This window comes from Croceibacterium ferulae (assembly GCF_003660445.1).
GTDB lineage: Bacteria > Pseudomonadota > Alphaproteobacteria > Sphingomonadales > Sphingomonadaceae > Croceibacterium > Croceibacterium ferulae.
Genome location: NZ_QZVQ01000004.1, coordinates 334130 through 390210 on the forward strand (window position 1 = coordinate 334130; position 56081 = coordinate 390210).

A 56081-nucleotide genomic window follows, 5' to 3' on the forward strand; every position below is an offset into this window, starting at 1 on the left:
CAGCGGCCGCCTTCGCTGCACAGCCTGTCACCTTGGGCGCTGCACCTGTCTCCCCGCAGCGGCATCCATTGTTACCTTGCGGCCGGAAGCGTCACCTTGCCGGGCGGCTGGCGTCGCGCGGCGATCGGCCGCGTCACCTTGGGGGGCTGCTCCCCGTCACCTTGCCGCCACGCCCGTCGCTTTGCATGGCGGCACCGGCACCTTGCGCCGTCACCTTGGCGGGAAAGGGCGCCACCTTTGGCCACCACTGGCAACGCAGCACAGTGTCACCCTGTCACCCCCATCGGTTCACAGCGGCGCCCGGGCTGACTAGAGTGTGGTCGTGAACGATTCAGCAGACATGTTCGGCGAACAGGCATCCGATTCGTCCCGGGCCGACCAGCCCTCCGCCACCGAGCTGGAGGCGGCGGGGCAGGCTGCCATGTTCGGCAATCCCGCGCCGCCTGCGGTTGCGGCGCCGGAGCCCGCCGCGCCGGCCCCGCCTCCCGCCGACGGGCAACCCTACCGCGTGCTGGCGCGCAAGTACCGCCCGCAGACCTTCAGCCAGCTGATCGGGCAGGAACCGATGGTTCGCACGCTGGCCAATGCGATCGCCCGCGGCCGGCTGGCGCATGCCTTCCTGATGACCGGCGTGCGCGGGGTGGGCAAGACCAGCACGGCCCGGCTGATCGCCAAGGCGCTCAACTGCATCGGGCCGGACGGGCAGGGCGGCCCGACCATCGATCCCTGTGGGGTGTGCGAGCCGTGCCGGGCCATCGCGGAAGGCCGCCATATCGACGTGATCGAGATGGACGCCGCCAGTCATACGGGCGTCAACGATGTGCGCGAGATCATCGAGGCGGTGCGCTACGCCGCGGTCAGCGCCCGCTACAAGATCTACATCATCGACGAGGTCCACATGCTGTCGAACAGCGCGTTCAACGCGCTGCTCAAGACGCTGGAGGAGCCGCCGGCGCACGTGAAATTCCTGTTCGCCACCACGGAGGTGGACAAGCTGCCGGTGACGGTGCTCAGCCGCACGCAGCGCTTCGACCTGCGCCGCATCCCCGCCGCCACCCTGCGCGAACATTTCGCCTCCATCTGCCGGCAGGAAGGCGTGGAGGCGGAGGACGAGGCGCTGGGCATGGTCGCCGCCGCGGCCGAGGGTTCGGTGCGCGACGGACTGTCGATCCTGGACCAGGCGATCGCTCATGCCGATAGCGACACCGGCGGCGTGGTGACGGAAGAACGGGTCCGCGACATGCTGGGCCTGGCGGACAAGAGCGCCCGCCGCCGCCTGTTCACGGCCCTGCTGGGCGGCGATGCCGGCGCCATGCTGGACGAGGTGGAGCGGCAATATGCGCTGGGGGTCGATCCGCTGGCGCTGGTCCGCTCGCTGATGGACCTGACGCACCAGGTCGCGGTGACGCAGGTCGGCGGCGGCACCAGCAACGCGCCCACGCTGGAAGAGCGCGCCGATGTGGAAGGGTGGGCCGCGCGCCTTTCCGCCGGGCAGGTGCATCGGTTGTGGCAGCTGCTGCTGAAGGGGCATGACGAGGTGCGCACCGCGCCCGACCCGCTCGCCAGCGCGCAGATGGCGCTGCTGCGGGTGACCCATGCGGCCGATCTGCCCGATCCCGGCACGCTGGCCAGCCAGCTGAACGAGATGCTGGCCCGCGCGCCTGCGCCTGCGCCGGCGGTCGCTCCTGACTCTTCGCCGACCGGTGGGGAGAGCGCCCCTGCCGCGCAGGCGGAGGTGGCGGCTCCTTCCATCGACTGGTCGGCGTTGTGCGACCAGGTGGAGGATCGCGGCCGGCTGCGGGTGGCGCATCTGATGCGCGACTGGTTGCGGGTCGTGGAACTGGCGCCGGGCCGGCTGGTCTATCAGCTGGTGCCCGGCATGGGCGAGGATCCTGTCGCCGATCTGCGCGAAGCGCTGCGGGAAGCGACCGGCATCAAATGGCAGGTGGAGCGCGGCGATGGCGAGGGCGCGCCCTCCCTGCGCGAGGAGGCCGAGGCGCTGAAGCAGGCGGATCGCGACCGGGTGCTGGCCGATCCGCTGGTGCAGGCGGCCTTTGCCGCCTTTCCGGGTGCGGAACTGATCGAAGATGAACGCGCGCCCACCGGCGCCGCAAGACGGAGCGAAGCACGATGAAGTCGATGGAAGAGATGATGCAGGCGGCGCAAGCCGCGGCCGAGACCATCCAGAAGCAGATGAACGAGGCGCAGGCCAAGCTCGACACGATCGAGGTCGAAGGCACTGCGGGCGGCGGGCTGGTGAAGATCCGCTGCACCGCCAAGGGCCGCATCCTGGGCGTGGCGATCGACGACAGCCTGATCGTGCCGGAAGACAAGCAGATGCTGGAAGACCTGATCACCGCCGCGTTCAACGATGCGCGGGGCAAGGCAGACCAGGCCGCCGGCAAGGAAATGCAGGCGGCCCAGTCCGGCATGGGGCTGCCGCCGGGCCTGAACATTCCCGGCTTCAGCTGAGATCGACCGGCTAGGGCCGCCGCGACGTCGGACGAGGGGCCAGTTGGTCCAGCGCGTCGGCATTGTCGCGGCCCCAGCCATAGAGCAGTTCGACCGGCTCGACGAAGCGGCGGCCCAACTCCGTCAGCCGGTACTCGACGGCGGGCGGCATGGTGCTCTGCACATCGCGGTCAACCAGCCCGCTGCTCTCCATATCGCGCAGGGTCTGGGTCAGCATCTTCTTGGAGATGCCGGGCAGGCTGCGCAGCAGCACGCCCGTCCGGGCGCCGCCATCGTGCCGCGCATGGAGGGTGTGCAGCACCATGCTGGTCCACTTCGTCGCGAACAGCTCCAGCACACGGCGCGGCGCGCAATCCTCGCGCCATTCCTCATCGGCGCTTCCGGGATCCATGTGGTTACCTCCTGGTGCCTGGGGCGGTCCTTGGTGCCGTCTAGAAGGCGGGTCCGGTCCTGCCTAGCTTTGTCCTGAAAAGGAGATCGAAATGGCAAGAACAGCATTGGTGGTAGGTGCAAGCGGGATCGTCGGCAGCGCCACGGTGACGCTTCTGCAGGAACAGGGCTGGGAGGTCCACGGGCTCGCCCGCCGCCCGGTCGAGCAGCCGGGTGTGCAGCCCATCGCCACCGACCTGCAGGATGCCGGCGCAACCGCCGCGGCGCTGCGGGATATCCATCCGCAGGCGGTGTTCATCACCACCTGGCTGCGGCAGGACAGCGAGGCGGAGAACATCCGCGTCAATTCCGCCATGGTGCGCAATCTGCTGGATGGACTGCCGAAGCCCGATGGTCCGCGCCACGTCGCGCTGGTGACCGGCCTGAAGCATTATCTCGGCCCGTTCGAAGCCTATGGCAAGGGCACCCTGCCGCAGACGCCGTTCCGCGAGGAGCAGGGGCGGCTGGACGTGGAAAATTTCTACTACGCACAGGAAGACGAGCTGTTCGCCGCAGCAAAGCGCGATGGCTTCACCTGGAGCGTGCACCGGCCCCATACGGTGATCGGCAAGGCGGTGGGCAATGCCATGAACATGGGGACGACGCTGGCGGCCTATGCCACGCTGTGCCGGGAGACGGGCCGTCCGTTCACCTTCCCCGGTTCGGCCGCCCAGTGGAGCGGGCTCACCGACATGACCGATGCGGGGCAGCTTGCCCGGCACCTGCTGTGGGCAGCGCAGACCGATGCGGCGCATGACGAGGCGTTCAACGTCGTGAACGGTGACGTCTTCCGCTGGCAGTGGATGTGGGAGCGGATCGCCGAATGGTTCGGGATCGAGGCGGCCCCGTTCGACGGCACGGTGCGCCCGCTGGCGGAGCAGATGGCCGACGATGCGCCGGTGTGGCGGGAGATCGCGACACGGGAGGGGCTGGCAGAGCCTGACCTCGCCCGCCTTTCTTCACCCTGGCACACCGATGCCGATCTTGGCCGGCCGATCGAGGTGGTCACGGACATGTCGAAGAGCCGCCGCCTGGGCTTCACCGCCTATCAGCCGACCGATGACGCGTTCTTCGCCCTGTTTGAACGGTTGCGGGCAGACCGCCTGATCCCCTGACAGCCACGCTTCGCGTCATTTGGCAGCCTCCCGCGGCGGCACATTGCAGTCGCGGGGGGTGGCGCCCATATCTCCGGGCGAGCAGGGCGCCGGAATGCGCCCGCACTGACGGGATCTGATCTATGACTACCTATCCGCTGCTCCCCTTGCGGGACATTGTTGTGTTCCCCGGCATGGTCGTGCCGCTGTTCGTGGGGCGGGAGCGTTCCGTCGCGGCGCTGGAGGCCGCCATGGAGGGGGACAAGGACATCTTTCTGCTGTCTCAGCTGGACCCCGGTTGCGATGATCCGGAGGCGGACGACCTGTACGATGTGGGCGTGATCGCGCAGGTGCTGCAGCTGCTGAAGCTGCCCGACGGTACGGTACGCGTGCTGGTGGAAGGGCAGTCCCGTGCGCGGCTCGACACGCTGGAGGTGCTGGAGGACCATGTGGTCGCCACCGTGCAGGACATGGAGGACGATTCCGCCACCGAAGGTGACGAGGCGACGGCCATGATGCGCTCCGCGCTGGAGCAGTTCGGCGACTACGCCAAGCACAGCAAGAAGCTGCCCGATGATATCGAGGACGATCTTGCCCAGATCGAGGAGCCGGGCAAGCTGGCCGATGCGATCGCTGCCGCGCTGCAGGCCAAGGTTTCCGTCAAGCAGTCGCTGCTGACGGAGCCGGGTGCGGTGAAGCGGCTGGAGATGATCCTGTCGATCATGGATGGCGAGCTGTCCGTGATGCAGGTGGAGCGCAAGATTCGCGGGCGCGTGAAGCGCCAGATGGAGAAGACCCAGCGCGAATATTACCTCAACGAACAGCTGAAGGCGATCCAGTCCGAACTGGGTGGCGACGAGGGCGAAGCGAACGAACTCGCCGAGTTGCAGGCCAAGATCGACGGCCTGAAGCTGTCGACCGAAGCACGTGCCAAGGCGGTGGCGGAGCTGAAGAAGCTGAAGACCATGCAGCCGATGAGCGCCGAGGCGACCGTCGTGCGCAATTACCTGGACGTGCTGCTGGGTCTGCCCTGGGGCAAGAAGAGCCGCCTGAAGAAGGATATCGGCAAGGCGCAGGAGGTACTGGATCAGGACCATTATGCGCTGGAAAAGGTCAAGGACCGGATCATCGAATATCTGGCGGTGCAGGCCCGGACCAACAAGCTGAAGGGGCCGATCCTGTGCCTCGTCGGCCCGCCGGGCGTGGGCAAGACCAGCTTGGGCAAGTCGATCGCCAACGCCACCGGGCGCGAGTTCATCCGCCAGTCGCTGGGCGGCGTGCGGGACGAGGCGGAGATCCGCGGTCACCGGCGCACCTATATCGGCAGCCTGCCGGGCAAGATCGTGCAGAACCTGCGCAAGGCCGGCGCCAGCAACCCCCTGTTCCTGCTCGACGAGATCGACAAACTGGGGCAGGATTTCCGCGGTGACCCGGCCAGTGCGCTGCTGGAGGTGCTGGACCCGGAACAGAATGCCAAGTTCCAGGATCATTATCTGGAGCTGGATATCGACCTGTCCGACATCATGTTCGTCTGCACGGCGAACAGCCTGAACCTGCCGCAGGCGCTGCTGGACCGGATGGAGATCATCCGCCTGGAAGGCTACACCGAGGACGAGAAGGTGGAGATCGCGCAGCGGCACCTGATCGAGAAGCAGGTGAGCCAGCACGGGCTGAAGCGCGAGGAGTTCTTCCTGGAGGAAGAGGCACTGCGTGACCTGATCCGCTATTACACGCGGGAGGCCGGCGTGCGTACGCTGGAGCGCGAGATCGCGCGGCTGGCGCGCAAGAGCCTGCGGCGGATCCTGGAAGGCAAGGCCACCAGCATCACGATCACGCCCGAGAACCTCGGCGAGTTCGCCGGGGTGCGCAGGTTCCGCCACGGCATGTCGGACAAGGATGCGCAGGTCGGCGCGGTGACCGGCCTTGCCTGGACGGAGGTCGGGGGCGAGCTGCTGACAATCGAGAGTGTGACGACGCCGGGCAAGGGCGAGGTCCGCACCACCGGCAAGCTGGGCGAGGTGATGACCGAATCGGTGCAGGCGGCCTTCTCCTTCGTGAAGGCCCGCAGCCCGGCCTACGGCATCAAGCCGTCGCTGTTCGCGCGCAAGAACGTGCACATCCATCTGCCCGAAGGGGCGGTGCCCAAGGATGGCCCCAGTGCCGGTGTCGGCATGGTGACCTCCATCGTCTCCACGCTTACGGGCATTCCGGTGCGGCCTGATGTGGCGATGACCGGGGAGGTTACCCTGCGCGGGCGGGTGCTGCCGATCGGCGGGTTGAAGGAGAAGCTGCTGGCAGCGCTGCGTGGCGGCATCACCACGGTGCTGATCCCGGCCGAGAACCAGAAGGACCTGGCGGAGATCCCGGCCAACGTGAAGGCGGGGCTGGAGATCGTGGCGGTGGAGCATGTCGACGAGGTGCTCGCCATCGCGCTGGTCAGCCGGACCGAGCCGATCGAGTGGACGGAGGCGGACGATCTTGCGTCGCAGCCGCCCACGGCCGGGCATCCCGCCGCGAGCACCCCATCGACGGCGCACTGACCGCCAGCATGACAAATGATGTGCGGCGCGAGACGCCGCACATCCCCCCTCTTGCTTTCGTGCCGCTATCGGACAAAGGCGGCGGGCACGGTTTTCTGCCACTTCTGCTTTGACTCGCGGGTCGAAGGGGGGTGAAAAGGCGCCGGCGCCGGGAAGCCCGACTTACTGCCAGATAGGGGGAATATTTCGAACATGAACAAGAATGAGCTGATCGTCGCGGTGGCCGAAGCCAGCGGACTGTCCCGCACCGATACGACGAAAGCCGTCGAGAGCGTGTTCGAAACCATCACCTCAACCCTGTCCAAGGGCGACGAAGTGCGCCTGGTCGGCTTCGGCACCTTCACCGTGTCCAAGCGCAAGGCATCCACCGGCCGCAATCCGCGGACCGGTGAACCGATGACGATCAAGGCGTCCAGCCAGCCCAAGTTCAAGGCCGGCAAGACGCTGAAGGATTCGGTCAACTGATCTGAACGGGGCGGGGCCGCACCCGCCCCGCCACTACCGTGCCGCCGCGGCGTAGAGTGCGATCGCGGCCGCGTTGGAGACGTTCAGGCTCTCCATCGCCGCACTGATCGGCAGCCGGCACAGGGCATCGCAATGCCCGGCGATATTCTGCCGCATGCCTTCACCCTCCGCACCCAGTACGAAGGCCACCGGCCCGGCGGGCAGCGCATCGGCCAAGGTGGCTTCCGCCTCTCCGGCCAGTCCCAGCCGCCAGTAACCGGCTTCCGCCATCTCCTCCAGCGCACGGGCCAGGTTCACCACCCGGACCCACGGCACGATCTCCAGCGCGCCCGACGCCGACTTCGCCACCACGCCGCTTTCAGGCGGGGCATGGCGATCCTGCGTCACCAGTGCGCAGGCATTGAAGGCGGCGGCGGAGCGCAGGATCGCGCCGACATTGTGCGGATCGGTTACCTGGTCCAGCACCACGACCGGGCGCGCAGGCTGGCTGTCCAGCACATCGGCGAGATGCAGCTCCTCCAGCGGCGCGCATTCCAGCACCAGGCCCTGATGCGGTGCGTCCCGTGCCACCAGCCGACCCAGATCGGCGACTTCGGCATATTCCAGCGGAAAGTCCGCCGGCAGCTCGCCATTCAGCGAGGCAATGCCTTCGCGCGTCGCCCACAGCTTGCGGTGCTGCCGCTGCGGATTCATCAATGCGGCTTCGACCGCGTGTCGCCCCCACAGGCGGATCTGTCCGGTGGAAGCCCGGCCGGAGCCGCGCCCACCCTGCATCCGTCCGGCGCGCCCGCGCAGATTGGTCTTGTCGCCCCGCTTGGCCATCAATCGTTCCCTTGTTCGTCGGTAGTGGCGGCTCCTGCCAGCGGGGGCATTGACAGGCAAGCGCGCCTTCGGCATTGGCGCGCTTCACTCGGCCGGGTTGCCCTGTAACAGGGGCTCTCAACTTCGGCGGCAGCAGTGCCCTCGTGACCGGCTAATCCGGTGGACAGGTGGCCGAGTGGTTAATGGCAGCAGACTGTAAATCTGCCCGCGAGAGCGTACGCTGGTTCGAATCCAGCCCTGTCCACCAGCCGGCCTTAAGCCTCTGAAACCGCAGAAAACCGCCACTTCTTGGCTTCCGTTGCTACACAAAGCAGCTACACGGAGGCATGGAGAGCGTGTTCAAACTGTCCAAACGCAAGGGCTCAACGAAGTGGCAGGTGCGGAAGCGGTGGCCGACCGACGTCGCAGTGATTCTCAAGGGCGAGTTCAACGCCTCCAGTGGCGAAGAGGATCGCAAGCGGGCACAGCTGCGCCTTCCCATGATCGCAGCGGAGTACGAACGGCGGGTTCGGGTTTGACGGAGAGGTGCCCGAGGGGGTCGTGCTCACCAACACCGACCTGCACCGCACCTTCAACAACGAGCGGTTTGACCATGGCGGCAGGTTCTATGGTGGCTGGTGGCAGGGGCTCCCCAAGGCTGACCGAGCGCGCATCCTGATAGACGGGGAGACCACAGTCGAACTGGACTACATGGCGTTTCAGCCGCGCCTCTGCTTCGATCTGGAGGGGCACCCGCTGCCGCCTGAGGTGGACCCTTATGCCCTGCCGGGGCTCGACATGGAGACATATCGGGAAGCCGTGAAGAAGACGGTGGCGCAGCTGGTCTACGCGATGCCCGGTGTGCCACTCGGGCGCGCAGGAGCCTCTAAGGAGCTGTTTCCCGATGCCCAGACCTACGCCAACTTCGCCGGGCAGGTGGAGGCGGCACTTGGGGGCATGGCGGGTTGGCTGCGGACTGGACGCGGGATGGCGCTGCAGTTTGTGGATAGTGAGATAGCCGACGGCGTAATCCACCGCCTTACGGCACAAGACATGCCCTGCTTGCCCATCCATGACAGCTTCATCGTGCCAGCTTCAGCAGAGGTGCGGTTGGGGGCAGCGATGATCGCCGCATATCGGGAGCAGGTGAAGCGGCGAGCAGCACGAACAGCAGACCCAGTCATTAGAGGCTGGACTGCCTCAGAGCAGGAGAGGGGGGCTTGGGAGGAGGTGGGCCCGCTGCCGTCTCGCGTGATCCAAGGGGGCACCTAAGGGGCATACTGGTCCCCGTAAGGATAAGCCCCTGCTGCTGACCTACGAACAGAAAACACCGAGGGTAACAGGGGTCTCATGACCATCACCGTGATGCCCATGTCCACCTTCAACGGCACTCAGCTTACGCGGCGTAAGATCGAAGGCGAGCCGCACTTCAGCCATCCTGCAGCACATCGAAGTCCGAATTAGAGGCTGGTTGTGGAAACTCGACAACGCCGCCTGCCGCCGCTGCAATGGCCTCGCGGCACTGCTGTGCGAAGGCAGCGTCGCCTGTATTTTTTACATGGCGCGCAGCTGCAAACAGGTCGGGCGTTTGCACCAAGGCTAGCTTAACTGTGTCAGCGAAATGCAACACCTTTCTTGTGAAAAACGCCTCTCTCTCGGCAGGCGGGGACAACCGAAAAGGGTTTCCAAAAAGTACGCCGATGGCCATCTCCTCGACATCTTCTCTCGCAAAATCTTCACTGATATTTCGGTGGAGCTGAGATGCTTTCTTCACGTCAATGGCCTTGTTGTCACGCCCCTCAACCTCTCCTATAAAGCGGCCCTCTGAACTGGAGAAAATAGCATCAAACTCACTTTGATCATCCTCAAAGTGTTCAACATTGAACCCCAAGATTGACAAAGCCTCCCTTACGGCAGCTTCCAGGCGGAGCCCTGTTTCAAATAGTAGGCATCGCAACTCCCCCTCAGATGCCAATCGGGTGCCCAGGTCCGCGTACCGTCTTCGCAGTGTTTCAATCTGCTCGGTGAGGGCGAGCATCTCACCCTCGATATCGGCTTCGGAAGCAAATCGATATACAGATGCATTCGTCCATTCCGGAGCGTCTGTGCGCTCGTCGGACGACCGAAGGCGCTTATCAAGGGCGAAGAGGTTGTCTCGCAGACGAAGTGCAAATTGGGTGTACTCTTGTGACCAACCCGTAACCTCGTCCTCTCCATATCCAGCAGCCTCTCTCTCTGCAGCTAAGGCATCTAGGTGTCCCCATGTAATCTCGGGCAAAAGGACAAGATTGCCTTCACCTAGTCGGACTGATGCTGCGACCGCATGCTCGCCACCTTTAGTTGTCATGAGGGTGGTCCAGGATGGATCGGATTTGAAGTAGCAACGATACTCGGTGCAGCCCTCAAACTCTCGCCAGAACTGATCCAGCAAAGGTGCGCCTTCGCGTGTTATCTTGATGAAAGAGCCGTCTGCCAACGACAAGCCCTTGAGGTCAAGTGGTATGAAATCGTAGTTACCGCAGGATTGTACGTCCGTTTGCATCCTTGGTTTACCTGGCGTACCCACGTTACGTTTTGTGCCGGTATAATAAAAGTGCTTCTGAAACTTAGTTAGAAAGACAAATACGGTCTTCCCCGCTTTTAACGCGGCGCTTATCTGCGCAGGCCATCTTACCATAGTCTCACGGTACTGAGCGGAGCTGTGCTCCGAAATCAGGGGTACTCCCTGATAAGTTTCGTACGTTTGAAATTCGTCGAGACTAGGCTCAACAGCTATGATGTCGGCGTCAAGCATCGAGCGTTCGGAGGTGATGTCGAGCGTATCGAAACCGTCAACGCTAGGAAGATTGAAACCGAAGGCGAAAATCGTCCTACTCAACTCACCCGCTCCACACGTCACGAACTGGACGTAAGTCCATAATGTGCTCGCTGGTATCCGCAAGGGAGGTCGTAACTGCACGTCGGGGCATATGCTTTTTCAGGAGGATACTATAGCGAAGTAAGCCATCCTCGCGCTTACTGCAGCCGCCCGCTAAGCCGCTTCCTGCTTGTGGAGGATCACATCGACATGGGCGATGGCGTATTGGATCGACAAGCGCGAACCCTGGTCGTGGAAGGTGTGCCAGCAGTGATGGAGAAGGGGCAGGAGGTAATCAGCGTCGACTTCTCCCACCCCCAAGGTGCGAACAGCTTTGGAGAACACGCGACTATCCTCTTCCGTCGCGGGCTCAGCCAATGTCTTCGAGATGATTGATGATCGCGTCGGCTCAGCCGATGCTGGCTTCGCTGCACCGAGGGGGACGCTGCGAGAGACAATCCGCCCTTCTTGACGTTTGACCATGTTCGGCTTGGCTCCCTTTTGCGCTTTCACCAATGCAGCAGCCGCTTCGTCGGTGAGCCCAACCATGCGGACGAAGGCGAAAACTGGCAGCCAGAGCTTGGTCGTATACGCGAGATGCTCGATGAACAGTCTCGGCTGAGCCACCGGGGACCGCGTGACAAACGCTTCGATCAGCACGTCATCGTTGACGTGGACGTGATCGACGACTTCTGCCGTCACATCGACTGTCGCGCCTTGCATCGCCTCCACGTCACCTAATAGGCGCAGCGCAGGGGCACCTTGATCCTCCGAGAAGTGCCCTCTGGAGATAAACTGGAGCTTTGGGATAAGCGCCTCATCGATGAGGAAACGTCCGGACCGACCCTCAACAAGCCCGGTCTCGACATTCAGAAGGGCGACATTCTCGATGCCAGCCCGATCTATTCGGCGCAGGATCGAACCCCACTCCCGTCCAGCTTCCTGCTTTTTCTCATTGATGATCGCGGCAAGTTCGGCATGCTTTATGCGCCGGTTCTCACCTGGGTAGCGGAAGTATATGTCGCCTTCCCGAAGATCACTCCCATCGTCTTTGGTGCATATCAGGGGCCGCTCAGTTGCCTGGGGGACGAAGATCACACCGACGGTTTTCCCGGCTATTTCCACTTCCTCTTTTTGCCAAAGAGGCACTGGGGTAAGCACAGACATCAGGTATTGATTGAGCCTAGCAGGGTCATACCCCTTCAACTTCCCCGAGTTTATGCCTACCACTTTCTTGTCGGCATCGCGCACGCCAAACAGAAGCATTCCACCGCGTGCATTAGCGAACGCGGCTATCGCACGGGCGTAGGCAGCCTTGCTTCCGAAGTTCAGGCTCTCCTTACACTCCAGCCGGTCTGTCTCCTCAATCACCAGTTGGTCGGTGCCTTCTCGGACAGATAGTAGAAGCCGTAGATTTACGGGATGAAGCGGGCTCGCCTCCTGAAAAGCCCGGCGCGGGTCTTCAGTCTTGCCAAAGCCCTTCAGATACGTGGAGACCTGAACTTCTTCTGCCTCTGAAACCTCAGCGAAAGCCTCTCCTTTGGCAATCTCACTCAGTCGATAGGGGTTGATGGTGCGATCCGGCCTACTGAAAAGGGAGATGATTTGATCCTTGGTATGCTGCTTTCTCATTAGCAACGCCTTGATCAGCGCAACTTCCCAGGTCTCGATGTTGCGCGCCCTTACTTTTGTCATGAAGTCCCCACGCTTTTGTGGGAAGCCTAGCGTTGAAGGCGCGAAGGCCAAGCTAAAGATGCGAGATACGCGCGTTTAGGGAGGCGGGAGCCGCCGCTACGATGGGGCTTCTGCGTTCCGCAAGTGAGCAGGTTGGAGTTGCCCAGCCTACGACGCCGCGTGCCGCCCCTCGCTGTTCTGGCAGCCTTGCACTGCCACACGGGGCTGCTACACAGTCATCCGCAGCTGACTTGCCAGATTGACGGTTTTCTGCGGTTTCTAGTCGTGAGCCCGGCAATCCAGCCCTGTCCACCAGCCGGCCCCCGTCCGATCAACCGTTGCCCAGCGGCGCCGAGCGGCGCCAATGGGTTGTGGTGCCCGGTTCGTGGCCCTAAGCACCACCGATGGCTGGCGAATTGCTTGATAATCGTGGGCGCGGGGCGGCTGCATGGTCGTGGCCGTCGATCCACCCGGAGGGACGCAAATTCGGGCTGATCGCGGTTGCGGTGGCGCTGTTCTTCCTGCTGGGTCTGGATTGGGAGATAGTCGGCTGGCCGCTGCTGTGCCTGTCGGCGGGCGTGTTCGCCTTTTTCCGTGATCCGGAACGCGTCGTTCCGCAGGGCGAGGATCTGATTGTCGCGCCGGCTGACGGCCTGGTCACTCAGATCAGCAGCGTGCTGCCGCCGGTTGAACTGCAAGTGCCCGATGCTGCGGGGCGGCCGGGCCTCGGCAGCGCGCCGGTGACGCGCATCTCCATCTTCATGTCCATGTTCGACGTGCACATCAACCGCGCCCCATCGGGCGGGACGGTCCGCCGCGTCGTCTACATTCCCGGCAAGTTCGTAAACGCCGATCTCGACAAGGCGAGCGAGGACAATGAGCGGCAGCATCTGCTGATCGAGCGGGCCGATGGCGTGGCGATCGGCTGCACGCAGATCGCCGGCCTGGTGGCGCGGCGTATCGTGCCGTTCGTGAAGCCGGGCGACATCGTCGCGACAGGCCAGCGCATCGGCCTGATCCGGTTCGGCAGCAGGGTCGATGTCTACCTGCCCGCCGGCACCGACGCGCGGGTGGTGCTGGGGCAGAAGACCGTCTGCGGCGAAACCGTGCTGGCGGAACTTGGGCAGCAGTGCCTGATTGAAGGGGTCTGCCAATGAATTCGGGGACGGTGCGCACATGAACGAGGTGGACGAAGGCTGGCTCGGCCCCAAGGCCAGCGAAGACGACGATCGCCTGACGCCTGACAGCGGGGCGGCGCGGCGTCCTGCACGCGGGCTGGCCCTGCGTGCGCTGGTGCCGAACGCCATCACTGCCGCAGCCTTGTGTTCCGGTCTGACAGGCATCCGCTTCGGCATCACCGGCGAGTGGGAGCGTGCGGTGTTCGCCATCATCCTGGCTGGCATGCTGGACGGGATCGACGGGCGCATCGCCCGGTTGCTGAAGGCGCAGTCCCGCTTCGGTGCGGAACTGGACAGCCTGGCCGATTCGCTCAGCTTCGGCATGGCGCCCGCCTTGGTGCTGTTCCTGTGGTCGCTGCAGGATCTGCCACGCTTCGGCTGGTTCGCATCCCTGGCGTTCGCCATCTGCTGTGCCCTGCGACTCGCCCGTTTCAACGCCCGGATCGATCTGGAGGAGCAGCCGCATAAATCGGCCGGCTTCCTGACCGGCGTGCCCGCGCCGCTCGGTGCCGGTCTGGCGTTCCTGCCGCTCTACCTCTGGCTTGCCAGCGGGGAGCCGGTGTTCCGCGAACCTGTGCTGGTGGCACTGTGGACTGCTGTGGTCGCCGGGCTGATGATCTCCAACCTCGCCACGCTCAGCTGGACCTCGTTCCGGCCACATTCCAGCATCCGGCTGGGGGCCATTGCCCTTGCTGGCCTTCTGTTCGCAGCCCTGCTTACAGAGCCGTGGGCCACGCTGGCGGTGCTGTGCATCATCTACCTGGCGCTGATCCCGGTCGGGATCGTCCGCTACGGCCGCCTCAGGCGGCAGCGGAGCGGGCGCGGCCCGACACAGGAAGGTGCCGCATCCCGCGCTGCACCTGTGGCACCCGTCGGCGTTGGCCCTGCGGCCGATCCGCCCTTGGGCCAGTAAGTGCCGTGACGGTCCGGCGGACCGTCACCATCCGATAGTGCACCTGGCCGGCAAGGCCATGCGGCCCCAGCAGCACCTGGGCGCTGCCGAACATCGTGCGCACAGCATCGGCAATCATCAGCAGCGCGGCGAGCGCGACGGCAGCAAACAGCAGGGCGAACATGGCGGTCATCCTCGAAGCTTTCGCGTGACCGGTCACACCGACCGACTCACGCTCACAATGTTCCCTATCTGTTCCGGCTCGTCAAGGCCGACGTCTCAGGCTCGCTCCGGAGCTTTAACGCTGGCATTGCGCCACCTGATCGCATAAGGGCAGCGCCGTCACCGTCATGCCTCGACTCGGAAGAGCGGGCTTGCGGCGGCAAATTCACATGGAAGGCCGACATACCGGTGCCGTGCTCGTGCAGTCGCGCGAACAGGGTTCCCCGCCTTCCAGAGGACGAACCGGAAAGGAATTACCTATGGCGGTACCCACCGTCTCCATGCACCAACTGATCGAGGCCGGCGCTCACTTCGGCCACCAGACGCACCGCTGGAACCCGCGGATGAAGCCGTACATCTTCGGCGCGCGCAATGGCGTTCACATCATCGACCTGTCGCAGACCGTGCCGCTGATGGCGCGTGCGCTCGACTTCGTCTCGGCCACATCCCGCGCGGGCGGCAAGGTGCTGTTCGTCGGCACCAAGCGTCAGGCGCAGGAGCCGATCGCCCAGGCCGCGCGCGCCTGCGGCCAGCATTTCGTCAACCATCGCTGGCTGGGCGGCATGCTGACCAACTGGCGCACGATCAGCCTGTCCATCAAGCGCCTGAAGACGCTGGAAGAGCAGCTCGGCGGTGACACGGCCGGCCTGACCAAGAAGGAAGTGCTGCAGCTGACGCGTGAGCGGGACAAGCTGGAAATGTCGCTCGGCGGTATCCGCGACATGGGCGGCATTCCCGACGTGATGTTCGTGATCGACGCCAACAAGGAAGAGCTGGCGATCAAGGAAGCCAACGTGCTCGGCATTCCGGTCGTTGCCGTTCTCGACACCAATGTCGATCCCAGCGGCATCGCCTTCCCGATCCCGGGCAATGACGATGCCAGCCGCGCCGTGCGCCTGTATTGCGAGGCGATTGCCGCCGCCGCCAGCCAGGGTCGCACGCAGGGCGTGGTGGATTCGGGTGCCGATTTCGGCGCGATGGATCTGCCCCCTGAAGAGGCCGAGATCGCCGCGCCCGCCGCTGCCGAAGCGCCGGCCACGCCTGCCGAGGCGTAAGGCCCCCGTCATATTGGCGGATCAGAGCGCCGGCCTGCGGCATCCACACGGATGCGCCCGGGCCGGCGCCCGTTAACATTCAAGAGGATTACCGATCATGGCAGCTTACACCGCCGCTGACGTCAAGAACCTGCGCGAACGTACGGGCGCGGGCATGATGGACTGCAAGAAGGCGTTGTCCGAAACCAATGGCGACGTGGAAGCCGCGGTCGACGCGCTGCGCGCCAAGGGTCTTGCCGCCGCGCAGAAGAAGTCCAGCCGCACCGCGGCCGAAGGTCTGGTCGGCGTCGCCGTCGAGGGCCTGAAGGGCGTGGCGGTGGAAGTGAACTCCGAGACCGACTTCGTCGCCAAGAACGACCAGTTCCAGGATTTCGTCCGCAAGGTCACCAGCGTCGCGCTGACGCAGGACAGCGACGATGTCGAGACGCTGAAGGCGGCCGGCTATCCCGGCGGTGGCACCGTGGCCGACAAGCTGACCGACAATGTCGCCACCATCGGCGAGAACCAGCAGCTGCGCCGCGCGAAGAGCGTTTCGGTCAGCAGCGGCCTGGTCGTGCCGTACATGCACAATGCGCAGGCGCCGAACCTGGGCAAGATCGGCGTGCTGGTCGCGCTGGAGAGCGAAGCCGGCGCCGATGTGCTGGAGCCGCTGGGCAAGCAGATCGCGATGCACATTGCTGCCGCATTCCCGCAGGCGCTGGACGCCGACAGCCTGGATGCCGACGTGATCGAGCGTGAGCGCGCGATCGCCCGCGAGAAGGCGGCCGAGAGCGGCAAGCCCGAAGCCGTGCAGGAAAAGATGGTCGATGGCGCGGTGAAGAAGTTCGCCAAGGAGAACGCGCTTCTCAGCCAGCTGTTCGTGATGGACAACAAGACGACCATCGCTGACGTCGTGGCGCAGGCCGGCAAGGAAGCCGGCAAGCCGATCACGCTGGTCGACTATGTCCGTTACCAGCTGGGCGAAGGCATCGAGAAGGAGCAGACGGACTTCGCTGCCGAGGTCGCTGCTGCCGTCAAGGGCTGAACCAGCCGACGAACAGATGTGACGGCCGCCGGGGCGCGAAGCTCCGGCGGCCGTTTTCATGTGCGGTCGGGCTCCTGTGCCCCTACTCTTGCCGGTGACCCCTCTTGGCAGTCACCCCGCGCGCTCTATAAGGGCGCAAGCAACCCCCAACACCGCCCGCCAACGCCACTGCCCGGAGTACCCCGCATCCATGTCCGTTTCCGCGCAGATGCCGCCTGTTCGACGCGTCCTGCTGAAGCTGTCGGGCGAGGTGCTGATGGGCGAGAAGCAGTTCGGCATCGACACGGACTTCGTGGCGGAACTGGCGGCGGAGGTGAAGGCCGCGCGGGATACCGGGCTGGAGCTGTGCCTGGTGATCGGCGGCGGCAACATTTTCCGCGGCATGGCCGGTGCGGCGCAGGGCATGGAGCGCGCCCAGGCCGATTACATGGGCATGCTGGCCACGGTGATGAACGCCCTTGCCATGCAGAGCGCGCTGGAGAAGCTGGGCGTTGAGACCCGGGTGCAATCTGCAGTGCAGATGGACCAGGTGTGCGAGCCGGTGATCCGTCGCCGGGCCGAGCGGCATCTGGCGAAGGGCCGCGTGGTGATCTTCGCGGCGGGTGTCGGCGCACCTTATTTCACCACCGATTCCGGTGCAGCGCTACGAGCGGCCGAGATGCAGTGCGACGCGCTGCTGAAGGGCACCAGCGTGGATGGCGTGTACGACGCCGATCCGAAGAAGGATCCGACGGCCAAGCGTTTCGAAACAGTCACCTACGACCGGGTTCTGGGTGACAATCTGAAGGTGATGGATGCCTCCGCCGTGGCGCTGTGCCGCGACAACCGGATCCCGATCGTGGTGTTCTCCATCCGCGAAAAGGGCAATCTGGCGCGCGTGCTGGCGGGCGAGGGCGTCCAGACGATCGTGCAAGGGGAAGCCTGATGGCGCAGAAGTATGACAAGGCCGACGTCGAGCGGCGGATGAACGGTGCAGTGGACAGCCTGAAGAGCGATCTGTCGGGCCTGCGCACGGGCCGCGCCAATGTGGCGCTGCTCGATCCGGTGATGGTGGAGGTCTATGGCGCGCTGATGCCGCTGAACCAGGTTGCCACTGTCTCCGCGCCCGAGCCGCGCATGCTGAGCGTGCAGGTGTGGGACCGGTCCAACGTGATCCCGGTGGAGAAGGGCATCGCCCGTTCCAACCTGGGCCTCAACCCCAGCATCGACGGCCAGACGTTGCGCCTGCCGCTGCCCGATCTGACGGAAGAGCGCCGCAAGGACCTGGCCAAGCTGGCCGGCAAATATGCCGAGGGCGCCAAGATCGCCATCCGCAACGTCCGTCGCGATGCGATGGAGCTGCTGAAGGATGACGAGAAGAAGAAGCAGATCAGCGAGGATGATCGCAAGCGGCTGGAGGACGAGGTCCAGACCATCACCGATCGCTTCGTGAAGGATGTCGATGCCGCCACGGAGGCAAAGGAAAAGGAAATCCTGCAGCGGTGAGTGATGGAGCGGCTCCGCTGGGCGCTATGGACGCTGCCGCGGCGCCCGGCATGCGTGCAGGGGCAGGGCATGGCGCACGTCATGTCGCCATCATCATGGACGGCAATGGTCGCTGGGCCCGCCGCTTCCACCTGCCGCGGGCCATGGGGCACCGGCGTGGCGTGGAGGCGGTGCGCCGCCTTGTGCGATCGCTGGGTCCTATGGGGCTGGAGTGCCTGACGCTGTACGCCTTCTCCGCGGAGAACTGGAAGCGGCCGGAGGATGAGGTCAGCGACCTGATGGGCCTGATGCGCAGCTTTATCCGATCCGACCTGCCGGAATTCATCGCCAATGATGTCCGGCTGAGGATCATCGGTGATTACAAAGCCTTGGCGCCCGACATTGTGGAAATGCTGGAGGACGCGCTGGCGCGTACAGCCGGGGGATCACGCACCCTGGCAGTGGCGCTGAACTATGGCTCGCAACAGGAAATCGCCCGGGCCGCCAGCAAGGCGGCAGCCGCCGGGGCCATTACTGCCGACAGCATCGCAGCCAATCTCGACACCGCCGACCTGCCGCCGCTGGACCTGCTGATCCGCACCAGTGGGGAGGTGCGGCTGTCCAATTTCCTGCTGTGGCAGGCCGCTTATGCCGAAATGTGGTTCACGGACGTGCTGTGGCCCGATTTCACCCCCGCCCATCTGGAAGAGGCGCTGACCAGCTTCGCCAATCGGGAGCGGCGCTTTGGCGGGCGTTGAGGCACCAGAGCGCAAGCGCGACCGGCTGAAGGCGCGCGCGCTCCGCTACGCTGCGGTTCCGCTGGCGGTGCGTACGGGGGATCTGCCCAAGCGGCTCGGCTCTGCAATCGTGATGCTGGTGCTGGCTGGCGGAGCGCTGGCGCTGGGCGGGGCGGTGCTGCAGGGCTTCCTCGCGCTGGTGGCGTTGGCAGCCCTGGGTGAGGCGGTTCGACTGGTCCTGCGGGCAGCGCCCGGCGGGCGCTTGCGCGTTGCCGGCATGGTCATCGCCACGCTCTACATCGGGCTCGGCGCCGCCTTCCTGATGCAGATGCCGCGGGCCGTTCTGGTGGTGACGGTGGTGACGGTGATCGCTACCGATACCGGGGCCTATTTCACCGGGCGCACGATCGGCGGCCCGCGTATCGCGCCGCGGATCAGCCCATCCAAGACATGGGCGGGCCTGGCCGGCGGGATGGTTGCGGCGGGGCTGTGGCTGGCGATTGTGGCGGCACTGCTGGAGCAAGCCATGCGGGCGCTGTCGCCAAGCGAGCCGGTCGGCCTCGCGCCAGGGCAGATGCTGGCAGGCGCGCTGATCGGAGCGGGCCTGGCCATTGCGGCGCAGGCGGGCGACTTCCTGGAAAGCTGGCTGAAGCGCAAGGCCGCGGTGAAGGATTCGTCGCGGCTGATCCCTGGTCATGGCGGCGTGCTGGACCGGGTCGACGGGATCATTCCGGTCGCGCTTATCGTCGGCTTGCTCGGCCATTACGGCGACGTCTGGTGATGGCCGGATGACTCGTTCCATCTCGATCTTCGGCGCCACCGGGTCCATCGGCGCCTCCACCCTAGACCTCCTGGCCCGACAGCCGCAGCACTGGCGCGTCGAGGCGCTGACGGCGAACTGCCAGGCGGCCGAGCTTGCCCGCTTGGCTCTTGCGCACAAGGCTCGCATCGCGGTGGTCGCGGATGAGCGCTGCCTGCCCGAACTGCGCGAGGCCCTGTCGGGAAGCGGGATCGAGGCTGGGGGCGGGGCAGCGGCGCTGGTCGAGGCCGCCTCACGCGGTGCGGACCTGACTGTCGCGGCCATTGTCGGCTGTGCGGGCCTCGCCCCCACCATGGCTGCAATCCGCGCGGGCGGCACGGTTGCGCTCGCCAACAAGGAGGCACTGGTCTCTGCCGGCGAGGTGATGATCACCGCCGTCCGCCGCCACGGCGCCACGCTGCTGCCGGTCGATTCGGAGCATAACGCCATCTTCCAGTGCCTCGCCGGCAATGACATCGCCGATGTGCGGTGGATCACGTTGACAGCGAGCGGCGGCCCCTTGCGCGAATGGCCGCTGGAACGCCTGCAATCGGCCACGGTCGCGGAAGCGGTGGCGCATCCCAACTGGTCGATGGGCGCCAAGATCAGCGTTGATTCCGCCACCATGTTCAACAAGGGTCTGGAATTCATCGAGGCGCATCACCTCTTCCCGGTCGGGCACGAGCGCCTGCGCATCGTGGTGCACCCGCAGAGCGTGATCCATTCCATGGTGGAGTATCGCGACGGCTCCACCCTGGCGCAACTCGGCCCGGCCGACATGCGCGTGCCGATCGCCTCCGCACTGGCATGGCCGGCGCGCATGGACACGCCGTGCGCCCCGCTGGACCTGCCCGCCATCGGCCAACTGACCTTCCAGGCGCCGGACGAGGTCCGCTTTCCCGCCACGAAGCTCGCGCGGGAGGCGGTGGCGGCCGGCGGTGCGGCACCCGCGGTGCTGAATGCCGCCAATGAAGTGGCGGTGGCGGCTTTCCTGGCCGGTCAGATCAGGTTCACGCAGATTACGCAAATCGTGGCTCAAGTGCTTGAAACATGCGACCTTCCCCCGCCTGCCAGCCTGGATGACGTGCTTGTCGTCGACGCCGAGGCGCGCCACAGGGCCGCTGACATGCTGGAGCCCGCCTGACCTCATGATCGAGACCCCGCCGCTCTGGATGTGGCTGCTCGGCTTCCTGCTGGTGCTGGGACCGCTGGTGACGCTGCACGAGCTTGGCCACTATCTTGTCGGCCGCTGGTGCGGGGTGAAGGCGGATGCGTTCTCCGTGGGCTTCGGCAAGGAACTGGTGGGCTATACCGACCGGCGCGGTACGCGCTGGAAGCTGTCGGCATTGCCGCTGGGCGGCTATGTGCAATTTGCCGGCGACATGAACCCGGCCAGCCAGCCTTCGGCGGAATGGCTGGCCTTGCCGGCGGCGGAGCGCGCGCAGACCTTTCAGGCCAGGGCGTTGTGGCAGAAGGCGCTGATCGTGGCCGCCGGCCCCGTGGTGAACTTCCTGGTGGCGATCGCCATTCTTGCGGGATTGAACTCGGCCTACGGTCGGCTGGAGGTTGCGCCGGTGGTGCAGGTGCTGGCGCAGGATGGCGCAGCGGCGCAGGCCGGCATCGCCATCGGTGACCGCATCGTCAGCATCGATGGCGACGCGATCGACGGCTTCGACGAGGTGCCCGGCCGCATTGCGCCGCATCCCGGTGAACCGGTGACGATGGTGGTCGATCGCGACGGAGAGCAGCTGAGCTACAGCTTCACCATCCGCCAGGTTACCGAACAGGACCGTTTCGGCAACCGGTTCGAGATCGGCCAGATCGGCATCGGCGCCGGCGGCGGCCGGCTTGTCCCCGTCGGACCGGTGGAATCGATCGGCCTGGCTGTTCAGCAGACCGGACAGATCATGCGGGCCATGGTGGTGGGATTGTGGCAGATCATCAGCGGGCGCCGTTCGGTGGAAGAGCTGGGCGGCCCGATCAAGATCGCCAAGTTCTCCGGCGAGCAGCTCAGTCTCGGCTGGCCGCAATTCATCCATTTCGCTGCGCTGATCTCAATTAACTTGGCATTCATTAACCTGCTGCCAATTCCGGCACTGGATGGTGGGCATCTGGCCTTTTACGCTGCGGAAGCGATCCGCCGGAAGCCCGCCAGCCAGCGTAGTCAGGAATGGGCGTTTCGCACCGGCATCGCCTTTGTGCTGGCGCTGATGCTGTTCGTGACCATCAATGATGTGGCGACGCTGCCCATATGGGGGCGATAGGCCGCGACCGCCTGCCTTGTCGCGGGGTGGCGGACCGGAATGGAAGATTGTATCGCGGCATGCTTTTCCCCAACGCTTGCTTGATCGCCCGCCCGGCATGAGGCAAGGGCGCTGGCTTGTGGTGCAAGGGGGTGCTGGCACGATTTCGCGGGGGTGGCGAGACAGCTGGGCATGATTGCCAAGTTCATGCAGACGGATTGGAACCGACGGGAATGACCGCCAGGAATACTGAAGTGATTGCCCTGCCGTTGATGGCGGCGCTGCTCGGCTGCACGGTGCTGGCCGGCGTGCCGGCGAGTGCGCTGGCACAGGACGTGCCGGCCGCGCCAGCAGCACCGCAAGCCACGCCGCCCGGGCAGGGCAGCGCGCCGGCTGCACCCGTCGCTGCGGCTCAGGGTGATGTGGTCCGGTCGATCGCGGTGGCGGGCGCCCAGCGGCTCGAACCGCAGACCATCCTCAGCTACATCAAGTTGCGGCCGGGCGACACCTACAGCCCCGCGGTGGCCGACCAGGCGCTGAAGGATCTGGCCGCGACCGAACTGTTTTCCGATTACCGGATCGACAACGAAGCCGGCAATCTGGTCATCACCGTGGTGGAAAACCCGGTGATCAACCGCATCGTCCTGGAAGGCAATCGCCGGATCAAGGATGACAAGATCCTGCCCGAGATCCAGCTGGAACCTCGGCAGATCTTCACGCGGTCCAAGGTGCGGGCGGACGTCGCCCGCATCATCGAGCTGTACAAGCGCCAGGGCCGCTTCGCCGCCACGGTGGAGCCGCAGATGGTGCAGCTCGACCAGAACCGCGTCGACGTGGTGTTCGAGATCACCGAAGGGCCGAAGTCCAAGGTTCGCCAGATCAACATTCTCGGCAACGAGGCGTTCAGCGACGGTGACCTGCGGGACGAGATGGTGACCAAGGTCGCATCCTTCACGCGGGTCTTCTCCTCCGCAACCAGCTACGACCCCGATCGGCTGGCCTTTGACCAGCAGCAGCTGCGCGCCTTCTACCTTCAGAACGGCTATGCCGATTTCCGGGTCGTATCTGCCGTGGCGGAGCTGACGCCCGACAAGCGCGACTTCATCATCACCTATGTGATCGAGGAAGGGCAGCGCTACAAGTTCGGCGAAGTGGCGGTGGACAGCCAGCTGCGGGACTTCGACTCGGACCGGATGACCGGCAACCTGCCGATGAGTGCCGGTGACTGGTACGATGCCAAGCTCGTCGAAGACACGATCGAGCAGATGACGGAACTGGCCGGCACGTTCGGTTACGCCTTCGCGGATGTGCGGCCGCAGTTCAGCCGCAACCAGGAAGACCTGACCATGGATGTGCGCTTCGTGATCAACGAAGCGCCGCGCGTCTATGTCGAACAGGTGAACGTCAACGGCAACACGCTGACGCAGGACAAGGTTATCCGGCGCGAGTTCCGTATCACGGAAGGTGATGCGTTCAATTCGCTGCAGGTGCAGCGATCGACCGCACGCATCAACTCGCTGGGCTATTTCCAGGAAAACTTCGAGGTCAGCCAGGTCGATGGCTCCAGCGTCGACCGCATCGTCCTCGACGCCAATGTGCAGGAACAGGCCACGGGCGAGCTGTCGCTGTCGGCCGGCTTCTCCTCCATCGAAAGCTTCATCTTCCAGGGTTCCATCCGGCAGCGGAACTTCCGTGGTCGCGGGCAGACGGTGGGACTGTCGGCAAGTTACTCCCGCTTCTCGCGTTCCGGCAACATCAGCTTCACCGAGCCGTATCTGTTCGACAAGAACATCTCGGCCGGTGTCGATATCTACCGTCGCGATTTCAACAATGGTTACCTGGATCGCAACAGCGCGACCTACGAGCAGGCGCAGACCGGCATCTCGCTGCGCGTGGGCGTGCCGCTTACCGAATACATGACGGCTGTGGGGCGCTACACGTTCAATTATGACGACATCACGCTGGATGAAGACCTGTACTTCATCGACGGCGAGTGCGCGCCGCTGATCGCCGGGCGGTTCCTGTGCGATGCGATTGGCACCCGGACCAGCTCAATCCTGGGCGGTTCGCTGATCTATTCCACGCTGAACAGCCGCCAACGTCCGACACGCGGCGAGAACGTGATCGTGAGCGTCGATGTGGCCGGTCTTGGCGGATCGGTGAAGTATGCGAAGATCACCGCCAATGCCGACAAGTACTGGAACATCGGCAGCGGCTTCATCTTCAATGTCAGCGCCCAGGGTGGCTACATCAAGGGGCTGGGCAATGGCGGCAACGTGCTGCTGACCGACCGCTTCTTCCTGGGCGAACCGCAGATGCGCGGCTTCGACATCCGGGGCCTCGGCCCGCGCGTGATCCGTCGCTACTACCAGACGGATGCTGCGCAGTCGGGCGGTTATGCGCTCGATGAAGCCGGCAATGGCGTGCTGTTGCCGCTGCGTGATCGTGGCAACACGGACGACGCGCTGGGCGGCAATGCGATGTATCTGTTCCAGGCGGAGCTGGAGATCCCGCTCAGTTCGGGCGCGCGCGAACTCGGGCTGCGGCCCTCCATCTTCCTGGATGCGGGCGCGGTCTTCAATGTCCGTCGACCGGCGCTGAACTCCACTCCGTTCCCTGACGGCCAGATAATCCAGGCTCGCGACAACAGCGGCAACCTGCTTTATTCGCAGCCGGTGTTCAACGATGCCGGGCAGCAGACCGGCACGACCACCGTGACCAGCCCGACATCGCCGACCGGAAGCACCAACGCACCGCTCGCCCGCATCAACCTCCCGCCGTTCGTGGAGCAGTTCTATGGCGACACGCCGAAGCCGCGCATCGCGATCGGCATCGGGGTCGACTGGAACTCCCCGTTCGGGCCGTTCCGGATCAATGCTGCCTATCCGCTGCTGAAGGTGGAAGGCGACGACACACAGCTCTTTTCGTTCAACGTGGGAACCCAGTTCTGATGACCAAGCTTTTCAAGCCTGCGCTGGCTGCCGGCCTCGCTCTCGCCGCGCTGACCGCGCCCGCTATCATCGCCCCCGTGGCTGCACAGGCCCAGCAGGGTATTGGCGTCGTCAACATCCAGGCCGTGGTGGCCAGCTCCAACGCGTATCGGACGGCGCAGGACCAGCGCCAGACGACCTACAAGGCACAGATCGACCAGGCCACCCAGCGCCGCACCGCGATCCAGCAGCAGCTGGAGCCGCTGTTCACGCAGCTGCAGACCGCCAGCCAGCAGGCGAATGCCGATCAGGGTCAGCTGCAGCAGCAGGCCCAGCAGATCCAGCAGATCGAGCAGTCCGGCCAGCGCGAGCTGCAGCAGATTCTCGGCCCCGTGGCGCTGAGCCAGGCCTATGTGGAAGAGCAGATCCAGGCGCAGCTGCCCGCCGCCATCGAGAACGCTGCCAAGGCGCGCAGCGTCACGCTGGTGTTGACGCCGGACACGGTGCTGTATGCGGACGCAGCCTACAACATGAACCAGGCGGTGCTCGACCAGCTGAACACCCTGCTGCCTTCCGCGCAGATCGTTCCGCCCGAAGGCTGGGTGCCGCCGCAGCTGCGTGAGCAGCAGGCTGCTCAGGCTGGGCAGGCGCCGGCGCAGGCACCCGCAGCCGCCGCAACGACGCCGGTTCAGGGGCGCTGATGACGGACGCCGTTTCCGACACCCCGGATGCCCGCAGCATGGATATTGCGGGCATCCTTGCGGCGCTGCCGCACCGTTATCCCCTGCTGTTGGTGGACCGGGTGGCAGGACTGCTGCCGGACGAGCGAATCCGCGCGATCAAGGCCGTCAGCTTCAATGAAAGCTTCTTCCAGGGACATTTCCCGGGGCGCCCGATCATGCCTGGCGTGCTGCAGATCGAAGCGCTGGCCCAGGCGGCCGGCATCCTGGCGGTCGAGACGCTCGGCCTCGCCGGCAGCGGCAAGCTGGTCTATTTCATGGCGATCGAGGACGCGAAGTTCCGGGCGCCGGTAGAGCCTGGCTGCCTGCTGATGCTGGACGTCAGCTTCGTGCAGAAGCGGGCGCGCGTGTGCAAGTTCCGCGGTGTCGCCACCGTGGATGGCAAGGTCACCTGCGAAGTGAACTTCACCGCGATGATCGCCGACGCGCCTGCCTGACTTGCCAAGCGCGTGCCCAGGCACTAAGGGGCGCCGCTTCCCATCCCATTGCGCGGCCGGTCGGAACCGGCCCCATGCACGAGGACCAATGCCATGAAGGCCGATATTCACCCCGACTACCACATGATCAAGGTGCAGATGACCGACGGCACCGTGTTCGAAACTCGCTCCACCTGGGGCAAGGAAGGCGACACGCTGGCGCTCGACATCGATCCCACGAGCCACCCGGCCTGGACCGGCGGCACGCGTCAGCTGGATACGGGTGGCCGCGTGGCGCAGTTCAACAAGCGCTTCGGCGGGCTGTCGCTCAAGAAGAAGTAAGCTCGCGGCCCCAGATGCGGGGCCGCAGCAGAGGTTGCGTCTTGGCGGGAAATCGCTATAGCGCGCGCCTTCGCCGCACCTATGTGTCGCCTGTTCCTCTCGTGCTTGCACGCGGAATGGCGGCATCCGGGGTGGCTGCAACATTGATTAGCCAATTCAAGGAACAGGTGCCGCAATGGCCGTCCCCAAAAGGAAAACTTCCCCGCATCGTCGCGGTAATCGCCGGTCGCATGACGCGTTGAAGGTCGATGCCTTCCACGAATGCACCAATTGCGGTGAGCTGAAGCGTCCGCACAATCTGTGCGTCGCTTGCGGCCACTACAATGGACGCGAAATCGTCGCTGCTGCTTCCTGATCGTCGGGTGAGCAGGAGTAGGCGCGCATGAGTCTTCCGCGTATCGCCGTAGACGCGATGGGTGGGGACGAGGGCGTGCGCGTGATGGTATCCGGCGCGGCCCTGGCCCGCCGGCGTCACGACAGGTTCCAGTTCCTGCTGGTCGGGGACGGCAACAGGATCGAGCAGGCTCTGGATCAGCATCCAGGCCTGCGCGGTGCGTCCGAGATCCTGCATTGTGACGATGTGGTCGCCGGGGACGAGAAGCCGACCCAGGCGCTGCGCCGGGCGCGCACCACCTCCATGGGCCTTGCCATCGATGCCGTGAAGCGCGGGGCGGCTGGAGCCGCTGTCAGCGCCGGCAATACCGGCGCGCTGATGGCGATGAGCAAGCTCGCGCTGCGGACCATGCCGGGGATCGACCGGCCTGCGCTGGCGGCGCTGATGCCTACGCTGGGCGACAATGACGTCATCATGCTGGATCTTGGTGCCAACACCGAATGCAGTGCGCAAAACCTGGTCCAGTTCGCCATCATGGGCGCGGCCTATGCCCGCATCGTGACCGGGCGCGAGCGGCCGCGTGTGCGTCTGCTGAATATCGGCACCGAGGACACTAAGGGCACGGGCGACCTGCAGAGCGCCGCGCAGGCGCTGCGTGACGCGCATGGCCTGTCGCTGGATTTCGAAGGCTTCGTGGAAGCCAACACCATCAATCGCGGCAATGTCGACGTTGTGGTGACGGACGGATTCTCGGGCAATATCGCGCTCAAGGCCATCGAAGGGTCGGCGCGGTTCGTGACCGACCTGCTGAAGGATGCATTTCGCTCCTCCCTGCGGTCCAAGATCGGATTCCTGATCTCGCGTCCCGCGACGGAGCTGCTGCGCCACCATCTGGACCCCAACAATCACAATGGTGCGGTCTTTCTTGGCCTGAATGGCGTGGTGGTGAAGTCCCATGGCAGCGCCACGGCCGCCGGTGTGGCCAATGCGGTCACCGTGTCGGCCCGCCTGTTGGAAGAAGATCTGACGCAGCGCATCATCGCCGATCTGCACGAACTGGGGACGGATCGCCTGCGTGCCCGGGTGGCGCCCGCCGCCTCGGCCGGGGATGCGGGTGCTGCCACGCCCGATCCGGAGGCGGCGGAATGATCCGCTCGGTTTTCCGCGGAGTCGGCCATGCTCTGCCGCGGCAGGTGGTCAGCAATGACGATCTGGCCGCTCGGCTCGACACCAGCGACGAGTGGATCCGCGAACGCACCGGCATCACCCAGCGCTACATTGCGGGCGAAGGGGAGACCACCGGAACGCTGGCGACCGCTGCTGCCCGGGCTGCGCTGGCCGATGCCGGTATCGATGCGTCGGCGGTCGACCTGATCGTTCTGGCCACTGCCACCCCCGATCACACGTTCCCCGCAACCGCGACGCTGGTCCAGCACGAACTCGGTTGCGCGGGCGCGGCGTTTGATGTGGCGGCGGTCTGCTCCGGCTTTCTGTATGCCCTGGGCACGGCCGATTCCATGCTGCGCACCGGCATGGCGACCACTGCGCTGGTGATCGGCGCGGAGACGTTCAGCCGTATCCTCGATTGGGAAGACCGCACCACCTGCGTGCTGTTCGGTGATGGCGCGGGTGCCTTCGTGATGCAGGCGCAGGACGTTGCCGAGGCGGATGGGCCGGGTGTGCTGGTCACGCGGCTGCACGCCGATGGGCAGCATCGCGGCCTGCTGCATGTCGATGGCGGTCCGTCCACCACCGGGACCGTCGGCAAGCTGCGCATGAAGGGCCGTGAGGTGTTCCGCCATGCAGTGGTGAACCTGGCCGAGGTGCTGGCCGAAGTGCTGGACGAGGCGGGGTTCAAGCCGGACGACATCGACTGGGTTGTGCCGCACCAGGCCAATTTCCGTATCCTGGACGCGACCGCGCGCAAGCTGGGCTTGCCGATGGAACGCATGGTCGTGACCGTGGACTGCCACGCCAACACCTCCGCTGCTTCCGTGCCGCTGGCCTTCGCCGTCGCGCGGCAGGATGGCCGGATCAAGGATGGCGATCTGGTCATGCTGGAGGCGATGGGCGGCGGATTCACCTGGGGCGCCAGCCTGCTGCGGGTATGATCCGCCCGATCGGGCTGCAAATGTGTGCAGTTGCAGCAGATTTGCGCCGAGCTGTTATTGCGCCTGACAGCCGATTCGGGCAAGATAGCTGCGGGGACTGGCGGCGGCTTTCGGGGGAAATGGCATGCACATGATGCGCTCTGTGGGAACATTGACGCGGGCCGACCTGGCCGAAACGCTGAATCGCAAGCTGGGCCTGTCCCGCGCCGAAAGTCTCGACTTGGTGGAGGCGATATTGGCGAAGATGTGCTGCGCCCTGTCCGAAGGCGAGAACGTGAAGATCTCCAGCTTCGGCAGCTTCGTGCTGCGTGACAAGCGCGAGCGGGTGGGGCGCAATCCCAAGACCGGCATCGAGGTGCCGATCACGCCGCGCCGCGTGATGACCTTCCGTGCCAGCCAGAAACTGAAGGACCGCATCGGCGCCGCCGTCTGAGGACGAGGCGAGATCGGGCTCACCCATGAAGGACGGCAAGGAACCGGGCGCGCTGCGCACCATCGGCGAATTGTCAGCCATGCTGGACGTGAAGCAGCATGTGCTGCGCTATTGGGAACAGCAATTTCCCATGCTGCAGCCGCTGAAGCGCAGCGGCGGTCGGCGCTACTATCGCAGCGATGATGTTGCTTTGGTCATGCGCATAGACGCATTGGTCAACCGCGCAGGCTACACGCTGAAGGGCGCCCGTGCCGCGATCGAGCAGGAGCAGGCCGCGCCATCAGGCCAACCGCCGGCGGCCGCTTCCATAGCGGCCTCGCCGTCGACGGACCACGAGCTTCGCGCGTCGTTGCAGGTCATCCGCGATCGCCTGGCGCAGGCGCTGGCGGCCTAGTCCTCGATCTGGGGAGCCGTGACGCGGGTCAGCGGCAGCGGTTCCTTGAAGGTGTGGGTCAGGTAGGGGAAGGGGATCTCGATCCCGGCGGCATCCAGCTTGTCCTTGATCGACAGCAGCACCTCCGTCCGCGTTTCGCGCATGTCGCGCGGGGCGGCGTCGGTCCACCATTGCACCAGGAAATCGATCGAGCTGGCATTGAATTCGCGTGCGTAGATGCCGACGGGCTTGTCGGCCGCCACATGCTCCAGGCCTTCGAAGGCGGACCGGATCACCGACATCGCCTGGGCCAGATCGGTATCGTAGCTGACCCCGACCAGCAGTTCGTCACGCCGCAGGGTCTGGTCGGTCAGGATCTGTACCGGGTTCTTGAACAGCATGGAGTTGGGCAGCAGGGTCAGCTCGCCCGTCAGCTGGCGGATATAGGTCTCGCGCAGATTGATCCGCTCCACCCGGCCGCGAATGCCATCGACCTCGATGATGTCGTTGATGTGCATCTTCTCGCGCAGCATGATCAGCACGCCGGCGAGGAAGTTTTCGAAGATATCCTGGAACGCGAAACCGATGGCCACCGCCCCGATTCCCAGTCCGGCGAACAGACTGGCGGGGGTCATGCCGGGCATCACCACGGTCGCGGCGATCATGATCCCGGCGACCCAGATGGCCAAGCGAACCAGCGTCTCCACCAGCTGCTTCAGGCTTTCGCGCATGTGAGTGTGCGCGGTCAGCCGGTCGGCGATCTTCACGGCGAATTTGGCGAGGAACCAGGTGACCACAAGGATCAGGATGGCAATCGCCAGGTTGGGCAGCAGGGCGACGAAGCCTCTGACCATCTCCTCGGTCCGGCGCTGCAGCAATGTGAGATAGATCACGGAAAAGCCGATGCCCCTTGTCGTTGCCGGACGCCCTCCGGAGACCGCATGTCCGGCCGAAGGGCGGCTCGGGGCAGCGTGGCACCGCCCTGATGGCTGGATTTACGGCCGGGCGCAGCGCCGGTTCCAGCGCAAGCGGGGGCGCGCCCTCTCTGCCACCCCTTGCGGAGCGTGCCGCCATCCGCAAAAGGCACGATCATGTTTGACGAAGCACTGATCGCCGCCGCCCGCACCTCCAAGGCCTGGCCGTTCCAGGAGGCGATGAAGCTGGTCAAGCGATACCCGAACGGCCGGCCCGATGGTCAGCCGGTGCTGTTCGAAACCGGGTACGGCCCCAGCGGCCTGCCGCATATTGGCACCTTCCAGGAGGTGCTGCGCACCACGCTGGTCCGGCGCGCTTACCAGATCGTCGCCAGCACGGATGGGACGCCGGCTCCGACGCGGCTGGTCGCGTTCAGCGATGACATGGATGGTCTGCGCAAGGTGCCGGACAACGTGCCCAATGGGGAGGTACTGTCAGCCAATCTCGGCCGCCCGCTCAGCCGTATTCCCGATCCGTTCGGCACGCATGAAAGCTTTGCGCATCACAACAATGCCATGTTGCGCACCTTTCTTGATCGGTTCGGCTTCGATTACGAGTTTGTCTCCGCGTCCGACCGCTACAATTCAGGTGCGTTCGACGATGCCCTGCGCGGCGTGCTGCGGCACTACCAGTCCATCATGGACGTGATGCTGCCGACCTTGCGGGAAGAGCGCCGCCGCACCTACTCCCCGATCCTGCCGGTCAGCCCGACCAGCGGTGTGGTGTTGCAGGTGCCGGTGGAGGTGCTCGATGCCGAGACCGGCCTCGTCCGGTTCGAGGATGAGGGGCGCATGGTCGAACAGTCCGTGCTGGGTGGACAGGCCAAGCTGCAGTGGAAGGTCGACTGGGCGATGCGCTGGGTGGCACTGGGCGTCGATTACGAGATGTATGGCAAGGACCTGACCGACAGCGGCACGCAGTCCGGCAAGATCGCCGCCGTGCTGGGCGGTCGCCGGCCCGAGGGCATGATCTACGAACTGTTCCTGGACGAAAATGGCGAGAAGATCAGCAAGTCCAAGGGCAACGGGCTGACCATCGAGGAATGGCTGACCTACGGCAGCGAGGAATCGCTGGGCTTCTACCTGTTCCGCGAGCCCAAGAGCGCCAAGAGCCTGCATGTGGGCGTGATCCCGCGTGCGGTGGACGAGTACTGGCAGTTCCGGGCGAAGATCCCGGAGCAGCCGCCGCAACAGCAGCTGGGCAATCCGGTCTGGCACCTGTTGCGTACCAACGGCGAGGCAGGCGGCGGTGGCGACACGCTGCCGGTGACGTACGGCCTGCTGTTGAACCTGGTGGGCGTGCTGGGTGCCGGGGCGACGCGCGATCAGGTCTGGTCTTATCTGGGCAATTACATCGCCGATCCTGATCCGGCGCAGCACCCGCAGCTGGATCTGCTGGTCGGCGCGGCGCTGGCCTACAACCGCGATTTTGTCGCCCCTACGCTGCAGCGGCGTGCGCCGGACGCGAACGAGGCAGAGGCACTGGCGGAACTGGATCGGCAGCTTGCAGCGGCATCCGACACCAGCGCGGAGGGGCTGCAGACCATGGTGTACGAGATCGGCAAGCGCCCGGAGTACGGCTTCGAGAGCCTGCGCGACTGGTTCAAGGCACTCTATGAAACGCTGCTGGGATCGCCGCAGGGGCCGCGCATGGGCAGCTTCATCGCGCTGTACGGCATCGACAGCACGCGCAGGCTGATCGCGGAGGCGCTTACAGCCAGCGCCGGACCCGATACCACCGTGTGATGATGTACTTCACCCCGGCCGTCACCGGGCGGCCGGCGTGGATCGTCCAGGGATTGGGTGTGCCGTCCACGCCCGCATTGTTCCACACCAGCAGCGCGCCCGGCGCCGGGGTGATGGACAGGTCGAGCCGCGGGAAATCGGTGGTGCCGCCGCCTTCGACCTGGTTCAGGAAGGCCATCGCGGTGACAGCGCGCTGACCACCGCGGGCACGCTCCATCTCCCAATACGGGGTGTTGGAGGGGAACCAGTCCGTGTGATGCTGGAATTGCTGGCCCACCTGATAACGCTGGCCCTGGACGGTCTCGCCGGTCTCCGGCTCCAGCCCCAGCAGATCGTCGATCCGGCGCTGGATGCGCTTCACGAAGGGCGCATCCGTGTCGACATCACCGGAATAGCTGGTGCGATAGCCGGATTCATACGGCATGTCATAGGCACCGCTTGGCCTGGCGGTCTCGTCGATCATCGTCATCAGCTGCGTGCATTCGCCCGCCGACAGGAAATCGCCGATTGCCCACAGTTCCGCCTTGTCGGCCGGAATGCGGTAGGCGGCAGTATTGGCGCCAAGCCGTTCGCGCAGGGTGCGGCCGATCCGGCGCAACTGCGCCTTGTCGGGATGGCTGCTTTCGTCAGGAAGCTGATCGGGATCGGTGCTCATGCAAGCAATCCTGTTCCATCCCCGCACCCTGCTGACAAGCGGCAAACCCCCGGCCGTTACCGACCGGAGGTTCCGCCCTGCCGGGCCACTCGCACCGGCAGAAGCCGCTTACCAGTAGAAGTCGTAGATGGCGTCCACCACTTCGCCGGAATAGGTGTCGACCAGCAAGACATCGTCGTAATACCGAACCCAACGGTACTGGCCGTACACCGGTGGCAAGCGATACTGACCCGGATCGTTGATCCAGTAACGGCTGCCGAAGAACAGGCTGTTCAGAGTGAAGCCGATGTTCAGACGGCGGTACGACCAGTCACGATAGGGCGAGTAGTAGCGCCCGCCGCGATAGAGCGACCGATTGGCGTTCCGGTAGCTCGTCCAGTTATAACGATTGTCATTGCGCCAGCCGCGATCCCACCGGCTGCCGTTACGGTTACCGGCGTAGCGGTTGTCACCCCGACGATTGTCGTAGCGGCGATCGTCGTTCCGGCGGTTGTCATAACCACGATTGTCGTAGCGGCGGTTGTCATAACCGCGGTTATCGTTGCGACGATTGTCATAACGGTTGCGGTCATTGCCGCCGCGGTCGTTGCGGTTCCAGTCGGGACGGCCGTTGTTGCCGTTCCAGTTCCGGTCCCGGGCACGATCGGCCCGGATGTCACCACGACGTTCCACCTGGTCCGCCCGGCGGTCGCCACGCTGTTCGATGCGGCGGGCGCTACGGTCACCGACCTGCTCCACCCGGCGGGCAACAGCTTCGGCGCGCCGATCGATCTGCCGGCCTTCGCCAAACCGGCCCTGAGCCCGACTCTGCTGTGCGCGGCGGTCACCCTGACGCTCGATGCGCTGGGCCTGACGCTCGCTTCTGCGATCGACCTGCCGGGCGCGCTGTTCGCTGCCACGGTCGATGCGGCCGGCACGCTGTTCGCTGCGCCGTTCGATCCGGTCGCCCCGGCGGTCACCCCGATCCTGCGCCTGCGCCGCGATGGGCGGCGCGGTCAAGCCAGCCACGAGCGCGGCGTAGCCAACCATCTTCAGTAAGTCTGTCACGCGCATCGCTGAAGTCTCCTGTATGCGGTTGCGCCGCGTGAGTGGCTGCGGCCAATACAGGGGAGATAGGCTGAGTCGGCTTTCCGTTAACTGAACCGGCTAGTTATCTGAACAAAATGAAGATGTGCTGTCGGTCAATCGCAAGCTGGCGGCATCTGAAGGTTCGACCGAAGAGGAAGGCAGCTTACAGCCGGCGAAACCCGGTGACGGTTTTGGCCTCGCAAGCCTGTTCCGCCACCTGCTCGACGCGCGCATCTGGCGGACCGTCATGCATCCGCGCTACCATCTGCTGCACCGCACCTGCTTCACCTTGCAGCAGGGCCGCCACCGTCCCGTCATTCTGGTTCTGCACCCAGCCGGTCAGACCCAGCGCCACGGCGTTCTCCACCGTTCAGTCGCGATACCACACACCCTGCACATGCCCGCGGACGGTCACGCGCAGGGCGGTGGCATCACCCATCAGCGGGTCAGCTTCTTGTAGGCCAGCTTGGTGGGACGATCGGCGGCATCGCCCAACCGACGGCGCTTGTCTTCCTCATACGCGGCGAAGTTGCCTTCGAACCATTCGACATGGCTGTTGCCTTCGAAGGCGAGGATGTGCGTGGCGAGGCGATCGAGGAAGAAGCGGTCATGGCTGATGACCACGGCGCAGCCGGCAAAGTTCTCGATCGCGTCCTCCAGCGCACCCAGCGTTTCCACGTCGAGATCGTTGGTCGGTTCGTCGAGCAGCAGCACGTTGCCGCCCTGCTTCAGCATCTTGGCCATGTGGACGCGGTTGCGCTCACCACCCGACAGCTTGCCGACATTCTTCTGCTGGTCGCTGCCCTTGAAGTTGAACGCGCCGACATAGGCCCGGGTCGAGGTCTCGTGCTTGTTGACGGTCATGTAGTCGAGCCCGTCGGAGATTTCCTCCCACACGTTCTTCTTGGGATCGAGATCGTCGCGGCTCTGGTCGACATAGCCTAGATGCACGGTGGAACCGATCTCCAGCGTGCCTTCGTCAGGCTGTTCCTTGCCGGTGATCAGCTTGAATAGCGTGGACTTGCCCGCGCCATTGGGGCCGATCACGCCCACGATGCCGCCCGGGGGCAGCATGAAGGACAGGTTCTCGAACAGCAGCTTGTCGCCATAGGCCTTGGTCAGGCCCTTGGCCTCGATCACCTTGCCGCCCAGCCGCTCCGGCACCTGGATGACGATCTGCGCCTTGCCCGGCTTGCGGGTGTTCTGCGCTTCCTGCAGCGCCTCGAACTTCTTGATGCGCGCCTTGGACTTGGTCTGGCGGGCCGCCGGGGTCTGCCGGATCCACTCCAGCTCTTCCTTCAGCGCCTTGGACCGGCCGCTCTCCTCGCGGTCTTCCTGGTCCAGCCGCTTGGCCTTCTTGTCGAGGTAGGTTGAGTAATTGCCCTCGTAAGGGAAATAACGTCCGCGATCGATCTCCAGAATCCAGCCGACCACATTGTCCAGGAAATAGCGATCGTGGGTGATCATCAGCACCGCGCCCGCATATTCCTTCAGATGGTTTTCCAGCCACTCGACGCTTTCTGCATCGAGGTGGTTGGTCGGTTCGTCCAGCAGCAGGATGTCGGGCTTCTGGATCAGCAGCTGAGTCAGCGCCACGCGGCGCTTCTCGCCGCCGGACAGGCTTTCCACGCCACTGTCGGAGGGCGGGCAGCGCAGCGCTTCCATTGCGATCTCCAGCTGGTTGTCGAGCGTCCACCCATCAACCGAGTCGATCTTTTCCTGCAGCGTGCCCATCTCTTCCATCAGGGCGTCGAAGTCGGTGTCGTCCTTGGGATCGCCCATTTCCGCGCTGATGGCATTGAAGCGGTCGACCATGTCGGCCACTTCGCGCGCGCCGTCCTTGACGTTCTCCAGCACCGTCTTGGTCGGGTCCAGCTCCGGCTCCTGCGGCAGGTAGCCGACGGAGATGTTTTCGCCCGGCCAGGCCTCGCCCGTGAAATCGGTGTCGATCCCGCCCATGATCTTCATCAGGGTGGACTTGCCCGCGCCGTTGGGGCCGACGATGCCGATCTTGGCCCCCTGGTAGAATTGCAGGTTGATGTCCGACAGCACCGGCTTGGGCGCGCCGGGGAAGGTCTTGGTCATGTTCTTCATGACATAGGCGTATTGGGCGGCCATGCGTCTCTATCTCGAACAAAGGTAATTGGAACTGCCGCGCCGAATAGGCGCTGGCGCCGTCATCGGCAACCCGCTTGGCGGCGGGGCGTCGGTCCTGTAGCGGCGCGCCAGTGACAAACGAAACCAACCCACTCGATCCCGAAGGCATGCTGCGCGATCCCAACGAGCATACGCCGTTGGAGGACATCTATGCCATGATCACGGGCTGCACGCTGCTGGCCATCGGCCTCGTGCTGATGCAGGCGGCGAACATCGTGACGGCCGGTGTCGCGGGCATCGCGCTGCTCATGTCCTATGTGCTGCCGCTGGGGGTGGGGCCGTTGTTCTTCCTGATCAGCCTGCCCTTCCTGGCGTTCGGCGGCCAGGTGCTGGGGCGCGAATATGTGATCAAGACCGTGGTCGCCAGCGGGCTGATCTTCGGCATTGCCGCCGTCGCCCAGCGGGCCATGCACATTGCCGATATCCATCCCGCCTTTGCCGCACTGGCGGGGGGAACCTGTGCCGGCATGGGCATCCTGGCGCTGGTGCGGCACAATTGCGGTGCCGGGGGCATCACCACGCTGGCGCTGTACCTTCACCGCACGCGCGGGTGGAGCGTGGGGCGGCTGCAACTGATGGTGGATACGGTGATCGTCACCTCCGCCTTGCTGGCGATCCCGCCCGAACGGATCGGCTGGTCTGCCCTGAGCATCCTGGCGATCAACATGATCCTGATCGCTTGGCACAAGCCCGGCCGGTATCTCGGCTACTGATCGTGGGCAGGGTGCAGGCGGGGCAGGGCCCTTGCAAACCATCGCCGCCCGCGTCTAGACGCGCCTGACGATGGGTCGCTGGCTGGACGAAACAATCGGGGTACGGCCCCGCCAATCCAATCCGCCGGTGGCAGAGCGGGGCGGCGATGGCGTGATCGGCGTCCTGACCTTCCATCGCTGCATCAATTACGGATCGTACTGGCAGGCGCGCAGCCTGGTCGAAGGGCTTCGCGCCGGCGGCCATAATGCGGTGCTGCTCGACCATCAGAGCGAGGAGGTGCGCCGGCGCGAATGGCGCTGCGCCTTCCAGCCTTTGCTGCCGCAACGCTCCGCCCGGTCCGATCTGCCGGCCTATGGCCGCAAGGCGCGCAAGCTGCTGGAGGCGGTTGACCGGTTGCCGCTGTCCGCCCCGTTCGAGCTGGAGCAGCCGCACACCATGCCGCGGGTCGATACCGTGGTGATCGGCAGCGACGAAGTCTGGAACCTGCATCATCCGTGGTATGGCGGCAGCCGCCCCTTTTATGGCGAGGGGCTGCCGGCCGGCCGCGTGATGTCCTACGCCGCCAGCTTCGGCAATTACGATGCGGGCAACGGCCTGGGCGCCGAATGGGCCGGGCGGTTGCGCGCGCTGGATGCCATTTCGGTGCGCGATCGCAACGCGCAGGAACTGGTTCGCGGAGCCATCGGCCTGGAGGCACCGCTGGTGCTCGATCCGGTGCTGCAATTCCCATTCGCCCGGATGGGGCGTTCGGCCGAACCATTCATCCTGGTCTATGGCCACAACTTTCCTGACTGGTACGCACAGGCGGTACGCGCCCATGCCGATGCACGGGGATTGCGGCTGGTCAGCATCGGCTACCGCAACGATTGGGCGCATGAGCAATGGCTGGATGCCTCGCCGCAGGAGTTTGCGGAGGCGATGACCGCAACCGCCGCGCTGGCGACCAACTTCTTCCATGGCTGCGTCTTCGCGCTGCTGAATGCGCGGCCTTTCGCCTGCGTCGCCTCGTCCTATCGCGCCAACAAGCTGCGCGACCTGATGGAAGTGGCGGGCACGGAGCATCGGCGGGTGGAGGAGCACGCATCGGGCCAGGTCGGCACACTGCTGGACACGCCCTTGGCGCCCGAGGTCTCCGAGCGGCTGGCCAATATGCGGGCGCAATCCTCCGCCTTTCTTGCCACCGTCCTTGGCTGACCCTCCGGTCGCGATCAGCCCGGGCCAGGTCGTCGGATCGGGCCTGTGCATCGGGTGCGGCGCCTGCGCCAGCGGCTCCCCCGGCGATATCGCGTGGGACGAGTTCGGCCAGTTGAAGCCGACCGGCCCTGCCGAATGGCTGGACCGCCCGACCGCACGGCAGGCGGCAATCTGCCCATTCTCTCCCACCGCCGCGAACGAGGACATGATCGCGGCCGCTCGCTTTCCTGCCGCGCCATTGCAGGATGTGCGGCTGGGCCGGGTGGAGCAGTGCCATGTCGGTCATGTGGCGGAGCCGGGCTTCCGGGATAATGGCTCCTCGGGCGGGATGGTCAGCTGGGTCGCGGCGGAGCTGCTACGGCGCGGGCTGGTCGATGGTATCGCGCATGTTGCGCCCACCGACGCCGACGTGGAAGGCCGGCTGTTCCGGTACCGCATCGCCCGCAACGTGGCCGAGGTGGGGCAAGGGGCCAAGAGCCGCTACTACCCCGTGGACATGGCGCAAGTGCTGGACGAGATTCGTCGCGTGCCCGGACGCTACGCCGTGATCGGCATTCCCTGCTTCATCAAGGCGGTGCATCTGGCGCGAGCGGACGATGCTGTTCTGGCGGAGCGGATCACGCATGTGCTGGGCCTGTTCTGTGGACATATGAAGAGCGCGCGGCTGGTGGACAGCTTCGCACAGCAGATGGGGGCCGAGCCCGCCGCCGTGGAAGCGGTGAACTACCGCGTCAAGAATGCCGACCGCCCGGCCAACTGGTACCGCACGCAGCTGTCCCTGCGTGATGGTAGCGCGGTGGAGCAGGACTGGTGGCATCTGGTGGAGGGGGACTGGGGGTCCGGTTTCTTCCAGAACAGCGCCTGCAATTTCTGCGACGATGTCGTGGCGGAAACCGCCGACATCTCCTTCGGTGATGCATGGGTGGAGCCTTACTCCAGCGACGGGCGCGGCACCAATGTGGTCGTGATCCGCTCCCCCGAACTGTCCGCCATCGTAGGCGAGGCGATGGCAGATGGCCGGCTCGCCTTGGAGGAGGTGGATGCCGACTTCGTGGCGGATACGCAGGCCGCGGGTTTCCGGCATCGGCGCGAAGGGCTGGCCTGGCGGCTGGCGCATCGCTCCCGCACAGAAGGGCTGATGCCGGTCAAGCGGGTCGCGCCGTCAATTGCCGGCGTGCCGCGGCGCAGGCGGGCGGTCTATGCCATGCGCCGCACCATCAGCTGGGCCAGTCACCGGCTGTTCGCCTTGTCGCGCCGGGACGGCAGCCGCGCGATCTACCAGACGCCGTCACGCTGGATGGTCGCGCTCTATGGGGCGCTTACCTATGGCCGCGGGCGGCTGGGCCGTCTGCTCGATCGCATCGACGGCACCAGCCGCTAGGGCTCAGGCCACGCGCTGCGCCGGCGGGCGGCTGGCGGCAATCTCCTCCGCGAACCATTCACAGGTGCGGGCAAGGCCGGCGGCGAGCTGCGTGGTCGGCTCCCATCCCAGCAGTGCGCGCGCGCGGGAGATGTCCGGACGGCGACGCTGCGGGTCGTCCTGGGGCAGGTCGTGATAGGTGATGTCGAGCGGGCGGCCCATCACTGCCTCCATCGCCGCCACCAGCTCCAGGACGGTGATTTCCGCCTGCGTCCCGATGTTCACCGGCACGGGCTGGGCCATGTCGCTGTCCATCAGCCGGATCAGCGCATCCACCGTGTCCGCAACGTAGCAGAAGCTGCGCGTCTGGTTGCCGCTGCCGTAGATGGTGAGCTTCTGGCCTTCCAGCGACTGGCAGATCAGGTTGGAGACCACCCGCCCGTCATCCATCCGCATTTGCGGGCCATAGGTGTTGAAGATGCGCGCGACCCGCACATCGGCGCGGCCCATGCGGGCATAATCGAAGACCAGCGCCTCTGCCGCACGCTTGCCCTCGTCATAACAGGCGCGCGGGCCGGTGCAGTTGACGTTGCCGCGATAATCCTCTGGCTGGGGATGCACTTCGGGATCGCCATAGACCTCGCTGGTGGAGGTCAGCAGGAAACGTGCGCCGGTCTGTTCCGCCAGGCGCAACAGGTGGTTGGTGCCGACCACATTGGTCAGCATCGTGTGTTCCGGATCGGCCTGGTACAGCGGCGGGGAGGCGGCGCAGGCCAGGTTGTAGATGTGCGTGAAACGGGTCCGGCCATCGGTCAGCGCCGCTGGTAATGGCTGCGTGATGTCCGCCTCCACGAAGCTGAAGCGCTCGCGCTGCAGCAGCCGCTGGAGGTTGGAAGGCAGTGCCGTCTGCATGTTGTCCAGGCAGGTGACATGCGCGCCTGCATCCAGCAGCGCGGCGCACAGATGCGAGCCGATGAAGCCGGCCCCGCCCGCCACCAGCACCGTGCCGCCTGCCTGTGCCTCGCCCGGGTTCCTCATGCCATTACCTTTCTTGTGGATGCCGCCCGGTCGTTCTGCCGTGCGTGCAGGTCTTGTTCCAACTGTTGCGCGCGGATCTCCGCGCTATGCCCGGCAAGCACCGCCTGCCGTGCCGTCGCGCCCATGCTGGCGGCCTCTCCGTCCAGCGCGGCGATCACCTCCGCAGCATCGTCGGCCAGCACGATCGCTTCGCCCGGCGTGAACACTTCCTCGATCCCCGGCCATTTGTCCGAGATGATCGGCGTGCCGCAGGCCCCGGCCTCGAACAGGCGGACGGACGGGCTCCACCCGGCGGCGATCATGTCGGCGCGGGTGACGTTCAGCGTGAAGCGCGACGCGGCGTAGAATGCCGGGTGATCCGCCGGGGGCAGATGCTCGATCCGCTCCACATTGGCGGGCCAGTCGATGTCGTCTGGATATTGCGGCCCCGCCACCACGAAGCGCTTGTCGGGGCAGGCGCGCGCGGGTTCCAGCAGCAGCCGTTCCAGCGTGGGCTGCCGGTCGGGGCTGTAAGTGCCGAGATAGGACAGATCCCACCGCTTGGGCACGTCCAGCGGGCGATACCGCGCCGTATCCACCGAGCAGTAGAGCGCCCGCGCCTGCGGTGAGTCGAACTCCTGTTCGAGCCGCTGCAGCGTGGGGCCGCCGGTAAAGCTGAAATAGATATCGTAGCCGGGGATCACCTCCGGCGAGAGATATTCGTGATCCCCGCGCGCCAGCTTGGCCAGCGTCACCGGCGTATCGATGTCGTAGAAGCAGGTGACCCCTTGCGCTGTGGCCTGCGCCCAGCGGCCGACCTCCACCCCGTCGGGCACGTAGGAACCGACCATCACCGCATCGGCGCCGGCCACCTCCTCCGCCCAGCGGTCCAGATCGGCCAGGCTGGTGTAGTAGGCGAGACGGCAGAAATCTGGATCGGGCATGTCGCGATTGCCCGCATACCAGGGCACGTCGCGTTCCAGGAACAGCACCTCGTGCCCGCGCGCCGCAAAGGCGGAGAGCAGCGCGCGGAAGGTGGTGGCATGCCCATTGCCCCATGAGGAGGACAGGCTGAGGCCGAGGACGACCAGCTTCATGCCGCCGGCTCCCGCTGGCGCAGTCCATCCAGCACCCGGTCCACCTCCACCGCACGGCGATCATAGGTGTGTTCGCCCAGCACCCGGGTCAGCGCCGCCTGCCCGATGGCATGGGCACGCTCCTGCGTCAGCGCCGCGAGGTGATCGGCCACGTCCTGCCCGTCGCGCGCGACCAGAACCTCGCTATCCGGCTGCAGGAATTGTTCGATCCCTTCCCAGGCATCGGTGATCAGGCAGGCGGCGGCACCCGCCGCCTCGAACACGCGGGTGGCGGGGGAGAAGCCGATATCGGCCATGCTGTCCCGCGCCACGTTCAGCACGGTACGCGGCGTGCAGTTAAACGCGTTATGCGAGCCTGTGCCGACATGGCCGATCGCCCGCACATTGGCCGGCATCCCCTTGTCGTGCCAGCCATTGCCGCCGATCATGAACTGGCGATCGGGCAACAGCTCCGCGGCCCTCAGGAAGAACTCCTCCACCCGGGCCTCGCGGTCGGGCAGGCGATTGGCGAGGAAGCCCAGGTCGCAGGCGAAACGCGGGTCTGGCGGCACGGGGAAATGCGTCGCCGGATCCAGCGCGTTGTAGATCGGCACGCATAGCTTCGCACCAAAGCCTTCGTAAGCGGACACAACCGGCGGCCCGCCGCCATAGGTGAACACCAGGTCGAGTTGGGGCAGGGCAGCGCGCACCGGATGGTCAGGCTGACCCCGCATCTCGTCCAGCGTGGCGGCGGCGTCGACGTCCCAGTAGATCTTCAGCGCGTCCGGCGCGGCATGCCGGACGATGCCTTCCAGCAGCTCCCGGTCGAACACGCCCACGCCATTGGCCTTGACCACGATGTCCGCCTGGCCGGCCTCGGCCAGCACACCGGCCAGCGCGTCTTCCGTGGCGGCATAGACGACCGAGCGGCACCATTCGGGCGGGTCGATGTCGCGATGCTGCTGCCGGTCGAACGCGTCGGGCTCGTAGAAGGTGATCTCGTGCCCGCGCTTGGCCATGGCGTGCAGGATGCCGCGATAATAGGTCGCCGCCCCGTTCCAGTAGGATGACAGCAGGCTGGAGCCATAGAAGGCGATCTTCATGCGGGGGTCCTTTCGGGCTCTGCCGAAGCGCTTGAGGGGAGGCCGAGCGTGGCGGCGATCGCCAGCAGCTCGTCCACGCGGTGCGCGCAGGTGTGCCGCGCGCGGATAGTCTCGAGGCCATGCGCCACCAGATCGGCGCGCAGGTCCGGATCGGCGCCAAGGGCGGTCAGGTGGCGGGTCATCTCCGCCCCGTCCTCCGCCGTCAGGTAATCGGTGCCCGGGCGGAACAGTCCCTCCGCATCGGACCACGGCGCGCTGACCAGCGGGATGCCGCAGGCGAGAGCCTCGAACACGCGGATCGTGGGAATGCCCGGCAGCACCGTGGTGTAGAAGCGCCGAGGCACATGCACGGTCGCCAGATGGCGCGCGAAGATTTCCGGTGCCCGCGCGTTCGCGGCCCAGCCATGATAGGCTACGCCATACCGGGCGAGGGTGGCGCGGGCTTCATCGGGATAGCGCACGCCATAGATGTCGAGCGGCAGCCCGGCGGCTTGTGCCGGCGCGAACAGGAAATGCTCCAGTTCCTGCGTGCGCTCGCCATCGCCCCAATTGCCGACCCACACCAATCCGGTCCGCTCGCCTTCAGCAGCTGGCGGGTGGAAGCGGCGCGTGTCCGCTGCTTCATGCCAGGTCCAGACCCGGCCCTGCCAGCCCCAGCCGCGATAGACCTCGCTCAGCGTCTCGCCGAAGGCCAGCACGCCGTCATAGCCCGACAGGTCGTAGGCCTGCATCTCCGCCGGGGCGCTGACCGCCCGGTGATGCGTGTCATGGAACAGCAGGCGGAAGCCCGCGCCAGCCTTGCGCAAGGTGCCCATCCGCGCGACCAGATCGTGATCGTTCCACTCGTGCACGATCACCAGATCGGCACCGTCCACCAGTTCTGTCAGGTCCGCATCGGACGCGTAGGTAGTGGAGGTGAGCTGGGGATAGAGCCGCTGCCATGGTTCCAGACCCGCCGCGCCATGATCCGCCAGCAGGTTGGCCAGGCTCCAGGCGCCTTCCGGTTCGTAAGCGGCGACGTCGTGGCCGCGCTCCACCAGCTCGTCCAGCACGCCGCGCAGGAAGTGGGCGTTGCCATGATTCCAGCAGGATGCGAGCGAATGGGTGAAATAGACGATCCTCATGCCGCCACCCGCTGCGGCTGCACCTGATCATACAGCGCCGCCATGGCCGCAGCCGTATTCTCGGGCGTGTAGCGCCGCGCGCGTTGCTGCGCCGCATGGCCGAGCTGTTCACGACGGGCAGGATCGCGGGCCAGAGCTTCGACCGCCTCGACATAGGCCTGCTCGGACGCGACCGGCACGAACATGGCCGCTCCGTCCCACAGCTCCCGGAACGAGGGCGTGTCGGCCAATACCAGCGGGCAACCGGCGGCGGCAGCTTCCAGCACGGCCAGGCCGAACGGTTCGAAGCTAGCGGCGGAGACGAAGATCGGGCGTGCGGCAAGCAGGGCATCGAGCTGCACGGCCGGCATGGCGCCGAGCGTCCGCAGATGGTGCAGGGTCGTCTCCGCACCGTGGGGAGCGCGTAGGGAGCCGGCGGCGAGGAACGGCAGGTCGACCTGTGCGGCCACCCGGTCCAGCAACGGCGCCTGCTTCACCTCGTCCCACAGCCGGCCGACGGTCAGCGCGAACAGATCGTGCCGCGCCGGTGTGACAGCCGGACGGGCGGCGCGGCCGTTATGCACCGTGATCGGCGGGTGAGGCAGGGCGTAGGTCGCCTGCACATCATTGGCGTAGCTGCCGCTCGGCGCCACCACGATGTCGGCTGCGAGCAGCCCCGCACGTGTCAGTTCCGCATGCCAGTCGAAGGCCGGTTCCACCGAACCACCGCGCGCCGCCCGCCACCAGGTGGAGATGCAGCCATGCGCGACGGCGATCACCGGCACCGGCCAAGCCGCCCCGCCGGCATAGGCCGGGTGATTGCAATGGACCAGATCGGCCCCGACCGCCTCCGCAAGCTGAGCCAGCCGAACCGCCGCCGCCTTTACAGGCACCGGGCCGTTGCTCAACCAGTCGAGCGGCAGGCCGGTGTCGAGCACGGTGCAACCGGCAGCCTCCGCCGTCTGCAGCTGATCCGCACTGGCTGGCGGGCCGAGAATGGCGAGCGTCACCTGCTCCCCGCCTTGCGTGAGGGCGGCCGCCAGATCGGTTGCATATTGCCAGACACCGCCCACCGTATCGGCGGTCATCAGGATCTTTCGTGTTCCTGTCAAAGCGCGGCGGCCTGCATCATCGGCGCGGCCTGGGTCGTTGCATTCTGCGCCTCCAGCCATGCAGCCAGATCGCGCAGGCCATCGCGCCAGCCACGCCGTTCGGAAAGCTGCAGGGCCTTGTCGATGCGGGCGGTGTAGGAAACGTACCAGCGCTGGTCACCGGGCCGCCAGTCGGCGAACTCCACCTGCGGCTTGCGACCCAGGATCGTGCCGATCTCGTCAATGACGGTCAGCAGGCTGACGGCATTGTCCGCCCCGCCGCCCCAGTTGTAAGCCTGCCCGCTGATCGCGTCGATCCGGTCCAGCGCCGCCAGATAGGCATCGCAGGTATCGCGCACGTCGCAGATATCGCGCACCTGGTACCCGTCGCCGAAGAGGGTGATCGTCTCACCCCGCATGGCGCGGATCAGGAAATGCGCGACCCAGCCCTGGTCCTCCGTCCCCATCTGCCGCTGGCCATAGATGCAGCTCATCCGCAGCACGGCCGTGCGCAGGCCGTAGGAGCGGGCGTAATCCAGCACATACTGGTCCGCAGCCCCCTTCGACACGCCATAAGGCGTATGGAAGTCGAGCGGGCGATCTTCGCCAATGCCCGCGACGGGCAGTTCCGGAACATCCGGGTGGTAGCCGTGCGGGCTCGGCCGCATGGGCAAGTCGGTCAGATCGCCATACACCTTGTTGGTGGAAGCAAAGATGACCGGCGCCTGCGGGCTGTGCGCGCGCACCGCTTCCAGCAGGTTGAAGGTGCCCAGGATATTGATATCGAGATCGGCGCGCGGATCGGCCATGCTGGTGGTCACGGCCACCTGCGCGGCGAAGTGGAACGCGGCATCCACGCCGCGCCCCGCCTGCATCATCCTGTCCACGTCGCGGATGTCGGCGATCACCGGCTCGATCAGGTTGCCATGGCGGCTGGTAAGCCAGTCCAGATTGGCTTCAACGCCGGGACGGTTAAGCGAATCGAAGATCCGCACGCGCCGTCCGCCAGTGGCCAGCCGGTCGGCGAGGTTGGAGCCGACAAAGCCGGCCCCGCCCGTAACGAGGATCGTCTGCTCGCCGGTGCTCATGCGACCAGCCCGCGTGCTTCCAGCTCGCTGCGCGCTTTTGCCACGTGATCCACGGCGGTCTGCTGGCCGACCCATTCCGCCAGTTCGGCCAGGCGCTCCACAAAATCTTCCCTCGCGGCGAAGCCCAGCTTCTGTTTCGACAGGCTGGTATCGCAGAAGCAGTGCCGGATATCGCCGGTGCGCGCCTTGCCCACGATCTCCGCCTCGATCGAATTGCGGTTCATCGCACGGGCGAGGTCATGCGCCACCTCCCGCACTGACCGGTCGCGGCCGGATCCGATGTTGAAGGTTCCACCAACCGCCGCAGGCAAGACCAGTGCATCGCAGAAGGCCCGCGCCACATCGTTCACATGCACGAAGTCGCGGCGCTGTTCGCCATCTTCGAAGATCATCGGCGGCTGGCCGTTCAGCAGGCGGGATGCGAAGATGGCCAGAACGCCGGTGTAGGGGTTTGAGAGCGCCTGGCCCGGGCCATAGACGTTGAACAGCCGCAGGCACACGCTTTCGATGCCATAGGGCTCGCCCATGATGTGCGTCGTTCGCTCCTGAACGTACTTGTTCAGCGCGTAGATGGAGGACAGGCTGGGGCGCTTCCATTCGGGGGTGGCCACCGGCGCCAGCGGACGCCCCTGGCTGTCCAGCGGCTCCCAGTTCGCCTGGCCATCGCGCAGCGGCTTGCGCGCGGCATCTTCCACCAGCGTGCCGTCCGCATCGCGGTACAGACCCTCGCCATAGATGCTCATGGAGGACGCGGTGACCACGCGGCGGACCGGTTGGTCGATCAGCTTCTCGAACAGTACCGCAGTGCCTACATCGTTGGTGGAGGTGTAGCGTTCCACCTCGTACATCGACTGGCCGACGCCCACTTCCGCCGCCAGATGCACCACGCTGTCGACGCCGCGCAGCGCTTCCGCCACCTTGGCGCCGTCGCGCACATCAGCGTGGATGAATTCGGCGTCGGGCGAAAGACCATCGGGCCGGCGCGCATCGGCGCCGTGCACCTGTTCGATCAGGCTGTCGAGCACACGGACCCTGTGCCCGCGCCGCAGCAATTCGTCGCAGACGAAGCGGCCGATGAAGCCTGCACCGCCCGTGACCAGAACCCGTTCACTCACACCATTCCCCCCATTCGTCACTCACCCCGTCGCCATGGTCGCGACGGCTTGCGATCACATGCCGGTTGCGTCAGTGTCGCATATCCCCGGCAGGGATCAATAATCCTTCTTCATCATCTAAGTTCCCGCGGGGGTTCACAGGCGGGCTGGTTTCAGGGTCGATACGGCCTTGGACATGCGCGGCAGGTCCGCCAGCGCACGTTCCACCTGCGCGATCACGCCGGGCCAGTCACCGGCATGGGGCTGCACGAATTGCCGTGTGCGCGGATACCAGCAGGAGTAGGGCTCCGCCGGATTCCACCGCCAGTCCGGTTCGTGCTTCAGCAGAGCCCACACCGGCACGCCCATCGCTCCGGCAAGATGGGCGACCATCGTGTCCACGGTTATCACCAGGTCCAGCGTGGCAATCAGTGCAGCGGTGTCCGCGATCGCCGCCGGGCAGCCTTCCGGATTGCGCACGGGCAGCGCAGCGGTGTCGCCTTGCGGTTGCGGCATCAGCAACACGCAATCATGCCCCTCGCACAATGGCTGCAGCAAGGTGGCCGGAATGTTGCGCGCCGCATCCCACCCGCCGGCTGCGTGGCACAGCCCGATCACGCCGCTGCCGCCTTCATCGCGAGGCTGCGGCAAGTAGGGCGCTGCATGCCGGTCCGGTGCTGCACGCAGCGCGAAGGCCAGATCCATGATCTCCAGGTCGCAGGCGGCGGGCGGCAGCGGATGCGCGGGATCGAAGGCGTGGAAACTCATGCTGTCGGCCCAGTGGCCGAACAGCGGCAGCAGGTCGGGCTGCATCTCCACCGTGACGGTCCGCGCCCGGGCGGCCAGCAGCGGCAGGAACCGGGCGAACTGGATCGTGTCGCCCAGCCCGTGGTAGCATCGCACCAGCACATCCTGGTCATCGACCGGCCGCCCGTCCCAGACCCAGCGCTGATGGTAGGGTAGTGCGGGATCGTCACGGGTGGCAGGATCGCGCGCTGCAAGCGATTCGGCGGAGATGGTCCATGCCGCGTCAAAGTGCCGGGCGCGCATCGCCTGCGTCCAGCGGTGCATCAACTTTGCTGCCATGCGAAGATCAATGGATGAAAGTAGCTGCGGTTCCGCCGCGGCTTGCGCTGGCGGGAACAAGCAGCAACAAAGCCTGTTATCGTTCATGCAGGACGGAGGCCGGTGAGTACCCGGCATGCAGGGGCAAGGGGGAAGAATGCAATTTCAGACGGCCGATCACTATGCCGGGGCGCCGGCATGAGCCGCAGCGCCGCCGAAGAAATGCTCGCACCAGAAGCGATGCGTGCCGAAGTCGACAAGCTGGCACCGTGGTTCCAGAACCTGCATCTGCCACACGGCATCCAGACGGCGCCTGACCATTTCCTGCCTGACTACCCTGCCAGCAAGTTCCGCAATTTCGCGCATGTGCTGCCCGATGATCTGGGCGGGCAATCGGTGCTCGATATCGGGTGCAATGCCGGTTTCTACTCGCTGGAGTTCAAGCGTCGCGGCGCCGGCCGCGTGGTCGGGATCGACAGCGATGACCGCTATCTGGCGCAGGCCCGCTTCGCCGCAGGCGCGCAAGGCTTCGATGATATCGAGTTCCGCAACCTGTCCGTCTACGACGTGGCGGCTCTGGGCGAGAAGTTCGACTGGGTCATCTTCATGGGCGTGCTGTACCATCTGCGCCACCCGCTGCTCGCGCTGGACCTGATCCGCGAACATGTGGCGGGCGGCACCATGCTGTTTCAGACGATGCAGCAGGGCAGCGAAGCCGAGATCGATCTGCCGGAGGACCACCCGTTCCATGTGCCCGGCACTTGGGATCCGCCGGCTTTCTTCGACGATCCCGGATATCCCAAGATGCATTTCATCGAACGCCGCTTCGCCAATGACTGGACGAACTGGTGGGCGCCGAACATGGCCTGCAGCAAGGCAATGCTGCGCGCGTCCGGCTTCACGATAGAAGCGCAGCCCGAACCGGAAGTCTATCTGTGCCGCGTGGCCGATGTGCCGTTCAGCAATCTGGGGCCGGCGGCGGTCTATCCTGAGAAGGGTCCGAATACGTGATCGAAGCGGTGATGCTCTGGAACGAGCCCAACAACAAGTCGCACTGGAACCCGGAACTCGACCCCGACTGGTCGATCTATGCCGACACGGTGATCCGCGCCGGCCGGGCGATCCGGTTCGCCAACCCGACGCTGACGCGGGTGCTGGGCGGCATGTCGCCGATCGACCCGCACTGGACCAACCGAATGCGCGCGCATGGTGCGCTGGACGAGGTGGAGGTGGTGGCCGTGCACGGTTTCCCGCTCGACTGGAATCTGTGGCCGATCCACGCCTGGCCCGACAAGATCGCGGAGATCGAGGCCGTGGTGCCCGACAAGCAGATCTGGGCCACGGAAGTGGGCGTCGGCTCGTTCGGGGCGGAAGAGGTGCAGGTGTTCGGCGTGCAGAAGACCGCCGAACTGCTGATCGGCCGCGTGCCCAACGTGTACTGGTATTCGCTGTTCGACCTGCCGCACAGTTGGGGCGCGGAGACGCGCCACCGCGAGGCGGAGGGGTCCAGCTACTACCGCCACTTCTACATGGGCCTGATCCGGGAAGACGGTTCTCCCAAGCCGGGACTTGAAGCCTATCGCCCCTTCGCGGATCGCATGGGCCTGATGCAATGGTTCCACTTCCACGACCCGCGGCTGGACGATGCCGTTCGCTGGATGAGCGAGCTGGGCGTCCGCAAGCTGCGCACCGGCCTCAGTTGGGCCGACAGCTTCCGCCCCGGCGCGCTGGACTGGTTCGATCGGCAGATGGAAGCGCTGGCGAAATTCGACACGCTGGTCACATTCTGCTTCACGCCCGAACATCTCGGCGTGGAGCCACATCACACCAGCCCTGCACGAGAGCCGCAGGCCTTTGCCGACTGGTGCCAGCAGATGGTCGAACGCTACGCACCTGCCACTACCACTCCGCCGCTTGTCGGGGTGACCGCATGATGAAGAAGGATTGCCGCTGATGCTTTCGCCTGATCCCCGCGGAATCCGCGTCGCGCTGGTGGGCGTGGGCAATTGCGCCAGTTCGCTGGTGCAGGGGCTCGCCCATTATCGCAACGGCGCCAATGACCTGACCGGGCTGATGCACCACGATCTGGGCGGTTATCGCCCGGAAGATGTGCGGATCGTCGCCGCGTGGGACGTGGACCGGCGCAAGGTCGGGCAGGACGTGGCCGATGCCATCTTCGCCAAGCCCAATTGCACGGCGGTGTTCTGCCCGCAGGTGGAACGCACCGGCACAATCGTGCAGATGGGCACGGTGCTGGATGGCGTGGCCGATCACATGGCCAGCTATCCGGAGGATCGGACCTTCGCCGTCGCCGATGCTCCGCAGCCTGACCGGCAGGCGGTGATCGACGCGCTGCGCGAGAGCGAGGCGGACGTGCTGATGAACTACCTGCCGGTAGGGTCGCAGGCCGCGACGGAGTTCTACGCCGAGTGTGCGCTGGAAGCGGGGGTGGCCTTCGTGAACAACATTCCCGTGTTCATCGCCAGCGATGCCGGCTGGGCGGAGCGTTTCCGTGCAGCGGGCGTGCCGATCATCGGTGACGACATCAAGGCGCAGCTGGGCGCCACCATCGTGCACCGCGTGCTGACGGACCTATTCGCCAAGCGGGGAGTCAAGCTGGACCGCACATACCAGCTCAATACCGGCGGCAATACCGACTTCCTCAACATGCTGGAACGCAGCCGGCTCGCTTCCAAGAAGGAGAGCAAGACGGAAGCCGTGCAGTCGGTCGCGGCGGTGCGGATGGAGGACGAGAACATCCATGTCGGCCCGTCGGACTATGTGGCATGGCAGAACGACAACAAGGTCTGCTTCCTGCGCATGGAAGGGCAGCTGTTCGGCGGCGTGCCGATGAACCTGGAACTGCGCCTGTCCGTGGAGGACAGCCCCAATTCCGCGGGTGTGGCGATCGACATGATCCGCTGCGCCAAGCTGGCGAAGGATCGCGGCCTGGCCGGCCCCGTGCTGCCGGCCGCGGCCTACTTTTGCAAGCACCCGCCCGAACAGATGCCGGACGATCGTGCCTATGCCGAACTTGAAACTTTCATCGCTGCTGACTGATCGTAACCCCATGAGCGATACAATGAAGGCGGCGGTGCTTGCGGCCCCGGGCACGATCGATGTGCGCAGTGATGTGCCCGTGCCGCAGCCAGGTGACGGTGAAGTGCGCATCCGGCTGGAAGGCTGCGGCGTGTGTGCCAGCAATCTGGAGCCCTGGGCCGGTCTCGAATGGATGGAATATCCGCGCGAGCCAGGCGACCTGGGGCATGAGGGCTGGGGCAGGGTGGAGGCCGTGGGGCCGGGTGTCAGCCAGCTTGCCGTGGGCGACCGGGTTGCCGCGCTCAGCTACCGCTCCTTTGCGGAAAGCGACATCGTGCGCGCCGACATGGCGGCCAAGCTGCCGGACGCGCTGGACGGGCAACCCTTCCCGGGTGAGCCGCTCGGCTGTGCGTTCAACATCTTTCGCCGCAGCGATATTCGTCCCGGCCAGACAGTGGCGATCATCGGCATCGGCTTCCTTGGTGCGGTGCTGTGCCATCTCGCCAGCCGCGCCGGCGCACGGGTGATTGCCATCAGCCGGCGGCAGGAATCGCTCGACCTTGCCCGCCACTATGGCGCGGCAGAGACGATCTTCATGCACGATCACTACGCCATCATCGATCAGGTCAAGCAGCTGACCGAGGAGGCGATGTGCGAACGCGTGATCGAATGCGTCGGCAAGCAATGGCCGCTGGATCTGGCGGGCGAGCTGACCGGCTTCGGCGGGCGGCTGGTCATCGCGGGCTATCATCAGGACGGGCCGCGGCAGGTATCCATGCAGATGTGGAACTGGAAAGGGATCGACGTCATCAACGCGCATGAACGCGACCCGGCCGTGCAGATGCTCGGGCTCCGCGAGGCGATCGCGGCGGTGGCGGATGGCAGCTTCGACCCCGCGCCGCTCTATACACACACCTACCCGCTGGATCGTCTGGCGGAGGCACTGGATGCAACGCGCGACAAGCCGGAAGGCTTCGTCAAGGCGTTGGTGACCCTATGAGCAAGCTCCGCATCGGCTTCCTCGGCACCGGCTGGATCGGCCGGCACCGGATGCAGGCGATCGTCGACGCCGGGCTGGTAGAGGCGGTGGCGGTCTGCGATCCATCGCCGGACTGCGTTGCGCAGGCGCAGGCCATCGCCCCTGCAGCCATTGCCGTGCCGTCGTTGCAGGCGATGCTGGATCTGGGGCTGGACGGCGTGGTGATCGCCTCGCCGTCCGCGCTTCACGCGGCACAGTCGCTGGAGGCGCTGGGCCGCGGCGTGGCGGTGTTCTGCCAGAAGCCGCTGGGCCGAGATGCAGGCGAAGTTTCGGCGGTGGTGGATGCGGCGCAAGCGGCCGACCGGCTGCTCGGCGTCGATCTGTCATACCGCCATACTGCCGCGACCGAGGCCATGGCGGGCCCGATCCGCAGCGGCGAACTCGGCACGATCTACGCCGTCGATCTCACCTTCCACAATGCCTATGGCCCGGACAAGCCGTGGTTTTACGACCGGGCGCAATCGGGCGGCGGCTGCGTGATCGATCTTGGCGTCCACCTGATCGACCTCGCGCTGTGGATGCTGGACTTCCCGGCGGTAGAGCATGTCACCGCACGCCTGTTCGCCGGCGGCGTGCCCCTGTCGCAGACGCCCGAGCGGGTGGAGGACTTCGCCACCGCCCGCCTGGACCTCGCCACCGGCGCCGCGGTGCAGCTGGCCTGTTCGTGGAACCTGCCGGCGGGGCGCGATGCGGTGATCGAGGCGGCATTCTACGGCACCCAGGGCGCCGTCACCTTCCGCAACGTGAATGGCAGCTTCTACGATTTCGTGGCCTTCCGCCACAATGGCACCCAAGCACAGCAGATCGCGAGCCCGCCGGACGATTGGGGCACTCGCGCGGCAGCGGCATGGGCCCACCAGCTGGCGGGCAGCAACCGGTTCGATCCGCACGCCGGGCGCCTGACGGATGTGGCCCGGGTGCTGGATCGCATCTACGCCGCCGGGTAGACTGCTGACATGCAGCCAAAGGAGCAGGTCGACTACGCCGCCTTCGAACAGCTGGACATCCGCATCGGCACGGTGGTGGATGTCCAGCCATTTCCCAAGGCGCGCAATCCTTCGTGGAAGGTGCAGGTCGATCTGGGGGAACTCGGCACCCGCTGGTCCAGTGCGCAGATCACCGCCTATACGCCGAAACAGCTGATCGGCACGCAGGTCTGCTGCGTGGTCAATTTCGGCCCTCGCAACATCGCCGGCTTCCAGTCGGAAGTGCTGGTCCTGGGCGTGACGGGCGCCGATGGCATGATCATCCTCCTATCGCCCCGTTCTCCGGCGCCGGACGGCAATTCGCTGCACTAGGCAGCTGCGGCAGCAGTGCCGCCTTGCATGAGCCACGCCTTGCCGCAGAAGGCTGTGCAGCCGGGATCGATCCGCCAGCCAAGCTGCTGATAAGTCATGCCTTTTAGAGGCCACACAAAAACCGTTTGCGATCCGCCGATTCACCCTTATATGCGCCGCTCCGCTGCCCCATGGGGACTTCCTAACCGCAAGGCAGCCTTGTCGAACAACACGTTTGGGGGTCCCTTGAATTGCACAGCTATCCTGACGCACGGTCTGTAGTCCGCGACCTCGTTCCGGACGAACCGGTGATGCTCAACCGTCCGCATGCCGCGGCGCGGGCGGCGCAGTTTTTTGCGCAGGGCTTTCCGGGGACCACGATGTATGCAGTCAAGGCGAACCCGTCGCCTGACCTGATCGTGCTGCTGTGGGAAAACGGCATCCGCACCTTTGACGTCGCTTCCATTGCGGAAGTGCGCCTGGTGCGCGGCCTGCTGCCCGGAGCCACGCTGTGCTTCATGCATCCGGTCAAGACCATCGGCGCCATTCGGGAAGCATACCACACGCATGGCGTGCGCACCTTCAGCCTGGATACGCTGGAAGAGCTGGCCAAGATCGTGGAGGCGACTGCCTCGGCCGACGGCACGCAGGCGGAAGACCTGAACCTGCTGGTGCGCCTGCGCGTCTCCTCCGAACATTCGGAGCTGAGCCTGGCATCCAAGTTCGGTGTCGATCTGGCGGATTCCGCGCCGCTGCTGCAGGCGACCCGCCAGCATTGTGACGCGCTGGGCATCTGCTTCCATGTCGGCAGTCAGGCGATGACGCCGTTCGCTTACGTCCAGGCGCTTGACCGGGTGCGCGCGGCTATCGTGCAGGCATCGGTCACGGTGGACATCATCGATGTGGGAGGCGGTTTTCCCAGTGCCTATCCGGGCATGAACCCGCCGCCGCTGGAAGATTACTTCGCCATCATCCACCGCCATTTCGAGGCGCTGCCCATCTCCTACAATGCGGAGCTGTGGGCGGAGCCGGGCCGGGCGCTGAGCGCGGAATATTCCAGCGTGATCGTCCGCGTGGAGAAGCGCCGGGGCGACGAGCTGTACATCAATGACGGCGCTTATGGGGCGCTGTTCGATGCCGCGCATGTGGACTGGCGTTTCCCGGTGCAGGCTTTGGAAGACGACCTCAGCCAGCCCTTGGCCGATTTCGCCTTCTATGGCCCGACCTGCGACGATGCCGATTACATGAAGGGTCCGTTCGATCTCCCGGCCGACATCCAGGCGAACGACTATTTCGAGATCGGCATGCTCGGCGCGTATGGTGCAGCGATGAAGACCGGCTTCAACGGCTTCGGTGCGGCACAGGCGGTGATCGTGACGGACGAGCCGATGGCCAGCCTGTACACCGGCGCGCGCGAGGAACCGAAGCGCAGCGACAATGTGGTGAGCCTGCGCTGACCGCGTGGAGCGCCGGCCTGCGGGGCGGCGCTCCGATCATCCGCGGCCGTGCGGTGCGTCCAGCTCCAGCGCCGGACCTACGGGCACGATCCCGGTTGGATTGATCATCCGGTGGCTCTCGTAATAGTGCCCCTTGATGTGCCGGAAATCGACCGTGCCCGCCACGCCGGGTGTCTGGTAGATGTCGCGCAGATATCCGCTGAGCGCCGGGTAGTCGGTAATGCGGCGGATGTTGCATTTGAAATGGCCGACATAGACCGCGTCGAACCGGATCAGCGTGGTGAACAGGCGAATATCCGCCTCCGTCATGGACGGGCCGACCAGCCAGCGATTGCCTTGCAATCGTTGCTCCAGCCAATCCAGCGTGTCGAATAGCGGGCCGACTGCCTCTTCATACGCGCCCTGCGTGGTGGCAAAGCCGGCCTTGTAGACGCCATTATTCACATGGTCGTAGATACGCGCATTGACCGCATCGATCTCCTCGCGATGTTCCGCCGGATAGTAGTCGCCCGCCGCGGCGCCGACATCGTCGAAGGCGCTGTTCAGCATGCGGATAATTTCCGCGCTCTCATTGTTGACGATGACGCCGGTCTGCCTGTCCCATAGCACCGGCACGGTCACCCGGCCGGTGTAGCTGGGGTCTGCGGCGGTATAGACCTGCCACAGCGTGCGCGCATGATGGATCGGATCGCCGATCACGCCCGGTGCCGGGTCGAATGTCCAGCCATTCTCCAGCATCAGCCAGTTCACGACGGAGATGGGGATCATGTCCTCCAGCCCCTTCAGCGCGCGCATGATCAGCGCGCGATGGGCCCACGGACAGGCGAGACTGACATAAAGGTGATACCGGCCGGGTTCCGCGGGGAAGCCGCTGCTGCCGTCGGTGGTGATCTCGCCACGGAAGCTGGACTGCTTGCGTTCGAACCGGCCACCGGTCGACTCGGTGTCGTACCACTTGTCCTGCCATCGACCGTCGACCAGCATGCCCATCGCCGCAATTCCCTTCTTTTACGAAGGGTCAAGCGGCCTTGCGCAGCTCCAGTTCCAGCCGGTCCCAGATCTCCACCAGGGCGGCGGTCAGGTCCGTCATCATCGCCTCCGTATGGGCAGGCCCCGGCGTGAAGCGCAGCCGTTCCGTG

The 56081-nt window shown here is 65.5% G+C and carries 56 protein-coding genes and 1 tRNA gene (1 of these 57 cut by a window edge); 38 read left to right on the top strand and 19 right to left on the bottom strand.

Annotated features, from left to right (window positions below):
• Window positions 1–340 precede the first annotated feature (340 nt).
• Together D5S08_RS06870 and D5S08_RS06875 are read left to right on the top strand one after the other, a co-directional pair.
• Complete coding sequence (locus tag D5S08_RS06870; protein ID WP_121116844.1) at window positions 341–2134, top strand: DNA polymerase III subunit gamma/tau; 1794 nt, start codon at window positions 341–343, stop codon at window positions 2132–2134.
• Window positions 2131–2472 (top strand): YbaB/EbfC family nucleoid-associated protein, encoded by a 342-nt coding sequence (locus D5S08_RS06875; protein WP_121116846.1) that lies wholly within the window; start codon window positions 2131–2133, stop codon window positions 2470–2472. Before D5S08_RS06870 ends, D5S08_RS06875 begins: the two co-directional genes overlap by 4 nt.
• 10 nt (window positions 2473–2482) lie before the next feature.
• Here the strand turns inward: D5S08_RS06875 and D5S08_RS06880 are convergent, their stop codons facing one another.
• Entirely contained in the window at window positions 2483–2863 is a 381-nt protein-coding gene (locus tag D5S08_RS06880) for a winged helix-turn-helix transcriptional regulator (protein ID WP_121116848.1), read from the bottom strand.
• A 91-nt stretch (window positions 2864–2954) separates the two neighbouring features.
• On the opposite strand from D5S08_RS06880, the gene D5S08_RS06885 reads away from it, so the two are divergent.
• The 3 genes from D5S08_RS06885 to D5S08_RS06895 all read left to right on the top strand — a co-directional run bounded on the left by D5S08_RS06885 (window position 2955) and on the right by D5S08_RS06895 (window position 7000).
• Window positions 2955–4016 carry an SDR family oxidoreductase gene (locus D5S08_RS06885; RefSeq protein ID WP_121116850.1) on the top strand — a complete coding sequence of 354 codons (1062 nt, stop codon included), beginning with the start codon at window positions 2955–2957 and terminating at the stop codon, window positions 4014–4016.
• Window positions 4017–4138: 122 nt separating this feature from the next.
• A complete protein-coding gene (gene lon, locus D5S08_RS06890; protein WP_121116852.1) occupies window positions 4139–6535 on the top strand; it encodes an endopeptidase La in 2397 nt (798 codons plus the stop codon).
• A gap of 165 nt (window positions 6536–6700) precedes the next feature.
• A complete protein-coding gene (locus D5S08_RS06895) occupies window positions 6701–7000 on the top strand; it encodes an HU family DNA-binding protein (protein ID WP_338322952.1) in 300 nt (99 codons plus the stop codon).
• Window positions 7001–7033: 33 nt separating this feature from the next.
• Here the strand turns inward: D5S08_RS06895 and rlmB are convergent, their stop codons facing one another.
• Window positions 7034–7822: a 23S rRNA (guanosine(2251)-2'-O)-methyltransferase RlmB gene (gene rlmB / locus D5S08_RS06900; protein ID WP_121117089.1), complete on the bottom strand. Its 789-nt coding sequence runs from the start codon at window positions 7820–7822 to the stop codon at window positions 7034–7036.
• Between the two features lie 161 nt (window positions 7823–7983).
• On the opposite strand from rlmB, the gene D5S08_RS06905 reads away from it, so the two are divergent.
• The 3 genes from D5S08_RS06905 to D5S08_RS06915 all read left to right on the top strand — a co-directional run bounded on the left by D5S08_RS06905 (window position 7984) and on the right by D5S08_RS06915 (window position 9073).
• Window positions 7984–8069: transfer RNA gene (locus tag D5S08_RS06905), tRNA-Tyr, on the top strand.
• A 79-nt stretch (window positions 8070–8148) separates the two neighbouring features.
• Window positions 8149–8340 (top strand): hypothetical protein, encoded by a 192-nt coding sequence (locus D5S08_RS06910; protein WP_121116856.1) that lies wholly within the window; start codon window positions 8149–8151, stop codon window positions 8338–8340.
• A gap of 22 nt (window positions 8341–8362) precedes the next feature.
• Window positions 8363–9073, top strand: a complete 711-nt coding sequence (locus D5S08_RS06915) for a hypothetical protein (protein WP_126665504.1) — start codon at window positions 8363–8365, stop codon at window positions 9071–9073.
• A 157-nt stretch (window positions 9074–9230) separates the two neighbouring features.
• Here D5S08_RS06915 and D5S08_RS16375 read toward each other — a convergent pair whose 3' ends face one another.
• Both D5S08_RS16375 and D5S08_RS06925 read right to left on the bottom strand, forming a co-directional pair.
• Entirely contained in the window at window positions 9231–10679 is a 1449-nt protein-coding gene (locus D5S08_RS16375) for a hypothetical protein (RefSeq protein ID WP_126665505.1), read from the bottom strand.
• Window positions 10680–10832: 153 nt separating this feature from the next.
• Window positions 10833–12353: an AlbA family DNA-binding domain-containing protein gene (locus D5S08_RS06925; protein ID WP_121116862.1), complete on the bottom strand. Its 1521-nt coding sequence runs from the start codon at window positions 12351–12353 to the stop codon at window positions 10833–10835.
• A gap of 383 nt (window positions 12354–12736) precedes the next feature.
• On the opposite strand from D5S08_RS06925, the gene D5S08_RS06930 reads away from it, so the two are divergent.
• From D5S08_RS06930 to D5S08_RS07020, 19 genes are all read left to right on the top strand, one after another.
• Window positions 12737–13489 carry a phosphatidylserine decarboxylase gene (locus D5S08_RS06930; RefSeq protein WP_121116864.1) on the top strand — a complete coding sequence of 251 codons (753 nt, stop codon included), beginning with the start codon at window positions 12737–12739 and terminating at the stop codon, window positions 13487–13489.
• A gap of 19 nt (window positions 13490–13508) precedes the next feature.
• Window positions 13509–14423, top strand: a complete 915-nt coding sequence (locus tag D5S08_RS06935) for a CDP-alcohol phosphatidyltransferase family protein (protein WP_121116866.1) — start codon at window positions 13509–13511, stop codon at window positions 14421–14423.
• A 461-nt stretch (window positions 14424–14884) separates the two neighbouring features.
• Entirely contained in the window at window positions 14885–15679 is a 795-nt protein-coding gene (gene rpsB / locus D5S08_RS06940; RefSeq protein ID WP_121116868.1) for a 30S ribosomal protein S2, read from the top strand.
• A gap of 97 nt (window positions 15680–15776) precedes the next feature.
• Complete coding sequence (tsf, locus tag D5S08_RS06945; protein WP_121116870.1) at window positions 15777–16703, top strand: translation elongation factor Ts; 927 nt, start codon at window positions 15777–15779, stop codon at window positions 16701–16703.
• 190 nt (window positions 16704–16893) lie between these two features.
• Complete coding sequence (pyrH, locus tag D5S08_RS06950; protein ID WP_175578892.1) at window positions 16894–17628, top strand: UMP kinase; 735 nt, start codon at window positions 16894–16896, stop codon at window positions 17626–17628.
• A complete protein-coding gene (gene frr / locus D5S08_RS06955) occupies window positions 17628–18188 on the top strand; it encodes a ribosome recycling factor (RefSeq protein ID WP_121116874.1) in 561 nt (186 codons plus the stop codon). The genes pyrH and frr overlap by 1 nt, the downstream gene beginning before the upstream one ends.
• Window positions 18189–18238: 50 nt before the next feature.
• Window positions 18239–18925, top strand: coding sequence for a polyprenyl diphosphate synthase (uppS, locus tag D5S08_RS06960; RefSeq protein WP_121117091.1), 687 nt, complete (start codon window positions 18239–18241; stop codon window positions 18923–18925).
• On the top strand, window positions 18912–19685 hold the full coding sequence (locus D5S08_RS06965; protein ID WP_241557268.1) for a phosphatidate cytidylyltransferase: 774 nt from the start codon (window positions 18912–18914) through the stop codon (window positions 19683–19685). The genes uppS and D5S08_RS06965 overlap by 14 nt, the downstream gene beginning before the upstream one ends.
• Before the next feature lie 7 nt (window positions 19686–19692).
• Window positions 19693–20847 carry a 1-deoxy-D-xylulose-5-phosphate reductoisomerase gene (locus tag D5S08_RS06970; RefSeq protein ID WP_121116876.1) on the top strand — a complete coding sequence of 385 codons (1155 nt, stop codon included), beginning with the start codon at window positions 19693–19695 and terminating at the stop codon, window positions 20845–20847.
• A 4-nt stretch (window positions 20848–20851) separates the two neighbouring features.
• Complete coding sequence (rseP, locus tag D5S08_RS06975) at window positions 20852–21967, top strand: RIP metalloprotease RseP (protein WP_121116878.1); 1116 nt, start codon at window positions 20852–20854, stop codon at window positions 21965–21967.
• Between the two features lie 212 nt (window positions 21968–22179).
• On the top strand, window positions 22180–24897 hold the full coding sequence (bamA, locus tag D5S08_RS06980; RefSeq protein ID WP_121116880.1) for an outer membrane protein assembly factor BamA: 2718 nt from the start codon (window positions 22180–22182) through the stop codon (window positions 24895–24897).
• Window positions 24897–25577, top strand: coding sequence for an OmpH family outer membrane protein (locus tag D5S08_RS06985; protein ID WP_121116882.1), 681 nt, complete (start codon window positions 24897–24899; stop codon window positions 25575–25577). Before bamA ends, D5S08_RS06985 begins: the two co-directional genes overlap by 1 nt.
• A complete protein-coding gene (fabZ, locus tag D5S08_RS06990) occupies window positions 25577–26053 on the top strand; it encodes a 3-hydroxyacyl-ACP dehydratase FabZ (RefSeq protein WP_121116884.1) in 477 nt (158 codons plus the stop codon). The genes D5S08_RS06985 and fabZ overlap by 1 nt, the downstream gene beginning before the upstream one ends.
• A gap of 93 nt (window positions 26054–26146) precedes the next feature.
• Window positions 26147–26374: a 50S ribosomal protein L31 gene (gene rpmE, locus D5S08_RS06995; protein WP_121116886.1), complete on the top strand. Its 228-nt coding sequence runs from the start codon at window positions 26147–26149 to the stop codon at window positions 26372–26374.
• A gap of 175 nt (window positions 26375–26549) precedes the next feature.
• On the top strand, window positions 26550–26729 hold the full coding sequence (rpmF, locus tag D5S08_RS07000; protein ID WP_121116888.1) for a 50S ribosomal protein L32: 180 nt from the start codon (window positions 26550–26552) through the stop codon (window positions 26727–26729).
• A gap of 27 nt (window positions 26730–26756) precedes the next feature.
• Window positions 26757–27857: a phosphate acyltransferase PlsX gene (gene plsX, locus D5S08_RS07005; RefSeq protein ID WP_121116890.1), complete on the top strand. Its 1101-nt coding sequence runs from the start codon at window positions 26757–26759 to the stop codon at window positions 27855–27857.
• Window positions 27854–28819: a beta-ketoacyl-ACP synthase III gene (locus tag D5S08_RS07010; RefSeq protein ID WP_121116892.1), complete on the top strand. Its 966-nt coding sequence runs from the start codon at window positions 27854–27856 to the stop codon at window positions 28817–28819. Before plsX ends, D5S08_RS07010 begins: the two co-directional genes overlap by 4 nt.
• A gap of 130 nt (window positions 28820–28949) precedes the next feature.
• Complete coding sequence (locus D5S08_RS07015; RefSeq protein ID WP_175578893.1) at window positions 28950–29252, top strand: integration host factor subunit alpha; 303 nt, start codon at window positions 28950–28952, stop codon at window positions 29250–29252.
• Window positions 29253–29277: 25 nt separating this feature from the next.
• Window positions 29278–29646, top strand: coding sequence for a MerR family transcriptional regulator (locus D5S08_RS07020; protein ID WP_121116896.1), 369 nt, complete (start codon window positions 29278–29280; stop codon window positions 29644–29646).
• Here D5S08_RS07020 and D5S08_RS07025 read toward each other — a convergent pair.
• Window positions 29643–30518, bottom strand: a complete 876-nt coding sequence (locus D5S08_RS07025) for a mechanosensitive ion channel family protein (RefSeq protein ID WP_241557269.1) — start codon at window positions 30516–30518, stop codon at window positions 29643–29645. The genes D5S08_RS07020 and D5S08_RS07025 overlap by 4 nt on opposite strands.
• Before the next feature lie 198 nt (window positions 30519–30716).
• Here D5S08_RS07025 and D5S08_RS07030 point away from each other — a divergent pair, with 198 nt between their 5' ends.
• The gene (locus D5S08_RS07030) at window positions 30717–32345 is read left to right on the top strand and encodes a lysine--tRNA ligase (protein WP_121116897.1); all 1629 of its coding nucleotides are present in this window, start codon (window positions 30717–30719) and stop codon (window positions 32343–32345) included.
• Here the strand turns inward: D5S08_RS07030 and D5S08_RS07035 are convergent.
• From D5S08_RS07035 to ettA, 4 genes are all read right to left on the bottom strand, one after another.
• Window positions 32311–33000 carry a prolyl hydroxylase family protein gene (locus D5S08_RS07035; protein WP_121116899.1) on the bottom strand — a complete coding sequence of 230 codons (690 nt, stop codon included), beginning with the start codon at window positions 32998–33000 and terminating at the stop codon, window positions 32311–32313. The genes D5S08_RS07030 and D5S08_RS07035 overlap by 35 nt on opposite strands.
• A 108-nt stretch (window positions 33001–33108) precedes the next feature.
• Window positions 33109–34008 (bottom strand): RcnB family protein, encoded by a 900-nt coding sequence (locus D5S08_RS07040; protein WP_421757452.1) that lies wholly within the window; start codon window positions 34006–34008, stop codon window positions 33109–33111.
• 223 nt (window positions 34009–34231) lie between these two features.
• The gene (locus tag D5S08_RS07045; RefSeq protein ID WP_338322950.1) at window positions 34232–34423 is read right to left on the bottom strand and encodes an acylphosphatase; all 192 of its coding nucleotides are present in this window, start codon (window positions 34421–34423) and stop codon (window positions 34232–34234) included.
• 83 nt (window positions 34424–34506) lie between these two features.
• Entirely contained in the window at window positions 34507–36186 is a 1680-nt protein-coding gene (gene ettA / locus D5S08_RS07050; protein WP_121116903.1) for an energy-dependent translational throttle protein EttA, read from the bottom strand.
• Between the two features lie 110 nt (window positions 36187–36296).
• On the opposite strand from ettA, the gene D5S08_RS07055 reads away from it, so the two are divergent.
• The 3 genes from D5S08_RS07055 to D5S08_RS07065 all read left to right on the top strand — a co-directional run bounded on the left by D5S08_RS07055 (window position 36297) and on the right by D5S08_RS07065 (window position 39514).
• Window positions 36297–36938 (top strand): YitT family protein, encoded by a 642-nt coding sequence (locus D5S08_RS07055; RefSeq protein ID WP_121116905.1) that lies wholly within the window; start codon window positions 36297–36299, stop codon window positions 36936–36938.
• 70 nt (window positions 36939–37008) lie between these two features.
• Window positions 37009–38133 carry a polysaccharide pyruvyl transferase family protein gene (locus tag D5S08_RS07060; RefSeq protein WP_121116907.1) on the top strand — a complete coding sequence of 375 codons (1125 nt, stop codon included), beginning with the start codon at window positions 37009–37011 and terminating at the stop codon, window positions 38131–38133.
• Window positions 38126–39514, top strand: coding sequence for a Coenzyme F420 hydrogenase/dehydrogenase, beta subunit C-terminal domain (locus D5S08_RS07065; RefSeq protein WP_121116909.1), 1389 nt, complete (start codon window positions 38126–38128; stop codon window positions 39512–39514). Before D5S08_RS07060 ends, D5S08_RS07065 begins: the two co-directional genes overlap by 8 nt.
• Before the next feature lie 3 nt (window positions 39515–39517).
• Here the strand turns inward: D5S08_RS07065 and D5S08_RS07070 are convergent, their stop codons facing one another.
• From D5S08_RS07070 to D5S08_RS07105, 8 genes are all read right to left on the bottom strand, one after another.
• Complete coding sequence (locus D5S08_RS07070) at window positions 39518–40531, bottom strand: UDP-glucuronic acid decarboxylase family protein (protein WP_121116911.1); 1014 nt, start codon at window positions 40529–40531, stop codon at window positions 39518–39520.
• Entirely contained in the window at window positions 40528–41607 is a 1080-nt protein-coding gene (locus tag D5S08_RS07075; RefSeq protein WP_121116913.1) for a CgeB family protein, read from the bottom strand. Before D5S08_RS07075 ends, D5S08_RS07070 begins: the two co-directional genes overlap by 4 nt.
• Window positions 41604–42689, bottom strand: a complete 1086-nt coding sequence (locus tag D5S08_RS07080) for a CgeB family protein (protein WP_121116915.1) — start codon at window positions 42687–42689, stop codon at window positions 41604–41606. Before D5S08_RS07080 ends, D5S08_RS07075 begins: the two co-directional genes overlap by 4 nt.
• Complete coding sequence (locus D5S08_RS07085; protein WP_121116917.1) at window positions 42686–43813, bottom strand: CgeB family protein; 1128 nt, start codon at window positions 43811–43813, stop codon at window positions 42686–42688. The genes D5S08_RS07080 and D5S08_RS07085 overlap by 4 nt, the downstream gene beginning before the upstream one ends.
• Window positions 43810–44880, bottom strand: a complete 1071-nt coding sequence (locus D5S08_RS07090) for a glycosyltransferase family 4 protein (RefSeq protein ID WP_162301937.1) — start codon at window positions 44878–44880, stop codon at window positions 43810–43812. Before D5S08_RS07090 ends, D5S08_RS07085 begins: the two co-directional genes overlap by 4 nt.
• 20 nt (window positions 44881–44900) lie before the next feature.
• Complete coding sequence (locus D5S08_RS07095; RefSeq protein ID WP_121116921.1) at window positions 44901–45971, bottom strand: NAD-dependent epimerase/dehydratase family protein; 1071 nt, start codon at window positions 45969–45971, stop codon at window positions 44901–44903.
• A complete protein-coding gene (locus D5S08_RS07100) occupies window positions 45968–47086 on the bottom strand; it encodes an SDR family NAD(P)-dependent oxidoreductase (RefSeq protein ID WP_121116923.1) in 1119 nt (372 codons plus the stop codon). The genes D5S08_RS07095 and D5S08_RS07100 overlap by 4 nt, the downstream gene beginning before the upstream one ends.
• 135 nt (window positions 47087–47221) lie before the next feature.
• The gene (locus D5S08_RS07105; protein WP_241557271.1) at window positions 47222–48151 is read right to left on the bottom strand and encodes a glycosyltransferase family 9 protein; all 930 of its coding nucleotides are present in this window, start codon (window positions 48149–48151) and stop codon (window positions 47222–47224) included.
• Window positions 48152–48328: 177 nt separating this feature from the next.
• Here D5S08_RS07105 and D5S08_RS07110 point away from each other — a divergent pair, with 177 nt between their 5' ends.
• From D5S08_RS07110 to D5S08_RS07140, 7 genes are all read left to right on the top strand, one after another.
• The gene (locus D5S08_RS07110; protein ID WP_121116927.1) at window positions 48329–49141 is read left to right on the top strand and encodes a TIGR04290 family methyltransferase; all 813 of its coding nucleotides are present in this window, start codon (window positions 48329–48331) and stop codon (window positions 49139–49141) included.
• The gene (locus D5S08_RS07115; protein WP_121116929.1) at window positions 49138–50064 is read left to right on the top strand and encodes a beta-xylosidase; all 927 of its coding nucleotides are present in this window, start codon (window positions 49138–49140) and stop codon (window positions 50062–50064) included. The genes D5S08_RS07110 and D5S08_RS07115 overlap by 4 nt, the downstream gene beginning before the upstream one ends.
• Before the next feature lie 19 nt (window positions 50065–50083).
• Window positions 50084–51190: an inositol-3-phosphate synthase gene (locus tag D5S08_RS07120; protein ID WP_121117097.1), complete on the top strand. Its 1107-nt coding sequence runs from the start codon at window positions 50084–50086 to the stop codon at window positions 51188–51190.
• Window positions 51191–51200: 10 nt separating this feature from the next.
• Complete coding sequence (locus D5S08_RS07125) at window positions 51201–52169, top strand: MDR/zinc-dependent alcohol dehydrogenase-like family protein (RefSeq protein ID WP_241557272.1); 969 nt, start codon at window positions 51201–51203, stop codon at window positions 52167–52169.
• A complete protein-coding gene (locus tag D5S08_RS07130) occupies window positions 52166–53155 on the top strand; it encodes a Gfo/Idh/MocA family protein (RefSeq protein ID WP_121116933.1) in 990 nt (329 codons plus the stop codon). Before D5S08_RS07125 ends, D5S08_RS07130 begins: the two co-directional genes overlap by 4 nt.
• A gap of 9 nt (window positions 53156–53164) precedes the next feature.
• Complete coding sequence (locus D5S08_RS07135; RefSeq protein ID WP_121116935.1) at window positions 53165–53506, top strand: tRNA-binding protein; 342 nt, start codon at window positions 53165–53167, stop codon at window positions 53504–53506.
• Between the two features lie 230 nt (window positions 53507–53736).
• The gene (locus D5S08_RS07140) at window positions 53737–54942 is read left to right on the top strand and encodes a type III PLP-dependent enzyme (protein ID WP_121116937.1); all 1206 of its coding nucleotides are present in this window, start codon (window positions 53737–53739) and stop codon (window positions 54940–54942) included.
• A gap of 36 nt (window positions 54943–54978) precedes the next feature.
• Here D5S08_RS07140 and D5S08_RS07145 read toward each other — a convergent pair whose 3' ends face one another.
• Together D5S08_RS07145 and hemA are read right to left on the bottom strand one after the other, a co-directional pair.
• Window positions 54979–55932 carry a glutathione S-transferase family protein gene (locus D5S08_RS07145; protein ID WP_121116939.1) on the bottom strand — a complete coding sequence of 318 codons (954 nt, stop codon included), beginning with the start codon at window positions 55930–55932 and terminating at the stop codon, window positions 54979–54981.
• Window positions 55933–55960: 28 nt separating this feature from the next.
• On the bottom strand, window positions 55961–56081 hold the end of the coding sequence (hemA, locus tag D5S08_RS07150; RefSeq protein WP_121117099.1) for a 5-aminolevulinate synthase. It continues 1100 nt past the right edge of the window; 121 of the gene's 1221 nt are visible here — the last part of the coding sequence; its start codon lies off the right edge, out of view; the stop codon is at window positions 55961–55963.

What these genes read in the sequence shown, in the direction of transcription:
- D5S08_RS06870 (WP_121116844.1), top strand. Translation starts at nt 341, where the DNA reads ATGTTCGGCGAACAGGCATCCGATTCGTCCCGGGCCGACCAGCCCTCC.
- D5S08_RS06875 (WP_121116846.1), top strand. Translation starts at nt 2,131, where the DNA reads ATGAAGTCGATGGAAGAGATGATGCAGGCGGCGCAAGCCGCGGCCGAG.
- D5S08_RS06880 (WP_121116848.1), bottom strand. Translation starts at nt 2,863, where the DNA reads ATGGATCCCGGAAGCGCCGATGAGGAATGGCGCGAGGATTGCGCGCCG.
- D5S08_RS06885 (WP_121116850.1), top strand. Translation starts at nt 2,955, where the DNA reads ATGGCAAGAACAGCATTGGTGGTAGGTGCAAGCGGGATCGTCGGCAGC.
- lon (WP_121116852.1), top strand. Translation starts at nt 4,139, where the DNA reads ATGACTACCTATCCGCTGCTCCCCTTGCGGGACATTGTTGTGTTCCCC.
- rlmB (WP_121117089.1), bottom strand. Translation starts at nt 7,822, where the DNA reads ATGGCCAAGCGGGGCGACAAGACCAATCTGCGCGGGCGCGCCGGACGG.
- D5S08_RS06910 (WP_121116856.1), top strand. Translation starts at nt 8,149, where the DNA reads ATGGAGAGCGTGTTCAAACTGTCCAAACGCAAGGGCTCAACGAAGTGG.
- D5S08_RS06925 (WP_121116862.1), bottom strand. Translation starts at nt 12,353, where the DNA reads ATGACAAAAGTAAGGGCGCGCAACATCGAGACCTGGGAAGTTGCGCTG.
- D5S08_RS06930 (WP_121116864.1), top strand. Translation starts at nt 12,737, where the DNA reads ATGGCTGGCGAATTGCTTGATAATCGTGGGCGCGGGGCGGCTGCATGG.
- D5S08_RS06935 (WP_121116866.1), top strand. Translation starts at nt 13,509, where the DNA reads ATGAACGAGGTGGACGAAGGCTGGCTCGGCCCCAAGGCCAGCGAAGAC.
- rpsB (WP_121116868.1), top strand. Translation starts at nt 14,885, where the DNA reads ATGGCGGTACCCACCGTCTCCATGCACCAACTGATCGAGGCCGGCGCT.
- tsf (WP_121116870.1), top strand. Translation starts at nt 15,777, where the DNA reads ATGGCAGCTTACACCGCCGCTGACGTCAAGAACCTGCGCGAACGTACG.
- pyrH (WP_175578892.1), top strand. Translation starts at nt 16,894, where the DNA reads ATGTCCGTTTCCGCGCAGATGCCGCCTGTTCGACGCGTCCTGCTGAAG.
- frr (WP_121116874.1), top strand. Translation starts at nt 17,628, where the DNA reads ATGGCGCAGAAGTATGACAAGGCCGACGTCGAGCGGCGGATGAACGGT.
- uppS (WP_121117091.1), top strand. Translation starts at nt 18,239, where the DNA reads ATGCGTGCAGGGGCAGGGCATGGCGCACGTCATGTCGCCATCATCATG.
- D5S08_RS06970 (WP_121116876.1), top strand. Translation starts at nt 19,693, where the DNA reads ATGACTCGTTCCATCTCGATCTTCGGCGCCACCGGGTCCATCGGCGCC.
- rseP (WP_121116878.1), top strand. Translation starts at nt 20,852, where the DNA reads ATGATCGAGACCCCGCCGCTCTGGATGTGGCTGCTCGGCTTCCTGCTG.
- bamA (WP_121116880.1), top strand. Translation starts at nt 22,180, where the DNA reads ATGACCGCCAGGAATACTGAAGTGATTGCCCTGCCGTTGATGGCGGCG.
- D5S08_RS06985 (WP_121116882.1), top strand. Translation starts at nt 24,897, where the DNA reads ATGACCAAGCTTTTCAAGCCTGCGCTGGCTGCCGGCCTCGCTCTCGCC.
- fabZ (WP_121116884.1), top strand. Translation starts at nt 25,577, where the DNA reads ATGACGGACGCCGTTTCCGACACCCCGGATGCCCGCAGCATGGATATT.
- rpmE (WP_121116886.1), top strand. Translation starts at nt 26,147, where the DNA reads ATGAAGGCCGATATTCACCCCGACTACCACATGATCAAGGTGCAGATG.
- rpmF (WP_121116888.1), top strand. Translation starts at nt 26,550, where the DNA reads ATGGCCGTCCCCAAAAGGAAAACTTCCCCGCATCGTCGCGGTAATCGC.
- plsX (WP_121116890.1), top strand. Translation starts at nt 26,757, where the DNA reads ATGAGTCTTCCGCGTATCGCCGTAGACGCGATGGGTGGGGACGAGGGC.
- D5S08_RS07010 (WP_121116892.1), top strand. Translation starts at nt 27,854, where the DNA reads ATGATCCGCTCGGTTTTCCGCGGAGTCGGCCATGCTCTGCCGCGGCAG.
- D5S08_RS07015 (WP_175578893.1), top strand. Translation starts at nt 28,950, where the DNA reads ATGATGCGCTCTGTGGGAACATTGACGCGGGCCGACCTGGCCGAAACG.
- D5S08_RS07020 (WP_121116896.1), top strand. Translation starts at nt 29,278, where the DNA reads ATGAAGGACGGCAAGGAACCGGGCGCGCTGCGCACCATCGGCGAATTG.
- D5S08_RS07030 (WP_121116897.1), top strand. Translation starts at nt 30,717, where the DNA reads ATGTTTGACGAAGCACTGATCGCCGCCGCCCGCACCTCCAAGGCCTGG.
- D5S08_RS07035 (WP_121116899.1), bottom strand. Translation starts at nt 33,000, where the DNA reads ATGAGCACCGATCCCGATCAGCTTCCTGACGAAAGCAGCCATCCCGAC.
- ettA (WP_121116903.1), bottom strand. Translation starts at nt 36,186, where the DNA reads ATGGCCGCCCAATACGCCTATGTCATGAAGAACATGACCAAGACCTTC.
- D5S08_RS07060 (WP_121116907.1), top strand. Translation starts at nt 37,009, where the DNA reads ATGGGTCGCTGGCTGGACGAAACAATCGGGGTACGGCCCCGCCAATCC.
- D5S08_RS07070 (WP_121116911.1), bottom strand. Translation starts at nt 40,531, where the DNA reads ATGAGGAACCCGGGCGAGGCACAGGCAGGCGGCACGGTGCTGGTGGCG.
- D5S08_RS07075 (WP_121116913.1), bottom strand. Translation starts at nt 41,607, where the DNA reads ATGAAGCTGGTCGTCCTCGGCCTCAGCCTGTCCTCCTCATGGGGCAAT.
- D5S08_RS07080 (WP_121116915.1), bottom strand. Translation starts at nt 42,689, where the DNA reads ATGAAGATCGCCTTCTATGGCTCCAGCCTGCTGTCATCCTACTGGAAC.
- D5S08_RS07085 (WP_121116917.1), bottom strand. Translation starts at nt 43,813, where the DNA reads ATGAGGATCGTCTATTTCACCCATTCGCTCGCATCCTGCTGGAATCAT.
- D5S08_RS07090 (WP_162301937.1), bottom strand. Translation starts at nt 44,880, where the DNA reads ATGACCGCCGATACGGTGGGCGGTGTCTGGCAATATGCAACCGATCTG.
- D5S08_RS07095 (WP_121116921.1), bottom strand. Translation starts at nt 45,971, where the DNA reads ATGAGCACCGGCGAGCAGACGATCCTCGTTACGGGCGGGGCCGGCTTT.
- D5S08_RS07105 (WP_241557271.1), bottom strand. Translation starts at nt 48,151, where the DNA reads ATGGCAGCAAAGTTGATGCACCGCTGGACGCAGGCGATGCGCGCCCGG.
- D5S08_RS07110 (WP_121116927.1), top strand. Translation starts at nt 48,329, where the DNA reads ATGAGCCGCAGCGCCGCCGAAGAAATGCTCGCACCAGAAGCGATGCGT.
- D5S08_RS07120 (WP_121117097.1), top strand. Translation starts at nt 50,084, where the DNA reads ATGCTTTCGCCTGATCCCCGCGGAATCCGCGTCGCGCTGGTGGGCGTG.
- D5S08_RS07125 (WP_241557272.1), top strand. Translation starts at nt 51,201, where the DNA reads ATGAGCGATACAATGAAGGCGGCGGTGCTTGCGGCCCCGGGCACGATC.
- D5S08_RS07130 (WP_121116933.1), top strand. Translation starts at nt 52,166, where the DNA reads ATGAGCAAGCTCCGCATCGGCTTCCTCGGCACCGGCTGGATCGGCCGG.
- D5S08_RS07135 (WP_121116935.1), top strand. Translation starts at nt 53,165, where the DNA reads ATGCAGCCAAAGGAGCAGGTCGACTACGCCGCCTTCGAACAGCTGGAC.
- D5S08_RS07145 (WP_121116939.1), bottom strand. Translation starts at nt 55,932, where the DNA reads ATGGGCATGCTGGTCGACGGTCGATGGCAGGACAAGTGGTACGACACC.